Below are 56,809 nucleotides of genomic sequence, written 5' to 3'. Positions count from 1 at the left end.
ATGTAGGCCCGCCCGGTCCCACAATGCGGGCCAGTCTCAAGAGATTCTCCATGGCCCGCAAATCAGCGACCCTCGATCCGCAACGCCTCGACAACCAGATCTGCTTCGCGGTCTATTCGGCCGCGCACGCCTTCAACCGCGTCTACAAGCCGCTGCTGGACCGGCTCGGCCTGACCTATCCGCAATATCTTGTCATGCTGGTGCTGTGGGAGCGCGACGACGTGCCGGTGAAGGACATCGGCGAAAAGCTGTTTCTGGATTCAGGCACGCTGACGCCGCTCCTGAAGCGGCTCGAGGCCGCGCACCTCGTCAAGCGCACGCGCTCGAGCGAGGACGAGCGTCAGGTGCTGATCGCCCTGACCCCGCAGGGGCATGCGCTGAAGGAGAAAGCGCGCAGCGTGCCGCAATCGATCCTCGCGGCGTCGGATTGCACGGTGTCGGAGCTGATCGCGATGAAAGACGAGATTGTCGCGCTGAGGGATCGGTTGAATGCGGTGATTGGGGAGTAGGCCCCGAACGCGCACGGTCAGAAATGCTTCTTGGCGAACGCGCGACCAGAACCAGATTTCAGATATCGCTCGAATGCGGCAGCCCGTGCGGCGTCGTCGAAAGCGAAATACGTGCGAATTCGCCAAGGGCCATATTTTGACGTGTGCGGCACCTCGCCGGCATTGTGTTTTGCCAGGCGCGCCCGCAGATCGTCGGTGATGCCGACATAGAAGTGCTCGGAATCGAGACTTTCGAGGATATAGACGTATTTCAATCTGCTTCCTCTCCAGAGGTAGGATAGCAGATCTGAGACACGTTTAGGATGTTGTTAGCGATAGGGCAGACAGCATGGATATCAGCCCCAGTCCGCCGTCGCCCTCCGGGCTATGGCGGGACAGCCTTCGCTCACTTCGCTACGAGGGACTTCCTCAGGCTTGCCCAGCCGAAGCTCGCGAAGCGAGCGAAGGCTGGTGGAGCCAGGCGGGATCGAACCGCCGACCTCTTGCATGCCATGCAAGCGCTCTCCCAGCTGAGCTATGGCCCCTTAACCCTTGGGATGATCCTGGGGGATCACTCCCGACCGGCGAGCCTTCCGACTCGCGCGGTGCACCCTTTTTCACAGATCAGGACTGATCTCAAGTCTCTTCGTCGCCTCCGACATCACCAATGATGTCGGTCACGTCCTCATCACCCTCTTCTTCGTCGGCAATGAAGGTCGAATCATCGTCATCGTCGTCGTCGAGGGTCTCGTCGACCTCGATATCGTCCTCGGATTCGGGCACGACGGCCTTGACCTTGCCGGTGTTCTCCTCGGCATCGGCCTCCTCGAGCGAGACCAACTCTTCGTTCTCGGCCGGCTCCGGCGCGGTGTCCGCAGCTGCAGCGTGGCGTGCCTCGGCCCCGCGGGTGCCGCGGGTGGGCGCCACAGGCGCGATCGGCACAACCTCGCCGGTATAGGGCGAGATCACCGGATTCTTGTTGAGGTCATAGAACTTCTTGCCCGTGGTCGGGCAAATACGTTTGGTTCCGAGTTCGGACTTGGCCACGGCAGAGGAATCCTGGGATGTCTGAAAAGCGGTGTTTCACTTGGCTAGTTGGCGGCCCGCTGTCAATAGCGCATTACGGGAGAAAGACATGCTCGTGACGGCGGGGAGGCCATGTGGTAGGTGCCCGCCAGCCTCCGAGGCGCATCCAAGGACACAATCTTGACCCATTCCGACAAGCCGACACCCCTGAAGTCGAGCCCAGGCGGTCCCCTGACCGGAAAAGTACGGGTACCCGGGGACAAGTCGATCTCCCACCGTGCCCTCATCCTGGGCGCGCTGGCCGTCGGAGAGACCCGCATTACGGGCCTGCTCGAGGGCGAGGACGTCCTCAACACCGCCAAGTCCATGCAGGCCCTCGGCGCGAAGGTCGAGCGCACCGGCGATTTCGCCTGGAAAGTGAATGGCGTGGGTGTCGGCGGCTTTGCCCAGCCCAGGGCGATGCTGGATTTCGGCAACTCCGGCACCGGTTGCCGGCTGGTCATGGGCGCCGTTGCCGGCTGCCCGATCTCGGCTGACTTCGACGGCGATGCCTCGCTGCGCAGCCGCCCGATGCGCCGGATCCTCGATCCGCTCGAAAAGATGGGCGCCAAAATCGTCTCTGGCGGCGAGGGCGGCCGCCTGCCCCTGACCATTCAGGGTGCGCGCGATCCGCTGCCGATCACCTACAAGACCCCGGTCGCCTCCGCTCAGATCAAGTCGGCGGTGCTGCTGGCCGGCCTCGCCGCGCCGGGCGCCACCACCGTGATCGAGAGCGAGGCCAGCCGCGACCACACCGAGCTGATGCTGAAGCATTTCGGCGCCGACATCACCTCGGTCGCCGAGGGAGCTCATGGCCGCCGCATCACGCTGGTCGGCCAGCCCGAGCTGCATGGCGCGACCGTCATCGTGCCCGCCGATCCATCGTCTGCAGCTTTTCCTGTCGTCGCGGCACTGATCGTCGAAGGCTCCGACATCGTTCTGTCCGACGTGATGACCAATCCGCTGCGCACCGGCCTGTTCACGACGCTGCGTGAAATGGGCGCGTCGATCGAGGAAAGCGAAATGCGCGGTGATGCCGGCGAGCCGATGGCACGCCTGCGCGTACGCGCCTCAAAGCTGCGCGGCGTCGAGGTGCCGCCGGAGCGCGCGCCCTCGATGATCGACGAATATCTGGTGCTGGCCGTGGCGGCGTCGTTTGCCGAAGGCACCACCATCATGCGGGGCCTGCAGGAGCTGCGCGTCAAGGAATCCGACCGGCTCGAGGCCACCGCCGCGATGCTCCGCGTCAACGGCGTCAAGGTCGAGGTCTCCGGCGACGACCTGATCGTCGAGGGTCGCGGCCATGTGCCCGGCGGCGGGACTGTCGCCACCCATATGGATCACCGCATCGCGATGTCTGCGCTGGTGATGGGCTGCGCCTCCGACCAGCCGGTGATCGTCGACGACACCGCCTTCATCGCCACCAGTTTCCCTGACTTCATACCGATGATGCGTTCCCTTGGGGCCGAGTTTTCATGATTATCGCCATCGATGGTCCCGCGGCCTCGGGCAAAGGCACGCTCGGCAAGCGCCTCGCCCATCACTATGGTTATCGTCACCTCGATACCGGCGTGATCTACCGCGCGGTGGCCTATGCCCTGATGCAGTCCGGCACCGATCTCCACGACGAGGCCGCGGCGGTGCAGGCCGCCTTGGAACTCGATCCCGAAAAGTTCGGCAATCCCGCCCTGAAGACCCAGGAGGCCGGTGAGGGCGCCTCGATCGTCTCGGCGATCCCCAAAGTCCGTGAGGTCCTGGTCAATTTCCAGCGGCAATTCGCCGCCGACCCGCCCGGGGCCGTGCTGGACGGAAGGGATATTGGAACCGTGATCTGCCCCCATGCCGACGTGAAAATCTTCGTCGTGGCCGACCCCAGGGTCCGCGCTCGCCGGCGCACCATGGAGGCCAGGGCGCGGGGCGAGGAAGCGGACGAGGCGGCCGTGCTCGCCGACATCATCCGCCGCGACGAACGGGACAAGAACCGGCCGATTGCGCCTTTGAAACCGGCCCCGGATGCTTACTTGCTAGATAACTCCCAACTGGATATAGAAGGCGGCGTCCGGGCCGCCATCGACATTATCGAGGCCGTCCGAGCGGGCCGGTCGCGGGGTTAAGCCGCAGCCGTCATTGGAGGAAGTGCCCGCTCCCGCTCTTTGAGGTCGATACTCTCGGTCCCTGTTTGGGGATCGACGCGATCCAGGCTCCGGACACAACGATTTCCACGTATCGAACGCGCGGGCCTCTGCCGGCCCGCTTCCGCTGTTTCGGTTTCAGGCCGGAGCAGCGAGCGGTCGCTCGAAGGTCTTGCGGGCCTTCCGACACTGCGCGCGCGATACGCCCATGAACCCAACGGCCGGCAAGACATCCGCAACTGGAGAACAAATGGCTTCGACTTCCGCTGATACCTATAGCCCGTCGCGTGACGATTTCGCCGCGATGCTCGACGAGTCCTTCGCGGGTGGCAACCTGCAGGAGAGCTCCGTCGTCAAGGGCAAGGTGGTTGCAATTGAAAAGGACATGGCCGTCATCGACGTCGGCCTGAAGACCGAAGGCCGCGTTGCGCTGCGCGAATTTTCCGGCCCCGGCCGTGACAGCGAAATCAAGGTTGGCGACGAGGTGGAAGTGTTCCTCGATCGCATCGAGAACGCCCTCGGCGAGGCCGTGCTGTCGCGCGACAAGGCGCGCCGCGAAGAGAGCTGGGGCAAGCTGGAGAAGGCGTTCCAGAACAACGAGAAGGTCACGGGCGTCATCTTCAACCAGGTCAAGGGCGGCTTCACCGTCGACCTCGACGGTGCCGTTGCCTTCCTGCCGCGTTCGCAGGTCGACATCCGCCCGATCCGCGACGTTGCGCCGCTGATGAACAATGCGCAGCCGTTCCAGATCCTCAAGATGGACCGCCGTCGCGGCAACATCGTCGTCTCCCGCCGCACGGTGCTCGAAGAGACCCGCGCCGAGCAGCGTCAGGAGCTGGTGCAGAACCTCGAAGAGGGCCAGGTCATCGACGGCGTGGTCAAGAACATCACCGATTACGGTGCGTTCGTTGATCTCGGCGGCATCGACGGCCTGCTGCACGTCACCGACATCGCGTGGCGCCGCGTCAACCACCCGACCGAGGTGCTCTCGATCGGCCAGACCGTGAAGGTCAAGATCATCAAGATCAACCACGAGACGCACCGCATCTCGCTGGGCATGAAGCAGCTGCTGGACGATCCGTGGCAGGGCATCGAAGCCAAGTACCCGCTGGGTGCCCGCTTCACCGGCCGCGTCACCAACATCACCGACTACGGTGCGTTCGTCGAGCTCGAGCCGGGCATCGAAGGCCTGATCCACGTCTCCGAGATGTCGTGGACCAAGAAGAACATGCACCCCGGCAAGATCGTGTCGACCTCGCAGGAAGTCGACGTGCAGGTGCTGGAAGTTGATTCCGTCAAGCGCCGCATCTCGCTCGGCCTCAAGCAGACCATGCGCAACCCGTGGGAGGTCTTCGTCGAAGGTCACCCGACCGGTTCGGTGGTCGAGGGCGAGGTCAAGAACAAGACCGAGTTCGGTCTGTTCCTGGGCCTCGAGGGCGACGTCGACGGCATGGTCCACCTCTCCGACCTCGACTGGAAGCTTCCGGGCGAGCAGGTGATCGACAACTACAAGAAGGGCGACATGGTGAAGGCCGTGGTGCTCGATGTGGACGTCGAGAAGGAGCGCATCTCGCTCGGCATCAAGCAGCTCGAAGGCGACCCCTTCGCCGAGCCGGGCGATGTCAAGAAGGGCGCGGTCGTGACCTGCGAAGTGCTCGAAGTGAAGGAGAGCGGTATCGAGGTGAAGATCGCCGGGACCGACTTCTCGACCTTCATCAAGCGCTCGGAGCTCGCGCGTGACCGCAACGACCAGCGCGCCGAACGCTTCGCGGTCGGCGAGAAGGTCGATGCCCGCGTGATCCAGTTCGACAAGAAGGCCCGCAAGGTCCAGGTGTCGATCAAGGCGCTCGAGGTCGCCGAAGAGAAGGAAGCCATCGCGCAGTACGGCTCCTCGGATTCGGGTGCGACGCTCGGCGACATCCTGGGCACCGCGCTCAAGAACCGCGACAGCAAGTAAGCGAAACGCAAGTTTTCGCTGACATCGAAGCCCCGGCTCTGGCCGGGGCTTTTTTGTCGCTATCGTCGTCCCGGCGAAGGCCGGGACCCATACCGCGGAATCTATCGATCGCGATCTGTCGGAGTACCGAACCAAGAATCTTCGTCAAACCACGCCCTGTGGTTATGGGTCCCGGCCTTCGCCGGGACGACAGCGAATGTTCGATGAAGTTCTCGGCTCGCACCAAGAGGCCTTGTTTTCTTCAAATTGCGCCGCAATTGATGTATCCAGGCGAGCTGAGGGTCACAATGTGACCGCACAACGCCAGCGGCCTTTCATTTGGAGATATCCCGATGTCGCTCGATTCGGACATCATCGTCGATCGCCGCAGGATCCGCCGCAAGCTGACGTTCTGGCGCGTGATGGCCGCGCTGATCGCGATCGCCGCGATCGCGGGCTTTGCGCTGATCGCAACGCCCGGCGCGCGCGGCAGCTTCGTCTCCGCCGGCTCCATCGCGCGTGTGCAGATCGAGGGCCTGATCCGCAGCGATGCCGAGCGCACGCGGGCGCTGGAGCGGCTGGAGAATTCGCAGGCCGCCGCCGTGATCGTTCATGTCAACTCGCCCGGCGGCACCACTGCCGGCTCCGAGCAGCTCTATGATTCCTTGATGCGCCTGAAGGCGAAGAAGCCGCTGGTCGTGGTGGTCGAGGGCCTTGCGGCATCCGGCGGCTACATCACCGCCATCGCCAGCGACCACATCATCGCCCAGCAGAGCTCGCTGGTCGGCTCGATCGGCGTGCTGTTCCAGTTCCCCAACGTCGCCGAGCTCCTGAAGACCATCGGCGTCAAGGTCGAGGAGGTAAAATCCACGCCGCTCAAGGCCGCGCCCAACGGCTTTGAGCCGACCAGCCCGGAAGCGCGCGCCGCACTGGATGCGCTGGTGAAGGATTCCTACGCCTGGTTCAAGGATCTGGTGAAGCAGCGCCGTGGCATGGATGACACGCAGCTCGAAAAAGTCGTCGATGGCCGTGTCTTCACCGGCCGCCAGGCGATCGATCTCAAGCTGATTGATCAGCTCGGCGACGAGAAGACCGCGGTCACCTGGCTGGAGGAACAGAAAGGCGTCAAGAAGGGTCTTTCCGTGCGCGATTACAAGCTCGAGCCGCGCTTTGGTGACCTGACCCTCTTCAAGACGGCGGCCTCGGTGACCCTGGAAGCGCTTGGATTCAGCGCGATTGCGCATCAAATCGAGCAAACTGGCCTCGTGCAGGCGGTTGATCGTGCCGGGCTGGATGGAATGCTGGCGCTGTGGCAGCCGGCCGCGTCGAATTGAGCTGAAACTGACGGAACCGCGCGAGCTCCAGACCCTTTTCCCGTCTGGCGGGTGGCTTAGCAGCCCGCTTTTTCGGCAAATGTCACGCACTTTCACGACGCCTACCCTTCATTTAGCGTCTTGACAGATCAAGGCATTTTCACGGAAATGGTCATCCGCACGCTTCCGGGTCCTATCTCTCGATGATCAAATCCGAACTTGTTCAGCGTATCGCCGAGCACAACCCGCATCTGTACCAGCGGGATGTCGAGAACATTGTGAATGCGATTCTCGAAGAGATCGTAGCGGCACTCGCGCGCGGTGACCGCGTCGAGCTGCGCGGCTTCGGCGCTTTCTCGGTCAAGCATCGCCCCGCCCGCGCCGGCCGCAATCCGCGCACCGGCGCCCATGTCCCCGTCGATCAGAAGAGCGTTCCGTTCTTCAAGACCGGCAAGGAAATGCGCGAGCGGCTTAACCGCGACCATCCGGATCCGGGCGCGCCCGATTAGGTCTGTCGTCCGGGTTTGGCCGAACCGCCGTTTGCTGCGGCGGCAGGTGATTCAAGGCGAGCGACACGCGATGCGAAAGTTTCTGACCTGGCTGTTCGTGACTCCGCTGGTCCTGGTCCTGGTGACCTTTGCGGCCGCCAACCGGCATGAGGTCACCGTCTCCTTCGATCCCTTCATGGCGAAGGATCCGGCGCTGTCGCGCGACATTCCGTTGTTCCTGCTGCTGGTCCTGACGGCTGCCTTGGGCGTCGTGGTCGGCGGCTGCGCCGTCTGGCTCGGCCAGCGGCACTGGCGCCGCGCCGCACGCCGGCATGAGGCGGATGCCCGGGCCGCGCGGGGCGAATTGGCCGGGCTGCGGGCTCAGGCGGCCGCAGCCAAGCCCGAGGCCCAGCGCCTCCCGGTGCCCTCAGGAGTGGGCCTTTACGGGCCTATCGGGCGAGACAAGCAGCGCGCGACGTTGTAGAAGCGGCCCGAACTGAAAAGCCCGTTTCCCGGCCGCCGCTTGCGGCCTCCATCTGCTTTGAGACCATGTCCCTGCTCGTCAAGATCTGCGGCCTGTCCACGCGCGAGACGCTTCAAACGGCGCTCGACGCGGGCGCCGACATGGTGGGGTTTGTGTTCTTTCCGCCCTCGCCGCGGCACGTCTCGCTGGAGACGGGACGCGATCTCGGCCGGCAGGTGAAAAAGCGCGCGCTGAAAGTGGCGCTCACGGTCGATGCCGACGATGCCACGCTCGACAACATCATGGACGCGCTGTCGCCTGACATCTTCCAGCTCCACGGCCAGGAGAGCGTGGCGCGCTTGCGTGACATCAAGCAGAGGTTCGGCCGCCCGGTCATGAAGGCGGTGCCGGTCGCGGCCGCGGCCGATCTCGCGGTGCTGCCAGGTTACGCCGCAGTCGCCGACCGCATCCTGTTCGACGCCCGTGCGCCGAAGGATGCGACCCGCCCCGGTGGCCTGGGGGAGCCCTTCGACTGGCACCTGCTCGAAAATCTCGATCTCAAGCTGCCCTATATGGTCTCGGGCGGGCTTCACGCCGGCAATGTTGTCGAAGCCCTGCGCGTCACCGGCGCCGGCGGCGTCGACGTGTCCTCCGGCGTCGAGAGCGCTCCAGGCGTGAAAGATCCTGAAATGATCAAGGCCTTCATTCGCGCCGCGCGCGCCACTCAAGAGTTGAGCGTTCGATGACCATCGCCAAACCAAATTCCTATCGCAGCGGGCCCGACGAGCGCGGCCATTTCGGCATTTTCGGCGGACGCTTCGTCGCCGAAACCCTGATGCCGCTGATCCTCGATCTGGAGAAGGCCTACACCGCAGCCAAGGCCGATCCGGCCTTCCAGGCCGAGATGAACGGCTATCTCAAGAACTATGTCGGCCGGCCCTCGCCGTTGTATTTCGCCGAGCGTCTCACCGAACATCTCGGCGGCGCCAAGATCTATCTGAAGCGCGAGGAGCTCAACCACACCGGCTCGCACAAGGTGAACAACGTGCTAGGCCAGATCATGCTGGCGCGGCGCATGGGCAAGAAGCGCATCATCGCCGAGACCGGTGCCGGCCAGCACGGTGTCGCCACCGCGACGCTGTGCGCGCGCTTTGGCCTCGAATGCGTGGTCTATATGGGCGCCGTCGACGTCGAACGGCAGCAGCCCAACGTGATCCGCATGGAGATGCTGGGCGCAAAGGTGTTCCCGGTGCAGTCGGGCACGCGCACGCTGAAGGACGCCATGAACGAGGCCCTGCGCGATTGGGTCACCAACGTGCACAACACGTTCTATTGCATCGGCACGGTGGCGGGCCCGCATCCCTATCCGACGCTGGTGCGCGACTTCCAGTCGATCATCGGTGTCGAGACCAAGGCGCAGATGCAGGAGGTCGAGGGACGCCTGCCGGATTCGCTGGTCGCCTGCATCGGCGGCGGCTCCAATGCGATGGGCCTGTTCCATCCGTTCCTCGACGATCCCAGCGTCGAGATCTTCGGCGTCGAAGCCGCAGGCCACGGCCTCACGCAGCTGCATGCGGCCTCGATCGCGGGCGGCCGCCCTGGCGTGCTCCATGGCAACCGCACTTATCTCTTGATGGATGCCGACGGCCAGATCCAGGACGCGCATTCGATCTCGGCCGGCCTCGACTATCCTGGCATCGGCCCCGAGCATTCCTGGCTGCACGAGGTCGGCCGCGTCAATTATCTCTCCGCGACCGATGACGAAGCGCTTGCCGCGTTCCAGCTGCTCTCCAAGCTCGAAGGCATCATTCCCGCGCTCGAGCCCGCCCACGCCATCGCCAAGGTGATGGAGCTCGCGCCGAAGCGGCCGAAAGACCACCTGATGGTCGTCAATCTCTCCGGCCGCGGCGACAAGGACGTCCCGCAGGTCGGCGACATCCTGAAGGGCAAGAGCAAGTGAAGCGAGTGTCGCACTCGCCTCACCTCTCCCCGTCGGGGAGAGGTCGGCTGCGTAGCAGCCGGGTGAGGGGTCTCTCCGCTCACTCGAACCTTAGTGATGTCCGGATCAGCTCGAGCACGCCTTCGAGATTTTCGTACACATCGGTGTTCGAGACGCGCAGGACGAAGAAGCCGCAGGCTTCGAGCACCTTGGTTCTGGCATCATCACGCTCGATCTCGGCCGGGCTGGAATGGGTGACGCCATCAACTTCAACGATGAGCTTTCCGTCCAGCGTGACGAAGTCGACGACGTATCGATCAACAGGATGCTGGCGGCGAAACTTCCAGCGGGCGAGCTGCCGGTTGCGCAGCGCCTGCCAAAGCCTTGCTTCGGCGCTCGTCTGCGACTCGCGGAGCCTTCGTGCTCTCGACTTGAACCTCTCCATCCCCCTCACCCGGCTGCTTCGCAGCCGACCTCTCCCCGGAGGGGAGAGGTATAGCACAGCGGCCGCCGAATCATGACCACGCGTATCGACACCCGTTTTGCCGAGCTGAAGAGCCAAGGCCGCTCGGCCTTTGTCACCTATGTGATGGCCGGCGATCCCGACCCCACGACGTCGCTCGAGATCGTCAAGGCGCTGCCCAAGGCCGGCGCCGAAATCATCGAGCTCGGCATTCCCTTCACCGATCCGATGGCGGATGGTCCCTCGATCCAGGCGGCAGGTCTGCGCGCGCTCAAGGTCGGCATGACCTTGAAGAAGACGCTGGAGCTGGTCCGCGACTTCCGCAAGGGCGACAATGTCACGCCGCTGGTGCTGATGGGCTATTACAATCCTATCTACATTTACGGCGTCGACAGGTTCTTGGCCGATGCCAAGGCGTCAGGCGTCGACGGCCTCATCATCGTCGATCTGCCGCCGGAGGAAGACGACGAGCTCTGCATTCCCGCGCTGAAGGCGGGCCTGAACTTCATTCGCCTGGCGACCCCGACCACCGACGACAAGCGCCTGCCCGCGGTGCTCGCGAACACGTCAGGCTTTGTCTATTACGTCTCGATCGCCGGCATCACCGGTGCAGCGGCGGCGGATGCGAATGTCGTCGGAGACGCCGTCGCGCGCATCAAGCGGCATACCGGCTTGCCGATCTGCGTCGGCTTTGGCATCCGGACGCCGGAGGCCGCGCGCGCCATCGCCGAGAAGGCCGATGGTTCGGTGGTCGGCACCGCCTTGGTCGATGCGCTCAGGAACAGCCTCGATGCGGAAGGCCGGGCGACCGCCAAAACCGTTAACGCCGTGGCCGAGCTGACGGCGGCCCTGGCCCAGGGCGTCAAGGGCGCCAACAAGCGGCCGAATAGGCCATAATTCCGCTTTTGCGGTGGATGACACGGCGGCTTGCCGGGCAACGGCCCGGCCGCCATATATCCTTTCAGGCGATTCCCAGCGGAATCGCACATCGGAGCAAACCATGAACTGGCTTACCAATGTGGTCCGGCCGAAGATCCGCAACATGCTGCGGCGGGAGACGCCGGAGAATTTGTGGATCAAGTGCCCGGATTCCGGACAGCTCGTGTTCTACAAGGACGTCGAGGCCAACCAGTTCGTCATCCCCGGCTCGAACTACCACATGCGCATGGGCGCGGCGGCGCGGCTGAAGTCGATCTTCGACAACGAGACCTGGTTCGACGTCGCCCTGCCCGAGGTGACGGCCGATCCGCTCAAGTTCCGCGACGAGAAGAAGTATGTCGACCGCATCAAGGATGCGCGTGCGCGCACCAATCTGAACGATGCGATCAAGGTCGGCTACGGCAAGCTCGAAGGCGCCGGCGTCGTCGTCGCCGTGCAGGATTTCGATTTCATGGGCGGCTCGCTCGGCATGGCCGCGGGCGAAGCCATCGTCCGCGGGCTCGAGCTTGCGGTCGAGAAGAAGTCGCCCTTCATCGTCTTCGCCGCATCCGGCGGCGCGCGCATGCAGGAAGGCATCTTGTCGCTGATGCAGATGCCGCGCACCACCGTCGCGGTGCAGATGCTGCGCGAAGCCAAGCTGCCTTACATCGTGGTCCTGACCAATCCGACCACCGGCGGCGTCACTGCGTCCTACGCGATGCTCGGCGACGTCCAGATCGCCGAGCCCGGTGCGCTGATCGGCTTTGCCGGCGCGCGCGTGATCGAGCAGACCATTCGCGAAAAGCTGCCGGAAGGTTTCCAGCGCGCCGAATATCTGAAAGAGCACGGCATGGTCGACATGGTCGTGCATCGCCATGAGCTGCGTCCAACCCTGGCGCGGCTGTGCCGCCTGCTGACCAAGGCGCCCGCGCAGGAGAACGTGTCCAAGCCGACGCAGCCCGTCGCTAGCCCGGCGCAGATCGTATCGGCTGCTGAGACGGCGCCGGCTGCGCCCCACGCGTGAACGCGTCCCCTGACAGCGCAAAGGCGTCGCTCGATGCATTAATCGGGCGGCTGTCGGCCCTGCATCAGAAGCGCATCGATCTCGGGCTCGAGCGGATGCACCGTCTGCTCGAGCGGCTCGATCATCCCGAACGCAAGCTGCCGCCGGTGATCCATGTCGCCGGCACCAACGGCAAAGGCTCGACGGTGGCCTACCTGCGCGCGACGCTGGAGGCAGCCAGCCTGCGCGTCCACGCCTACACCTCGCCCTATCTCGTCCGCATCAACGAATGTTTCCGCCTTGGCCGCCTCGGCGGTGGCGTGCTCGTCACCGACGACGAATTGCTTGCTGCGCTGGAACAGGTCGAGCGCGTCAATGCCGGCGAGCCCGCGACACTCTTCGAGCTGAAGACCGCGGCGGCATTCCTGCTGTTCGCGCAAAATCCTGCCGATGCGGTGCTGCTCGAAGTCGGCCTGGGCGGCCGGCTCGATTCGACCAACGTGGTCGATACGCCCGCTGCCTGCGTGATCACGCCTGTCAGCATGGACCACATGGATTTCCTAGGGTCGACCCTGGCGTCGATCGCCGCCGAGAAGGCCGCCATCATCAAGCGCGGCGTGCCGGTGATTTGCGCCGAGCAGACGGGCGAGGCGATGGCTGTGATCGAGGCGCAGGCCAGGCAGATGCGCGCGCCGCTGTTTGCCGCGAACGAAAGCTGGCACGTCAATGTCGAGCATGGGCGCCTGGTCTATTCCGACGAGCGCGGCCTGATGGATCTCGCCGCGCCGCGCTTGTTCGGCCGTCATCAGTTTGACAATGCCGGCCTTGCCATCGCGACGCTGCGCGCGATTCCGACCTTCAAGGTCAACCATGCGGCATTCGAGGCCGGCATCGTCGGTGCCGAGTGGCCGGCGCGGATGCAGCGGCTCACCTCGGGCGAGTTGCTCGCTCTCGGGCCGCAAGGCAGCGAGATCTGGCTCGACGGCGGCCACAATGCCGACGGCGGCCGCGTCGCCGCCGCCGCGCTCGGAGATCTCGAAGAACGCGTGTCGCGGCCGCTCGTCGTCATCGCGGGCATGATGGCGAACAAGGACGCGAAGGCGTTTCTGGCCAATTTCGCCGGGCTCACCCGTCACATCATCGCGGTGCCGATCCCTGATACGGAAAATGCGATGCCGGTCGACCATCTCGCGGACGCCGTCCGCAGCCTCGGCATGCGCGTCGAGATCGCCACCGGCGTTGAGGCCGCCCTGCGTTCCCTGGCGAAGCTCGCCTACGAGGTGCCGCCGCGTATCCTGATCACGGGCTCGCTCTATCTCGCCGGCCACGTGCTCGGCCTCAACGGCACGCCTCCTGCATGAGAGCCACGTAGCCCGGATGGAGCGAAGCGCAATCCGGGACATTTCGCCAAGCAGTTAGAGTCCCGGATTGCGCTGCGCTTCATCCGGGCTACGGTGACCCACAATGCGTTTTGCCGCGATTGCCGACATCCACGGAAACTATCTCGCGCTGGAGGCGGTGCTCTCCGACATTCGCGCGCTTGGAATCACCGACATCGTCAATCTCGGGGACATGCTGAGCGGCCCGCTCGATGCTGTCAGGACCATCGAGATCCTGGTGGCGATCGATGCCGTGCATGTGCTCGGCAATCATGACCGCTATCTGCTCGACCGGCCGCCGGAGAAGATGGGCTCGTGGGATCGCCCTGTGCATGCGCAGCTCAATGCCGCCCAGCTCGACTGGCTGCGCGCGCAACCGATGACGCGCGTGTTTCGGGATCAGGTTTTCCTCTGCCACGCAACGCCCGAGAATGATGAAATCTATTGGCTCGACACCGTGCACCCCAATGGCACCGTCGCGCTGTCGCCGCTCGATCGCATCGAGCAGTTCGCGCAAGGCATCACGCAATCGCTCATCCTCTGCGCCCACACCCATCTCGCCCGCGCCGTGCGGCTTCGCGATACCAGGCTGATCGTCAATCCCGGCAGCGTCGGCAGCCCCGGCTATCGCGACGTACATCCGTTCCCGCATGTCGTCGAAGCCGGCACCCCGCACGCGCGCTATGCAATTCTCGAACTCATTGATGGTGCCTGGCAGGTGACGTTCCGCCAGATCGCTTACGACCATGAAGCGATGGCCGCGCTCGCCCGCCGCAACAATCAGCCCGAGCTGGCGAATGCACTGGCGACGGGGTGGATCAAATAGACGCTACGATCAACCTCACTTCAGCAGCTTCATCGGATCGGCCGCCTTCTGCTTCAACTGCTCGAAGGTACACTGCCGGGGCGCCTTGTCGGGGCGCCAGCGCAGGATCGAGGTGCCGTGGCGAAAGCGCTCGCCGCTGAAATGGTCGTAGCAGATCTCGATCACCAGCTTCGGCTTGAGCGGGCACCATTTGGCCGAGCGCTCGCTCGACCACCGGCTTGGCCCGCCAGGTGCGTTGCCGGTGAAGCCGGGCTCGCCGATCAGCGCTTCCAGCCGGTCGGTCAGAGCAGGCTTCTCATCAGCCTTGATCGCTGACGTGAAGCCGACATGGTGCAGCAGGCCCTTGTCGTCGTAGAGCCCGAGCAGCAGCGAGCCCACGACCTTGCGGCCCGCGATCTTGTTGGTCGCATAGCGGAAGCCTCCGACCACGCAATCGACGCTACGAAACTTCTTGATCTTCTGCATGCCCTCGCGATTTCCGGCCTGGTAGGGCAGGTCGATGCGCTTGGCGATCACGCCATCCGAACCGCCGCCGGATTGCGCTAGCCATTTTTTTGCCGTCGCGTAGCTCATCGTGAAAGGAGAGAGGCGGAAGAAACCGCCTTTCAGGTTGGCCCTTGCAAACGCCTCCAGCGCCGGCCGGCGCTCGGTGAGCGGCGCATCGGCAAGCTCCCTCCTGTTCGCCGTCGCCAGCAGGTCGAACACGAGATACAGCGCCGGTGTTTCCTCCGACAGTTTCTTCACCCGGCTTGCGGCAGGATGAATCCGCTGCAGCAGCGCGTCGAAGGAAAAACCTTTGCCCTGCGGCACGACGATCTCGCCATCGAGCGCGAACCGATCCGCCTTCAGCTTCAGCGCGGCGGCGACGATCTCGGGAAAATAGCGCGCGAGGTCCTCGCCGGATTTCGAGCGCAGATCAACGTTGCTGCCGTCGCGCGACAGCAGGCAGCGGAAGCCATCCCATTTCGGCTCGTACTGCCACTCCCCGCCGCGCGGGATGGCATCGACCGAACGCGCCTCCATGGCGGCCAGCCGGGCGGGCTTTCGGCGGGTTGCGCGGCGAGGAGAGGGCACGGCGAAACGCTCTTTGATTCAGGACATGCGCTTCAACGCCGGGCCCGTAAATTTGCTCCTGCCAGGCGCCTTGACAAGATGATATGCGCGCTTATTATAAGCGCGCATATTAAAAGAGAGGCCGCATCGTGAGCAACGAAAACACCTGGCAGACGGAATACGCCATCGAGACCACGGCCTCTCCGGAGGCGATCTGGAGCATCTTTCGCGATGTCGCCGCCTGGAAGAACTGGAACGCGGGCATCGAGCAGATCGCCATCGACGGGCCGTTTGCATCGGGCACCTGGTTCACCATGAAGCCGCCCGGCGAGGAGGCGCTCCGCTCGCAACTGGTCGATGTGCGCGAGACTGTCTGCTTTGTCGATGAAACGCGGGTCGGCGACCTCGCCATCCTTGTCGCCCATCGCATCGAATCGCTTGGACCCGGACGGACGCGCATCGTTTACGCGGTCGACGCCCGCGGGCCGCAGGCTTCCGAAATCGGCCCGGCTGTTTCCGCCGATTTCCCGGAGGTGCTGGCGAGCCTTGCCAAGCTGGCCGAAGGGACACGATGACCAAGCCGCCGCTTCCGACCCGCCTGTCCGGCCCCGCCGAAAGCCCGGGCTTCCTGCTCTGGAAGATCTCGAACGCCTGGCAACGCCGGTTGCGGGCGGCGCTTCAGCCCTACGGGCTCACGCATTCCCAATTCGTGCTGCTGGCGACGGCAACCTGGTTCGGCGCCGAGGAAACGCTGACCCAGGCGCGGCTTTCTCAGCTCTGTGGCGTCGATCCGATGACCACGTCTCAAGTGTTGCGCGCGCTGGAAGCAGCCGGGTTGATCGAGCGGATCGATCATCCTCAGGACCCGCGCGCCAAGGCGATCACCGTCACCAGAGCGGGGCGTGATCTCGCGCGGAAAGCCGTCGTGGCCGTCGAGGACGCCGACGCCGCGTTCTTCAAGCCGCTCGCGTCCGACACCAAGCGGCTGGTTGCGATGTTTCAGGCGCTCGTCGAAGGCAATGAGCGCGTTGATGAGTAGCCCGGATGGAGCCATCGGACGGCGCGTTGCGCCGATCCGGTGGCTCCATCCGGGCTACAGGCTACGAGCAAAACAAAACGGCCGGCGTTTCGCCGGCCGTTGTAGAATTCGCTCGTGCTCGCGACGTGGATCAGACCGCGGAGGTGATCCACTGCTGCAGCTTCGCCTTCGGCGCGGCGCCAACCTGGCGCGACGCCATCTCGCCGCCCTTGAAGATCATCAGGGTCGGGATCGACATCACGCCATATTTCGACGCGGTCTTCGGGCTCTCGTCGACATTGAGCTTCACGATCTTGACCTTGTCGCCCATCGCGCCGGCGATCTCGTCGAGGGCGGGGGCGATCATGCGGCACGGGCCGCACCACTCGGCCCAGAAATCGACGACGACGGGGCCGTTCGCCTTGAGCACTTCGGCTTCGAAATCGGTGTCAGAAACCTTGCCAACGGCCATTGGAGTACCTCACTCGGTTGAAAGAGAATCGGCGCGACCTGGAATCGCGCCGGAGATCATGGTCCCAACCTATGAACGGCCCCTTGCCGGGTCAAGGACGCTCACGCCGAGATGAAGGGATGCCAGCGCCGCGTCCAGCGCGGGGGCTGAAATCTCCATATATTCAAGGGCCTCGGTCCAGAGCAGCACGGCGCGGACGGGCTTCTGGGGATAAAGCCTGGAAAGCACCGCCCGGTAGAGCGCGAGCTGCCTGACATAGGCGGCGGGCGCCTCGGCCGCGCTGCTGGGCGCCGTCTGGTTGGTCTTGAAATCGACGATCAAAACCTCTGATGGCGTCACCACCAGGCGGTCGATCTGCCCCGATACCAGCGCCGGCGGCCGGCCCGGCCGATCGAGCTTGCCGACGATGGCGACCTCCGCCCGGCTGCCGGCGGCAAAGACCGGCGCAAAGCGCGGCTCGGCGATCAAGGCGAGCACCTTGCCGGCCAGCGCGACGCGATCGGCCTCGGTCCAATCAGCGGCGTTGCGCGCCATGAAAGCGAGCGCGGCCTCGCGCCGGCGCTCGGTGGCGATATCGGGCAGGGATTGCAGCAGCCGGTGCACCAGCGTGCCGCGCTGCAATGCCAGAGCGCGCGATTGCACGGATTCGCCTGATCGCACGCGGCGGCCTTCCTCGGCCTGCTGGCCGGAGGGGCGCAATGGATCGTCCTCGATCATCTCGCGCGGCGCCGGCGTCCGCAGCCAGTCCGGCAGCGTGATCGTCTGATCGACTGAGTTCGCCGGCGTGCCCAGCGGCGCCACATCCTCTGGGCGGGCGAAGCGGGTCACCTTGCCGAGCGGCGTCTCGATCGTCTGCTTGTCCAGGCCCGAGCCTGACAGACCGGTGTCGATCAGATCGTACCAGCTCAGCTTGCGGACGGTCCTCATGTTGCCGGGCATGCAGCCGCCAACAATCAGGCGGTCGGCCGCGCGCGTCATCGCGACATAGAGCAGGCGGCGATATTCGTCCTCGGTCTCCTCCAGCATCGCCTTGCGCGCCTCGGCGACAGGTCTTGGATCGTCCGCCTTGCGCCCAGCCCAGACCAAGACCTCGCCGCCATTGCCGCGCGGCACGTTGATGAGCCGCACCCGCTGCGAGTCCGCAGGTGACGACGTGGTGTCGACCATGAACACGACCGAGGCCTCGAGGCCCTTGGCGCCGTGCACCGTCATCACCCGGACTTCGTCGCGGGTGATCTCCATGTCGCGCTTCACTTCGGTGTCGGCCGAGCGCAGCCAGGCCATAAAACCCTGCAGCGAGGCAGGGGCCTTGCGCTCGTAATTCAGCGCCAGCTCCAGAAACTCGTCGAGCGCGTCATTGGCTTCGTGACCGAGCCGGCGCAGGATCCGCGCGCGGCCGCCGTCGCCGCCGAGCAGCCAGGCATAGAAGGCAAACGGCGTTTCCTCGCGGGCCCGGATCTCGCAGGCTTCCAGGCGCCGCAACACGGTCGCAAATTTCCCGTTTCCAGCCGCATGCTCGCCGAGGGCGCGGCGCAGCGATCCCTTGCGGTCATGGGCGAGCTGAAACAGATCGTCGTCATCGAGACCGAACAGCGGGCTCTTGAGCGCCACCGCCAGCGCAAGGTCGTCCTGCGGCAGCAGCAGCGCGTCCGCAAGGTTCATCAGATCGATGATGGCGATGTGCTCGGTCAGCTTGAGCCGGTCGGCGCCGGCGACGGGGACGCCGGCGTGCTTCAGCGCCTGGATCACCGCGTCGAACGCATTGCCGCGCCGGCGCACCAGGATCAGCATGTCGCCATAGCGCAGCGGACGCCGCTCGCCTTCATGGCCCGTCAGCGTGCCGCTCTCGACCAGCCGCTTGATCTCGGCCTGGATGCGCCGGGCGAGCTTGACCTCGGGACTGGTCACCGCGACGCCATCGAACGGCGCGCGCCATCCCTCGATCTCCTGCCGGTCATCGGCTTCGGCGAGATCCCAGAGCTCGATCACGCTCGGGCCGGCATCGGCGAGCGCATTGTGCAGGGGATGGCCGATCTCGACCGAATGGATGCTCTTGTAGATCTGGGGATCGCGGAAGACGTGGTCGACCGAATGCAGGATAGCGGCGCCCGAGCGGAACGAATAGGTGAAAGCCACGGGATCGAATTTCAGCCCGGCCGCGGTGAATTTGCGGTGCAGCTCGCGCCGGCGCGCGTCGAACTCGTGCGGGGCTGCGCCCTGGAACGAGAAGATCGACTGCTTCTCGTCGCCGACGGCGAAGACCGTGCGGTTCAACCCCTCGCGCGCGCCTTCGCCGGCCGTGAATTCCGAGATGATGTGCGCGACGATGTCCCATTGCCGCGGGCTGGTATCCTGCGCCTCGTCGATCAGCACATGGTCGACGCCGCGGTCGAGCTTGTAATGCACCCAGCCCGAGGAGATGCGGTCGAGCATCGCCAGCGTCTTGTCGATGAGGTCGTCATAGTCGAGCAGGCCACGTTCCTGCTTCTCGCGGCGGTAGTTCGCGGCGGCTGCGGTTGCGATATGCAGCAGAGCCGCGGTGCGGTCGCGCATGGTGATCGCGCGGCGCTTCTCGATCAATCCGTTCAGGCGGACTGCTTCATTCTCGAACAGCCGCGCGACGGATGGATTGTGCTCGCCAAACTTCTTGGTCAGGACCGCCTTGCGCGGGAGTTTTTCGTCGGTGAGGAAGACACAGAGATAGGCGTCGACCTGCGCCGCGCCTGAAAACGCCTTGGCCTCGCGGAGCCGGCTTGCCTGGTCGTTGTCCGATTTGCTGCCGTCCTCCAGCGCAAACGCAATGTCGTCCCAACGGGAGCGCGGCAGGTATGGTCCGTCGAGAATCTCATTCTCGACATCCTCGATGCGATCGCTCGCATCCACGCCCAATACGGCCGTCATCTGCGCAGCGGCGGCTTCAGCGTTGCCGGCCCCATCGGTCCAGGCCATGAAATGGTCGCGGCTCAGGCACGCCTCGCGGACGACCTCTTTGAAGGTGACGTCGGCGGCGCTCGCCATCGCGGTCAGCAGCGCGCGGCCGGTGACGCTGTCAGGATCGCGCGCGGCCTCCAGGAGCACCTTCAGATTGGCGCGCTCCATCATGTCGTTCTGGTCGCGGTCATCCATCACGGCGAATCGCGCCGGCACGTTGGCCTCGAACGGAAATTGCTGGAGCAGGCGAGTGCAGAGCGCGTGGATGGTCTGCACCTTCAATCCGCCCGGCGTCTCCAGCGCGCAGGCAAACAGCTTTCGTGCCTCGCGCCGCAGCTTTGCGCCGGGATGCGGGATGCCGATGGCGCGGATCGCAGCGTCGAGCCCGGCATCGTCGAGCGTCACCCAATGTCCCAGCGTGGTGAACACGCGCTCGGCCATATTGGCGGCGGCGGCCTTGGTGAAGGTGATGCAGAGGATCTTTTCCGGCGGCACGCCCGACAGCAAAAGGCGGATCACGCGCTGCACCAGCACATGTGTCTTGCCCGAGCCGGCATTGGCCGACACGAAAGCCGACGCGGTCGGGTCGGACGCGCGTTGCTGCCGCGCGCGTACCTCGTCGGGAATGGGACGGGGGGCCTTCACCATTCCTCGATCCCCAGGCCGCCGGCCGCGGACCATTCCTTGATCCGGGCGAGATCGTCATAGGCGCCGTAGCGGTTGGTCCACATCGGCAGGTTCAGCGAGGTGTAAGGCTGGCTCTCGTCGTCGAAGGCGCGGATCAGCGCTTCCAGCTTGGCGCGCGCTTCCGCGGCCGCGGTGTCCGGCGGCTGTGGCTCGTCGCCCGGCTTGTATTTGAGCTCGAGGATGCGCTCCTCGCCCGGCGGGTTGTTGCCGCTGAGGCGGACATAGACGAGCTGGCTCACCGATGCGCCGGCGTCGATGTCGGGGAAACCGCCCTCGCGCAGGATGGCGGCTTCCAGGGTCAGCTGTGGCGACAGGCCCATGCGGACCTGCTTGCCGGTCGGTGGCTGACCGGTCTTGTAATCGAGGATGGCGTAGCCACCGCCCCGGCGCCGCTCGATGCGGTCGGCGCGGGCGGAGAGAATGAAGCTGCGCTGATGATCGAGCCGGATCGAGATCTCGCCGCGGGTTTCCGCGGTGAGCGTCTCGATCGCATCGCGCCGCGCCGTCTCCCATTCGCCGAACCATTGCGCGATGCGCTGGAAGCGCGGCCACCACAGCGCGCGCGCCTCGGGCCGCTCCATCAGCGGGGCGAAATGCTTCTCACCGATCGCGCGCAACACGCGGGCGGGATCGTCGGGCAGATGCCTGGCGTAAGTCTCGGTGAACTCGCCGATTGCATCGTGAATGGCCGAGCCGCGATCAGCTGCCGACAGCGGCATGTCGACGGGATCGAGCGTGTCGAGCTTCAGGATGTATTTGGCGTAGATCGTGTAGGGATCGCGCAGCCAGTCCTCGATCGCGGTGACCGACATCTTCAGCGGCCGCGTCGCGCGCGGCGGCCGCGGCTCGGGCTGCTTGACCGGCCTGACCTCGGCGGGCTGGTCCAGCGCGCCCGCGAACTGCACGTATTTTTCGCCGGCGCGAACCGCCGCCTTCCAGAGCTCGTCGCCCGCGACCGCCTCCAGCCGGTGCAGGAAGCGCGAGGCGACCGCCGGCGCGCCGCCGGCTTTGGCGGAATGGGTGAGGATTACCTCGTCGCCGCCGAGCAGCTGCGCGAAGTCATGCGCGGAGAGGCCGATACGCCGCTCCGGCAGATCGAGACCGAGCTCGTGCCGCATCGGCCGGCTCAGCCAGGGATCGATCCGCGGCGCCGGCGGCCAGACGCCTTCGATCAAGCCGCCGATGATGATGCGGTCGGCCTGCATCAGGCGCGATTCCAGCGGGCCGTAGATCTGCAGGCGCGCGCCGGGCTTGTCGCGCCGTCGCACCGCGCGATCGCTGAACGCGGTCTGGAACACATCGGCATAATCAGGCAGCGTCACCATCAATCCGCTGGTGGTGCCGCCGCGCAGGAGATCGTCGAATGCACTGGCGAGCGCAAGGCCCTCGCGCTCCTCGAACGCGAGCGGAACGCCTTGCTCGTCGCGCGACAGCTCGATCAGGATCTCGCGATGGCGATGCGCCAGCTCGGCGAAGTCGAACGGCTTTGATGATGCGAGGCTATCGATCGGCGCCAACGCTTGTCGGAGCGTGTCGATCAGCGCCTGGATGCGATCGAGATCTTCCGCCTTGAGACGCGCGCGCGGCTCGGAGGCGTGCAGCGCGGAGACGTCATGGCGCCAGAGCTTTGCCAGCTCGTCGCGAAAGCGGTTGAACTCGCGCAGCAGGCCACCCGTGCCCGCCGGCGGGCGCGTGCCGCGCAAAACTGCAAGCTCCAGCCCCTCGATCGCCGCCTTCCAAGCGCCGGTTGCGCGGCCGAGCCGGCACAGCGGGTGTTTCAGCATCGCCAGCAGCGTCGACGGCTCCAATCCCCTCGTCGCGGCCTCCGCCACAAGGCGCGCGAAGACGCCGGCTGCGGTCTCCATCAGCACGTCGCCGCCGGAATCATCGAAGGCGAGATCCCAACGCGTCAGCGCCGCCATCACCCGCCGCGCCAGCGCGCGATCCGGCGTCACCAGTGCCGCCGATTTGCCGAGATGCCGCGCCTCGCGCATCGCAATCGCAATGGCAAGCGCTTCCATCTCCGGATTGGGCGCCGCGACGACGGCGAGGTTCTTCATGCCGCCAGCGATCTTCGCGGCGACGTCAGGCTGCTTCAGCCGATCATGCCAGACCTCCGTCTTGGCAGATGGCCGCATCGATTCCGATGCGAGCAAGTCACGGCCGCTTTTCGCCGGCGGCTGCAGGATCTCGACATCGCTGCGCTTGATGCCGAAGCGCTGGAGCAGCGCATGCATCGCATATTGCGGATGGTTCGAGGTGGGAGTCTCGGTGATGCCCAGCAGGTCCCTGCTGCCGCCGATGCTGCGCCAGGCTTCCTCATCGAGATCGGTGTCGAGCCCCGGCAGCACGACGGCGCCATGGGGCAGCGAAGCGACCGCATGGAGGAATTTCGCGGTGGCCGGCATCGAGCCGGTCGAGCCTGCTGCGATCACGGGACCACGGGGATGCGCGGTCAGCCGCTTGGCTTCGGCCGCGATCAAGAGATCGCGCCGCGCGGCGGGCTCGATGCGGTTGATCTCGGCGAGATGTTGCGGCCAGGCGATGCGTGCGATGCGCAGGAAATCGAGCGAATGCTGCCAGTAGCGATCGAGCATGTCAGGCACGAGCCCGTCGAGCGTACTCCAGTCGACGCCGCGCGTCACCATGTCGTCGATCAGCCGCGCGAGGTCGCCGGCCAGCGCCAGCGTCGAGGCTGGGCCGCCGACCACCAGCGGTGCCAGCACCGGGCCCCTGGCCCAGGCGGCGACCAGCTGCGCCAGGGTCAGCCGCCGCTCGAGCTCGCCGAGCCGCGGCGGAATCTCGAGCGGCGTCGTGCCGGAAAACTGTTCGGCTTCGTCAGCGAAAGCGAGCTCGTCCTCGTCGATGTCGCCGAGCGCGACGATCCGCGGCAGCACCACGGCGTCGGCCTTCATCTCGTCGAGAAAGATCTCGCGGACCACGCGCATGGCGCGCCGCGTCGGCAGGTAGAGCGTGGCGTCCGCCAGCCGCGCCGGTTCCTGGCGCGCCTCGAATCCCTCGACCAGCCGGCCGTCGAGCAGGGCAGAGACGATGGTGCGCAGGAACGGAACTGAGAGGGGAACGCTGAAAACGCGCATGAGCTGCCTGATTCGAACGATCAGGCAATATAGAGAGGCGGACTCGAATGGTCATGGGTGGGGGCGAAATCGTCCCCGCTGTTCGTGCACCAGGAACAGGTCTCGTAGGGTGGGCAAAGCGGAGCGTGCCCACGTATTCTCGCAATCGAGAGAGATGGTGGGCATGGCGCAAGGGCGCCTTTGCCCACCCTACCGCACCGTGCCTGGAGTGGCCCCTACGCCACGCTCTCCAGAAACGCCTCTTCCGCGGCGTACACCGCATCGGGCGTGCCGACATGCATCCAGACGCCGTCGAGGCGCAGGCCGAACAGGCGCTCCTGCTCATTGGCGCGGTCGAACATCTTTGTCAGCGAGAACTCGCCCTGCGGCGCGCCTTCGAAGATCTTCGGCGACAGGATCGCCGCGCCCGCATAGACGAACGGGACGATCTCTTTTTCCTTGCGCTTGCGTAAGGCGCCGTCGGGCAGCATGCCGTAATCGCCGCGGCCGCTATAGCCGATGCTGGTTGCGGTCGGCGCCATCAGCAGCAGGATGTCCATGCTTGCCGGGTCGAAGTTTTCCGCGAGCCGCGTCAAATTGGAGCGCACGCCGTCGATCCACAGCGTGTCGGAATTGACGTGGAAGAACGGCGCATCGCCGAGCAACGGCAGCGCCTTGACCACGCCGCCGCCGGTGCCGAGCACCTGGTCGCGCTCGTCCGAGATGGTCACGCGCGGATGCTGGCGCGCTCTGGTATGCTCGATGATCTGGTCGGGCAGATAGTGCACGTTGACGACGGCGTCGGTGACGCCGGCCTGGGCAAGCTTGTCGAGCACGTGGTCGAGCAGCGGCTGGCCGGCCACCGGCACCATCGGCTTTGGCATCGTGTCCGTCAGTGGACGCATACGCAGGCCGAACCCCGCGGCGAGCACCATGGCTTTGGTCGGTTTGACGGACATGCCTGACTTTCTCGAACCTCAAATTCGCGTTTGCAGCAAACCTAGCACGGACCTGACACGGCCGCACCGCATCTCAACGGCCTTAGCCGGCCGCCGTGACGGTTGTGCGACGTGTGTTGCCGTCACGTCCCGACGGCTGTGGAACGCGCCTTTTTCCTCTTGTCGCCGACTTTCAGGAAATTGACGCCGATCTGGTCGCCATTCACCCAGGCCAGTTCGCAGCGCCGGTACGCAAGTCCCGTCGACGACAGCAGCAGAAAGAATTCCTTCAGATGCAGGCCTTCGACCGAGCCGTCGATGGTCAGCTTGGCACCGCTGTCGGAGACGTCCTCCATGGTGCATTCACGCCGCCAGGTGCCGTCAATGCCCATCATCTGGGCCGAAATCCCGCGTTCGAAAACAACTCTGTTGTTCCCGCGATGATCCGCCTTGACCGCCATCTGCCTCAAGCTCCAGCCCCGTATTTGTCCGGCTGCCCGCGGGGCGATGATACCGGTGTGATGGCTAACAGCCGGTAAACCGGTTCCGGCTCAGGCTTCAGGCGGCCGTTGCGGCGGCGGGACGTTGGCGAGATACCAGTCGCGCAGATGCTCCAGCGCGGGATGCGCCAGCGAGCGCTGCAGATAGGTCCAGATCCGCGGCTGGTGGCGCAGATAATGCGGCTTGCCGTCGCGGCGGTTGAGGCGGGCGAAGGTGCCGAGCAGGCGCGTGTTGCGTTGCGCCGACATGATCGCGTAGAGCTCGGCAAAGCTGGCCGCATCGAAGCTCGCATCATCCTTGCGGCGCGCCTTGATGTAGCGCGACAGCAGCGTCAGCTCGAGGCTCTCGGGCACATCGATGCGGGCGTCCTGCAGCAGCGACACCACGTCATAGGCGTGCGGCCCGAGCACGGTATCCTGGAAGTCGATCACGCCGACGCGCGCCATGCCGGCACGGTCCGCCAGCCAGATCAGATTGGGCGAGTGGTAGTCGCGGATGATCCAGGTCTTTGGCGCGGCCAGCGGCTTCTTCAGGAGCTCGCGCCACATCGCAAAGAATTCCGCGCGCTTCTCACGGCTCAGCGGCGCGTTGCGATCGGGCAGATACCATTCCGGCATCAAGCCGATCTCGATCAGCAGCGCCTCGCTGTCCCAGGCGGGAATGGTATAAGTCTGCCCATCCAGCGGCAGCGTCTCCGGCATCCTCTTGCTGTGGAGCACGGCCAGCACATCGGTCGCGGCTTCATAGCGTTCGGCAATCGGCCGCGGCGGATTGCCTTCGATCACGCCTTCGCTGCCGAAATCCTCCGAGATCAGAAAGCCGTGCTCGAGATTGCAATGGTGGATTTTCGGCGCCGAGATACCTGCCGCGCGCAGGCCTTCGTCGATGGCGACGAACGGCTTGATGTTCTCGGCCAGATGCACCGCGGCGCTGTAGGATTTTCCATTGTAGATCGCGGCACCATCGGGGCGCTGCGGGGAGTTCATCAGGATGACGGCGCGATCGTCGCGGATCAGGCGCGCATAGGAGCGGGTCGAGGCGTCGCCCGGCATGCGCTTGCGCGTCGCGGCAAGATAGCCTGAGGCGTCGAGGAATTCGCGCAGCGTCTTCAGTCGCGCAACAATGGCTGCGCTCTTGCCATAGCCGGTGATGTCGGCGGCGCGCGCATTCGAGCCCAGCGCCGGGCGATGCGTCAGCGCGATGTCGATGCGGTCTTCAGGCATCGCCGCTGGCGCACGCTCGGGCCATTCGATCAGCACCAGCGTCGCATCGGGGAGCGGCGACAGCCCGATCTCCTCGAGCTCGCTCTCGTCCTCGACGCGGTAGAGGTCGGCATGCATCACGGCAAAGGCCGGCAGCTCGTAGCCCTGCACCAGCGTGAAGGTCGGGCTCGGCACTTCCAGCTCGTCGTCGGCGGCGAGGTAACGGATCAGGCCGCGGGCCGCGGCCGTCTTGCCGGCGCCGAGATCGCCTGTCAGCGTGATGGTGTCGCCGGGTCCGACCAGCAGCGCGAGGTCGGCCATCAATTGCGCGGTCGCCGTCTCGTTGTGGAGCGCGACGGAGAGTTTGGCGGGTTCGCTCATTCGGCGGCGTCGCGATGCGCCGCCTGGTCGGTCGGGAAGTCGCAAGTGACGACCGTGCCCTTGCCGACGGCCGAATCCACCTGCACCTTGCCGCCATGCAGCTCGACGAAGGAGCGCACCAGCGACAGGCCGAGCCCGGCGCCGCGATGACGCGAGCCCTGCGAGCGGCTTTCGAACCAGTTGAACACCCTGTCCTTCATGTCAGCGGGTATTCCAGGTCCGGAATCTGTCACAATGAAGACGACGCTGCGCTCGGTGCGTCGCGCGCTGATCCCGACGGTGGAATCCTGCGGCGAGAAGCCGACGGCGTTGGCGAGGAGGTTATAGAGCACCTGCACCACGCGCTTCTCGTCGCCGATGAAGCTGCCGACATCGGGCGCGATCTCGACCTTGAGGCGGATGCGGTCGGTGGCGAGCCGGTCCTGGATACCCTCGGCGGCCAGCTCGATGGTCTTGCTGACGTCGACCGGGCCAAGCTCCAGCTTCATGGCGCCGGCGTCGATGGTGGCGAGATCGAGAATGTTGTTGGTCAGCGCCAGCAGCGCATTGGTCGATTTGGTGACGTAGTCGAGATATTCGGCCTGCTTCGGCGTCAGCGGCCCGGTCGAGGGATCGCTGAGGAAATGCGCGAAGCCGATGATGGTGGTGAGCGGTGAGCGCAGCTCGTAGGAGACGTGGTGGACGAAATCCACCTTCATCTGGTCGGCGGCCTCCAGCGCCTCGTTGCGCTCGCGCAGTGCGCGCTCGACATTCTCGGTGTCGGTGATGTCGAGGAAGGTCAGCATGGTGGCGCCGTCATGCAGCGGACGGATCATGCCGTCGAGCACGCTGCCGTCCTTGCGCTCCAGCTTGATCGGCACATCGCCACGGTTCTCGATCGAGGTGATGGCCTCGCGGATCTGCCGCCACACCACGGGGTCGTCGAACAGCTGATGGCACCAGCCCTCGACGGTCTGGATATGCGGCTCCTCGCGCATGGCATCGTTCGAGAGCTTCCACATCCGCAGGAAAGCCGGATTGAACAGCTGCGCCTTGCCGTTGCTGCCGAACACGGCGACGCCCTCGGCGAGGCTGTCCAGCGTCTCGCGCTGCACCCGGATCATGCCGTCGAAGCGGCGGGCGAGCTCGAGGCTTTCGGTGACGTCGTCGAAGAGGTAGGTGACGCCGCCTTCGGGGTTCGGCGTGGTGACGACCGAGAGCGCGCGGCCGTCGGGCAGGTACCAGGTGTCCTTCGCGGTCTCGACCGCGCGATAGGCCTCGTGCAGCTTGGCCTTCCAGGCGCGGAAGTCAGGCTGCTCCTGCAATTTGCGCGCGGCGCGGAGCTGGTCGAGGACGCTGGAATCGTCTGGGTGGGCGTCGAGGAAATTGCGGTCGAGGTCCCACAGCCGCCGGTAGGAATCGTTGTAGAAGGCAAGGCGCCGCTGGCCGTCGAACACGGCGACGCCTGACGAGAGCTGGTCGAGCGTGCGGCGATGCGCCTCCGCCATCCGCACCAGCGCGGCGCTCAAGGCATCGGCTTCGCTCGCATCGATCGCGACACCGACACTGCCTTGGCCGACATTGACGGAGCGCACGTCGTACATGCGCCGCTCGCCGCCGATCACGATCGGCAGCCGCGAGGTGAACTGGGCGCTGTCCTTCAGGCTGCGCTCCATGGCGGTGCGGTCGGCGCTGTCGAGCAGCTCGAGCTTGCGGTCCTGGGCGTCCGCGATGCTGGTCGCTTCCGTCGCGCGCACATAGGCCGGGTTGGCGAAGGTCAACGCGCCGTTCTCGCCCTTGGCCCAGATCGGCCATGGCGCGGCGGCGGCGAAGCCGCGCAGCATCTCGGTCTCGTCCGAGAGCGCCTGGTAGCGCAGATGGGTCTCGGCGAGATCGCGCCGCAGGCCGGAGAGCTCGCGAATCCGGACGATGGCCTGGCCGCCGATGGCGCGGCCGATCGCTTCCAGCGTACGGCCGTTGGCGGTGGTCAGCGTCAGCTGGAAGCCGTCGCCGCGTTCGCGCAAGCCGTCGACGGCGTGATCCATTTGCAGCGCCGGGTCCGGCGGCAGCCAGGTTCCAAAGGCGAGCACGCGCTGCGGCGACGAATCGCGCGGCAGCACCATGGAGATGTCGCCCGAGATCTGCGCGCGATCATCGCCGGCCGGCCACGAGATCAGGATCTGCGGCTCGGCGAACAGCAGCGCGCCGAAGCGGTCGGTCTGCAACTGAAGTTCCCGGATCCGTTCAAGCAGCGCCGCCTCGTTCTTGGCGGTGCGCACGCGGGTCCGCATCAAGAGGATCGCGGCCACGACCGAGAAGCCGAGCAGAGCCAGCGCGGTGGCCAGCACCGCAAGCTCCTGCCGGTTGAAATCCAGCAATATCGAGAGTGTGTCGACAAGGTCGGCGGCATCAGCCGGCTCAGCCGGCAGCAGCGCTGCGAGAGCGCCTCCGAATAGGCTGTTGCGCACCAAGGAGGAGCACGACAGCAGCGTCCGACGCATCGACACGATCACGCCTGACATAGTTGCCCCAAGACCGCACGAATTGACCTCGCGGCGACCCCCGTCGCGCGCGAATCAAACGACAATACCCCCACCGCGACTCCACCGGTAAGAGTCCAGACCGTGAACGCAAACGCGGCCCCAAAAAAATGCCGGCTGCGGAGTTCCAGCCTCACGTAATTCTGCGGGTGATTCGGCTGGAGTTGTCGTGTGTTAGCGACCAGATGAGATTGTTGCCCCGACTACCGCCCCGTCGAGCCAAACCCGCCGGCGCCGCGATCGGTCGGCGACAGCGTCGCAACCGGAACCAGCGCGGCCTGCACCACCGGCGCGATCACCATCTGTGCGATGCGCTCGCCGCGCTTGATCACGAATGGTGCCTGGCCGTGGTTGATCAGGATCACCTTGATCTCGCCGCGATAGTCGGCATCGACAGTGCCGGGCGAATTCAGCACGGTGACGCCGTGCTTGGCCGCAAGGCCGGAGCGCGGCCGCACCTGCGCCTCATGCCCAGGCGGCAGGGCAATCGCAAGGCCCGTCGGCACCAGCGCATATTGGCCCGGCGCGAGCGTCATCGGCTCGCCCTCCGGCACCGCCGCCATCAGATCGAGGCCGGCGGCCTCCGCGCTCTGGTAGGCCGGCAGCGGCAGGCCGTCCGCGTGGGGCAGGCGCTGCAGTTCGACCGTGACTTTGCTGCTCAAGATGCCGGCTCCAGTGATTTGTCGGCGGATTTGTCGGTCACGCTTTTGACGATATGCGCGACCAGTTCGATAGCGACCTGTTCCTTGGTCATGACAGGCCAGGAATCAACTGTGATCTCGCCGTTATCAGCAGCATTCTTGCTGATCAGGTGCACGGTGTTGCGGTCGCCGCCCATCACGCCTGATGAAGGCGAGACGTCGTTGGCGACGATCCAGTCGCAGCCCTTGCGCGCGAGTTTTGACTTCGCGTTGTCGATGAGATGCTCGGTCTCGGCGGCGAAGCCGATCACCAGCGGCGGGCGCTTGTCGGTCAGTTTCGAGATGGTGGCGAGGATGTCGGGGTTCTCGACCAGCTGCAGCGGCGGCATGCCGGTCGAAGTCTTCTTCAGCTTCTGCTCGCCTTCGACGGCAACGCGCCAGTCGGCGACGGCGGCGGCGAAGATCGCAATGTCGGCAGGAAGCGCCGCCTGCACCTGCTCCAGCATCTGCCGCGCCGATTCCACATGCTTGACGGTGACGCCGGCGGGATCGTCGAGATCGACCGGACCGCTCACCAGGACCACCTCGGCGCCCGCGGCCTGCGCCGCGGCGGCGATGGCAAATCCCTGCTTGCCGGAAGAGCGATTGGCAATATAGCGCACCGGATCGATCGGCTCATGCGTGGGGCCCGCCGTGATCAGCACGCGCTTGCCGGCGAGCGGCCGCGGCACCGGCGGCCGCAGCAGCTTCTCGGCGGCATTGGCGATCTCGATCGCCTCGGACATGCGCCCCATTCCGGCTTCACCAGCTTCCGCCATCTCGCCGGAATTGGGGCCGATCAGCAGCACGCCGTCACGCTGCAGCTGCGCGACGTTGCGGCGGGTCGCGGCGTTGCTCCACATCAGTGGATTCATCGCTGGCGCCAGCAGGATCTTTCTGGAGGTCGCGAGCAGGATGGCGCTGGCAAGATCGTCGGCATGGCCGTTCGCCATCTTTGCCATCAGGTCGGCGGTAGCAGGCGCCACCACGATCAGATCGCAGTCGCGGGCGAGGCGGATATGGCCGGCGTCGAACTCGCTCTGGGGATCGAACAGATCGGTATAGACGCGCTCATGGGAGAGGGCGCTCACCGAGAGCGGGGTGACGAATTGCTCGGCGGCCTTGGTCAGCACGCAGCGGACCTCGATGCGCCGCTCCTTCAGCCGGCGGATCAGGTCGAGCGACTTGTAGGCCGCGATGCCGCCGCCGATGATCAGGGTAACGCTGGCCTCAGGGACGGCACTGGAGCGCTGGGGCGCCGGGGATGCCTCGGGCGGCGCCGAGAACGGCGTCAGCGCCTCCTCGCGGCCCTCGATCAGCTCCCGCAGGATGACCCGGACCTCCTCCTCGACCGAGCGGTGGTTCCTGGCCGAGCGCAGCCGCAAATAGGCTTTGACGGTGTCGTCGAGCTTACGGATGGTCAGGCTTGCCATGACGCCCTCCAGCACGGAATGATAGCGATGCTATCACCTACGTGATTGCAGTGCAATCAAGCTTTCGGCGTCACAGATTCCGGACGGCGATCAGGATGCCGATGAAGGTCACGGCGATGATCCAGACCGCCACGGTGCGCCAGCGGTTCTTGCGGCCCTCGCTGCGGCCCATGGCCGCGATGCTCTCCGGTGACAGATGGAGCCCTTCCCGGGTCATGGTCTCGAGCTGCTCCAGCACCGCGACCGAGCGCTGGGCGATATCAGGCAGGCGCATCAGCACCTTGGCGAGGTCGCCGCCGCCGGCCAGCGCGCCCTGCACACGGCCGAGAGGTCCGAGATTGCGCTCGATCCATTCGCGCACCACGGGGTCGGCGACCTTCCAGATGTCGAGCCTGGGATCGAAGCCGCGCGCCACGCCCTCGACCACGACCATGGTCTTCTGCAGCAGAATCAGCTCGGGCCGCGTCGTCATGTCGAACAGGCCGGTAACCTCCAGCAGCAGCGTCAACAGCCGCGCCATCGAGATTTCCTCGGCAGTGCGGTTGTGGATCGGCTCGCCGATGGCGCGGATGGCCTGCGCAAAATTCTCGACCGAATGATGCGAGGGCACGTAGCCGGCCTCGAAATGCACTTCGGCGACGCGGCGATAATCGCGGGTGATGAAGCCGAGCAGGATCTCGGCCAGGAAGCGCCGCTCCTTCATGCCGAGCCGGCCCATGATGCCGAAATCGACCGCGACGAGACGGCCGGCGTCATCGAGGAACAGATTGCCCGGATGCATGTCGGCGTGGAAGAAGCCGTCGCGCAGCGCGTGGCGCAGAAAACTCTGGATCACCTTGCGGCCGAGATCGGGCAGGTCGACCTGCGCCTCTGCGAGGCGCTTGCGATCGTTCAACGCGATGCCGTCGATCCACTCCATCGTCAGCACGTTGTGCGTGGTGCGATCCCAGTCGACGGCGGGCACGCGGAAATCAGGATCTCCTTCCGTATTCTCCGCCATCTCCGACAGCGCAGCCGCTTCCAGCCGCAGGTCCATCTCCATCGCGACCGAGCGCGACATGGTGTTGATGACTTCGACCAGGCGCAGGCGCCGTGCCTCCGCCGAATAGGCTTCGGCCTTGTGCGCGACGTAGAAGAAATCGGAGAGGTCGCGGCGGAAGCGCGCCGCCACGTTCGGCCTGAGCACCTTGACTGCGACAGGCTTGCGAATGCCGTCGCGCATCACCTCGCCGCGATGCACCTGCGCGATCGAGGCGGCCGCCACCGGCGGGCCGAAGGTGACGAAAATATCCTTCAGCGGCCGTTCCAGCGAGGTCGCGATCGCGGCTTCCGCTTCGGCTTGCGAAAACGGCGGCAGGCGGTCCTGCAGGCTTTCGAGGTCGCGCGCCATGTTGAAGCCGACGACGTCGGGGCGCGTCGCCAGGAATTGGCCGAGCTTGAGATAGGCCGGGCCCATTCGTGTCAGTGCGCGCGAGATCCGCGGCCCCTGCTTGGCGCCGCCGCGTTCGACAAGGCGCGCCAGCTTCAGCGCAAGCTGTCCGGGCGGAGGCACCAGGCTCGGGTCGACGGCGCCGAACACGCCCTCGCGCGCAAACACGAACGCGGCGCGGATCAGGCGCGTGATGTGGGTGATGGCAGAGATCACAAACGCCAGCCCGAATGCAGTGCGACGATGCCGCCGGTCAGGGTCTGCCAGCTCACGCGGGAAAAGCCGGCCTCGCGGATCATGTCGGCGAAGGCGGCAGGCTTCGGAAACTTGCGGATCGATTCGACCAGATACTGGTAGGACTCGGCATCGCCAGTGACCATGCGTCCGAGCGGCGGGATCACCTTGAACGAGAACAGATCGTAGAGCTTGTCGAGACCGGGCACCTCGACGGTGGAGAATTCCAGGCACAGGAAGCGGCTGCCGGGCCTCAGCACGCGATAGGCCTCGCGCAGCGCCTTGTCGATTTGCGGCACGTTGCGGATCCCGAAAGCGATCGTATATGCGTCAAAGCTGCGGTCGGCGAAGGAGAGCGCTTCGGCATTGCCCTCGACGAAATCGACCTGGCCCTCGAGATGGCGCTTGGCCGCACGCTCGCGGCCCACGGCGAGCATGTCGGAATTGATGTCGCAGACCGTGGCGTGGAAGCCGGGGCCCGCCGCCTTGGCAGCCCGGAACGAGATGTCGCCGGTGCCGCCGGCCACGTCGAGCAACGCGAACGGCCGGTCGCCGCGGGGCGGGTCGAGCGTGTTGATCATGATGTCCTTCCAGACCCGGTGCAGGCCACCGGACATCAAATCGTTCATCAAGTCATAGCGCGACGCCACGCTGTGAAACACATCGTTCACCAGCGTCTGCTTGTCCCCCAGGGGAACGTCTTTGAAGCCAAAATGCGTGGTTTCGCCCGGCCGATCCATTACTCTACTCCGTGGAGCGGACCATAGCCCGCCCGCCGCAATGGCGCTATCACACCGCCTCCATAAGGTGAATGCCTGACCATGCCTGAATTGCCCGAAGTCGAGACCGTCCGCCGCGGCCTTCAGCCCGTCATGGAGGGTGCGAAAATCGTCGTCGCGGAGGCCCGCCGGCCGGATTTGCGCTTTCCGTTCCAGCCTGATTTCGTGGCCCGGCTGCAGGGACAGACCGTCACGGGGCTCGGGCGCCGTGCAAAATATCTCATGGCCGATCTCGGCTCCGGCGACGTGCTGTTGATGCATCTGGGCATGTCGGGCTCATTCCGCGTCATCAAGCCCGACAACGAGGCTGTATCAGGCGAGTTTCACTATCCCAAGGGCAAGGACTCCGCGCATGATCACGTGCTGTTTCGGATGTCCTCGGGCGCCGACATCATCTTCAACGATCCCAGGCGCTTCGGTTACATGAAAGTGATCGCGCGCCATGCGCTCGAGGACGAGCCGCTGCTGCGCGGCCTCGGCCCCGAGCCGCTCGGCAACGAGTTCGACGCCGCGATGCTGGCGCGCGCCTGCCAGGACAAGACCACCAGCCTGAAGGCCGCGTTGCTCGACCAGCGCGTGGTGGCAGGGCTCGGCAACATCTATGTCTGCGAAGCGCTGCACCGCGCGCATCTGTCGCCGCGCCGGATCGCCGCGACGCTGTCGACCAAAAAGGGTGAGCCGACGGATCACGCCAAGCGCCTGGTCGCTGCGATCCACACCGTGCTGAACGACGCCATCAAGGCCGGCGGCTCGTCACTGCGCGATCATCGCCAGACCTCGGGCGAGCTCGGCTATTTCCAGCACTCCTTCAAGGTTTATGACCGCGAAGGCGAGACATGCACCACGCCGCGCTGCGGCGGCACGATCAGGCGCTTCACCCAGAACGGCCGCTCGACCTTCTGGTGTCCGAAATGTCAGAAGTGAGGGGGCGCAGCGGGGGAAGACTGTTAGCCCTTTGCAGGACGGCAAACCAACCACGTCATTGCGAGCGCAGCGAAGCAATCCAGAATCCCTGCGCGGAAAGATCCTGGATTGCTTCGCTGCGCTCGCAATGACGGGGATAGAGCGCCGTATCTTGCGAACAGCCGTTTTGCCTGACAAGTCAAACGTCTGCACGCCGTCGCCGCGGCAACGCGGCTGAACGCGGTTCTACTGTGCATGGGGTTGTTTTCGAGATTTTGGTTCGAGGACACATTCGCCCTCGCCAAAAACGCGCGAAGAAATCCGGCCGGGCTGGTGGCCGGATTGCTTCGTCGCTTGGGCTCATTCACCGGATGGCGACCCGCTAGCGCCCTGAGCGATGGCCCCGCTCAGGACGCCAGAACTGTGGTCTCGCCCGCAGACAGCTCGCTGGCTGCATGCAGCACTTCGTGGACCGCCGACAGGACCTGATCAATCAGGAGATTGCCGGCGGAGAGCTCGAGGCGGGTCTCGATCCAGCGCCAGAGGCCGCGGACCTCTTCGGTCGACTTGCCGCTCGGCGCGAACTCGCTGACGGCGAGGCCCGAGGCGAGCGAGTCCTGGTGGTCGTTGCGCATCACGATCAGCGGACGGGCGAGCACGTCAGCGAGATCGAGCGCGGCTTCCTCGGCGAGCGTGTTGGCCGCGTTGTCGATGCGCTGGCCGCGGATCGGCGTCTGGTTCAAGACGAAGCTGTAGGGCCGCTTCCAGGCGCGGGCGACGCTAACGGTGGAGACGGTCGCCTCGATGTCGGCGACGCTCGGGCGGGCCGGGATCAGGCAGAGGTCGGAGTAGCGAATCGCGGCGGTGGTCGCGGCGGACAGGCCGGCTGCGGTGTCGACGATCGCGAGCTGGAGACCGCTGTCGGCCAGCATCTTCAGTCGCGGCGCGAAATCGGCGGCGTGATAGATCGGCTCGACCACGACATCGTCGTTGTTGCGGCGGCGCGACCAGTTGGAGACGGTGCCCTGCGGGTCGGTCTCGATCAGGCGGACGGTGAAGCCGGCCTGCTTGGCAGCCAGCGCGAGGCCGATGGCGAGGGTGCTCTTGCCACTGCCACCCTTTTGGGTGGCGAGTACGATCGTGTGCATGGAGAGTTGAATCCTTTGGAATGCCTGGGTCTTGGGATAGCGCCACGCGAACGTGCATCGTTTGCGATGCTGAGCTCTTCTCGCTCAGGACGTGCCCTGCCCGATCCAAAGGGGACCGCGGATGTCCGAATCAACGGTAGCGATGATGGCAGAATCAGGAATGCCAGCTAATCCGTACCATTACTGGACCCGTAATCCTGCGTGTGATGTGCTCGGTATCGCGAACAAGAAGGACATCAGGCATGGGCGGAAATTGGCGTGACCGGACGGCAACGAGCTTTGAATGCCAGAAGATGCCGGCGGTCTCGAGCCGCGGCATGGTTGTGAGCAACCACCCGCTGGCGTCCAGCGCCGGAGCCGAGATGCTGGCCGCCGGCGGCAACGCTGTCGATGCTGCCATCGCCACGCTGTTCACGCTGACCGTGGTCGAGCCGATGATGGTCGGCATCATCGGCGGCGGCATGGCGCATATCCGTCTCGCCGACGGCAGCCACCGCGTCATCGATGGACAGAGCACCGTGCCCGCTTCGGTGCACGACACCACCTACACGTCGAAGCCGGGCTCGGCCCACGACGTGTTCGACACCGTCGGCAATGAGAACCTCAACGGTCCAAAGGCGGTCGCGACGCCAGGCTCGCTGAAAGCCTGGTGCGAGACGCTGCAACGGTTCGGCACCATGTCGCTTGCCGACGTCCTTCAGCCCGCGATCAAGCATGCCGCGCGCGGCTATGCAGTCACGCCATATTTGCATGAATGCATCAGCGAGAGCGCGGCCACGATGCGCAAGGACAAGCCGATCGCGGCGATCTATTTGCCCGGTGGTGAGCCGCTCAAGGTCGGCGAGCGCGTGGTGCAATCAGAATATGCCGAGACGCTCCGCACCATCGCCGATCACGGCGAGAAGGCTCTTTACGAGGGACCGCTCGGCGACATCCTCGTCGACTACATGGAGAAATCAGGCGGCTTCATCCGCCGCAACGATCTCACCAATTACAAAACCGTCGAGCGGCAGCCGATCCGCGCCGACTATCGCGGCTGGACCATTTTGGGCCCGCCGCCGCCCGCGGCCTCCGGCGTGCACATCGCGCAGATGCTGAATATTCTTGAAGGTTACGACATCGGCCGCCTCGGCTTCGGCACGTCGGAGACGATTCACTACCTCGCCGAGGTTCTCAAGATCGCCTTCGCCGATCGCGCCGCGGCCAGCGGCGATCCTGATTATGTCGGCGTGCCCGTGGAGAAGCTGACCTCGAAGGCCTATGCCGAGGAGCGCCGTCGCACCATCGATCCGGCGCGCGCGCAGGCCTTTGGCGCCGGCGTGACCCAGCTCGAAAGCGCGCACACCACCCACATGACGGCGGCGGACAGCTTTGGCAATGTCGTCGCGACCACGCAGACCATCAACAATCTGTTCGGCGCCAAGATCATGATCCCGGGTCTGGGGGCCATCGCCAACAACTACATGAACCTGTTCGATCCGCGGCCGGGCCATGCCCTGTCGCTTGCGCCGGGCAAGCGCGTGACGACCTCGATGTCGCCGATGATGGCGCTGCGTGACGGCAAGCTGCGCTATGCGCTCGGCCTGCCCGGCGGCAAACGCATCTTTCCGAGCGCGATGCAGGCGCTGGTCAACCTGATCGACCACGGCATGAGCTTGCAGGAAGCGGTCGAAGCGCCGCGGGTCTGGACCGAAGGTAACGCGCTCGAGGTTGAGCACGCCGTGCCGGAGACCGTGCGCGCGAAACTCACCTCGCTTGGTCACAAGGTCCAGCCGGTCGCAACCGTCGCCGGCGGCATGAACGGCATCGCCTTCCACGACGACGGCACCATGACCGGCGCCGCTTGCTGGCGCGCCGACGGCACCCCGATCGGGATCTCCGGCGGGCTCGCGAAGGCGGGGATCAGGTTCAGGCTGAGTTGAGCGCTATTTCCGTACGCAGATCACGCGCACGACGGCGGCTTTCGCATCGGTCGACGTGCCGTTCGCCGTGACGGCGTTCGCCTTCAGGAAATCGCGCACCGTCTCCGCAGAGACCATCACCGCTTGAGACGTCGGCATTGAGGTCGCGGGACCCGCAACCATCGCTGGCTTCAACAAGGCAACACCGAGGAACTTGCCCTCGCCGTCGATGGCCGCGCCGCCGGAGAAGCCGACCGCGGGCGGAGGCGACAGCGCGGAGTCGCTGCTGGTCATCGGCGTCAGCGCGCCCTTGACGCTCGACACGCCGGTCGCGCCGCCCTGGCTCTGCGGATCGGCGATGCCGACGACGTCGACACTCGTCTTCGCCACGCCGCCGGTCAGGCTGAGCGGCTTCAATCCGCGCGCGCCATAGATGTGCAGCAGCGCGAGATCGTGCTCCTTGTCCTCGGCGAGGCGGTCGGCACTGCCATAGCCGCCGATCGTAATGGCAAGGCAGGCGTCGGTGACGAGACGGTCCGCCAGAATCGCGCCGCCGTCGCTGACGACGATACCCGTGCCGTACTCGACGGTCTTGCGCGGCGGCGGCCCGGCTTGCGGCCCCGACGGAAACGCATTGAACGCGCTCGACATCGCGATCACGACCGGCTCGACCGTGTTCTCCATCGCTTGGTCATACAGGATCGTCATGATGCGGACCTCGTCGCCCTTGAACGTGCCGCGCACGTAAAACTTCTTCAGGCCCTGCAACCCTGAAAGCACGAAGAAGTCCGGCTTCACCACGGTGTAGTCGACCTTACGCCCGGCCGGCTCCTTCTTCTCGGTTTCAGCAAGTTTTGCGGTGGTCGGATTCGCCTCCTTGCGGCGGTTCAGCAGCACCTGCACCGTGCCGGTCGGCGAGCTCCATTTCGAGCCATTGGCGTCGGTCGCCTGATTGGGCACCAGCTTGGAGGGAATGCCGAGCCGCGCGCCGCTGGTCATCTCCGTCACGATCTTCCAGCCGACGCTGTCTTGCTTGCGCCGGGCGGTCTCGGCCAGCGCGGCGCGCTCCTGCGGATTGAGCACGCCGGTCGGCTTGCCGCCCTTGGCCTTCTGGTACTCCTTGATGGCATCGACCATGCGCGAGCTGACGTCGCCGGTGATGGCGCCGTTATATTGCCCGACCCAGGCAAGGTCGGACTGGAGCGCCAGCCGCTCGGCCTGCGCCATCGCGTCGGCTGTTTCCGACGGTGTTTGCAGGGCGGGCGGCTTGATCGGAACGGTCTGGACCAACTTCGGCTTGGTGCCGGGGATCGGGGGCGTTGTCATCTGGGCGCCGGCGCCTGTGGCGGACGCCAACATCAGTGTTGCCGCAAGCATCGATCTCATGACAAATCCAGCCAGCCCATTGAACGCGCAGCCATTGAAGCACATCTCGTTGGTCGCGAACAATGTTGGGCTGGTTCAGGAGTAAGAGACGGTGCTGAGCCCGGACGAACTCGAACGCTATGCCCGCCATATCGTGCTGCGCGATGTCGGCGGTCCCGGCCAGGCCGCGCTGAAGCGGGCCTCCGTGCTGGTGATCGGCGCCGGCGGGCTCGGCGCGCCTGCGCTGATGTATCTGGCCGCCGCCGGCGTCGGCACGCTCGGCGTGGTCGATGACGACGTGGTGTCGCTGTCAAATCTCCAGCGCCAGGTCATCCACACCACGCCCGACATCGGCCGGCACAAGGTCGAGAGCGCGGCTGAGCGGATCGCCGAACTCAATCCGCATGTTCGCTTCGTCGGCCACGCCACCTGGCTCAATGCCGACAATGCGCTCTCGCTGATCGGCGATTACGATCTCGTGCTCGACGGGTCCGACAATTTCTCGACGCGCTATCTGGCCTCAGACGCCTGCTTCTTCGCCAAGCGGCCGCTGATCACGGCGGCGCTCGGTACCTTCGATGGCTCGCTCACCACCATCCGCGCGCATGAGACCAACGAGCAGGGCGAATTCAATCCGACCTATCGCTGCCTGTTTCCGGAACCGCCGCCGCCCGGCACCGTGCCGGCCTGCGCCGAGGCCGGCGTCATGGGCGCGCTTGCGGGCGTGATGGGCTCGATGATGGCGCTGGAGGCGATCCGCGAGATCGTCGGTTTCGGCGAGGGCCTCGTCGGCCGCCTTCTGATGATCGATGCGCGCGCGATGCGCTTCGAGACGCTGCGCTACGCCCGCGATCCCGCCAATCCGCTCAACGGCGATGGGCCCGTGTTCGAGGATCTCAGCGTGCACCGCGAGTGAGGGCGATCAGTTTCAAGCCTTACAGCATGCTCGGCAGCACGCGATCCGGCGGCTTGTGGGCGTCGAGGAAGGTGCGGATGTTGATGATCACCTTCTCGCCCATCTCGACCCGGCCTTCGATCGTGGCCGAGCCCATATGTGGCATCAGTATCACCTTGCCGGCCTTCGCAAGCCGCACCAGCTTCGGATTGACTGCGGGCTCGTGCTCATAGACGTCGAGAGCGGCGCCGCCGATCTCGCCGCCTTCGATCAGCTTGATCAGCGTGTCTTCGTCGGTGACTTCGCCGCGCGCGGTGTTGACGATGTAGGCGTCCTTGCGGATCAGCTTCAGCCGTCGCGCCGACAACAGATGATAGGTCGCCGGCGTATGCGGACAATTCACCGAGATGATGTCCATCCGCGCCAGCATCTGGTCGAGGCTCTCCCAATAGGTCGCGCCAAGCTCTTCGGCGATCTTCGGCGCGACGGGACGGCGGTTGTGATAGTGGATCTGGAGGCCGAAGGCGCGGGCCCGGCGCGCGACCGCTTGGCCGATGCGGCCCATGCCGATGATGCCGAGGCGCTTGCCGCCGATGCGGTGGCCCAGCATCCAGGTCGGCGACCAGCCGGCCCAGGGCTTTCCTTCCGTCAGCACCGAGGCGCCTTCGATCATCCGGCGCGGCACGGCCAGGATCAGCGCCATGGTCATGTCGGCGGTGTCTTCGGTCAGCACCTTCGGCGTGTTCGTCACAGTGATGCCGCGGGCATGGGCGGCCTCGACATCGATATTGTCGACGCCGTTGCCGAAATTGGCGATCAGCTTCAGCTTGCAGTCGGGCTGGTTGACGATGTCGGCGCTGATGTGATCGGTGACCGTTGGAACCAAGATGTCGGCGGTGCGCGCGGCTTCGGCGAGCCGCTCGGCCGACATCGGCGTGTCGTCGAGATTGATGCGTGCGTCGAACAGTTCGCGCATCCGGGTCTCGATCGAGTCCGGCAGCTTGCGCGTCACGACGACGAGGGGCTTTTTCTTCACCGACATGTCCTGCCCTCATGAGGCGTTGCAGGCCGCCTTTGTCCGCCAAAGGCCGGCTGTTGAGGCCTCATTAACCCGGTTGTTCGACACTGGCTTTGCCGTGTCGTCCCCGGCGTTTCCTTCAAGCTTTCCCGAGATTTCCGGCCGGAAAATCGGGGCAAACTGGTTGTTCAAGCGTCCGTCCTCTCTAGCAGAAGGCCGGGCCAAGACAAGTTGGCTTCGGGAACACCCGCGTGGGGCGGGAGAGGGGCGTTGCGCGGCGGGTTTTGGAATTTGGGGTGAGGACCCGGTTCAGCCGGGTCTTCGACAGGAGACGGTTGATGGCGTTGGGGCGTTTTTGTTCGGTGATGGCGCTCGTTTGCACCTGGTGGAGCGCCTCGGTCGGCCCCTCGCACTCGGCCAAGGACACCACGCCCCAGACCGCCAGCGGCCTGCCGGTGCCGCGCTACGTCAGTCTCAAATCGGATCACGTCAACGTCCGCGCCGGCCCGACCAAGGACAATGATGTGGCCTGGGTCTACACCCGTGCCGGTCTGCCGGTCGAAATCACCGCCGAGTTCGAGAACTGGCGCCGGGTGCGCGATTCCGAAGGCGCCGAGGGCTGGGTCTATCACTCCCTGCTGTCGGGACGCCGCACTGCGGTGGTCACCATGAAGAACAAGGACGAGCTCGCGCCGATCTATGACCGCGCCGATCCCGACAGCGCGGTGGCCGCAAAGCTCCAGGCCGGCGTCGTGGCGACAGTGAAAAAATGCACCACCAGCTGGTGCCACGTCACCGGCAACGGCTTTGACGGCTGGATCCAGCAGGAGCGCCTCTGGGGCGTCTATGCCGACGAGCAGGTGAATTGACCCGAAGGCGTCATCCCGGGATGGCGCGAAGCGCCAGACCCGGGATCTCGAGATTCTCAGGTGCGCAAGTGCGCACCATAGTTCGGTGCTGTGCACCGCCCCGGAATGACGAGCTGAAAGGAAATGGCCGGGACAAGCCCGGCCATGACGATCTAACTGGCAGTTGAAGACCGCTTCAGCGCTTCTTGCGCAGGCGCACGACCATGTCGATGCGCGCGATCTCGTAGCCCTCCGGCACCTCCGGCATCTTGGACAGCGCCAGATGCGGATCCTCGATATCGACCAGCTCGTGGCTGTTCTCGAGGTAGTAATGGTGGTGGGTGGTGACGTTGGTGTCGAAATAGGTCTTGGTGCCGTCGACACTGACCTGGCGCAGCAGGCCGGCATCGGTCAGCTGGTTCAGCGTGTTGTAGACGGTCGCGAGCGAGACCGGAACCTTGGCTAGCGTCGCTTCCTCATAGAGCATTTCAGCCGTGAGATGGCGCGCGCCCTTGCCGAACAGCAGCCAGCCGAGCGCCATACGCTGACGCGTCGGGCGCAGACCGGCAGATTGGAGCATTTCGTTGACGTCGTGCCAGGGGCAGCCGGTCAGGGCCGGCTGGCGGCCGGACAGAAGGGCCGCATGGGCATCTTCGTCGTGACGGATCGCGTTATTTTCGCTCATTTCCAGAATTCGGGCACGCGTGAACACTATCTGTCTGCAATATATGGACAGATAGATGCAGATGCAAGTTTCTCGCAACTAGACTGGTTCTAATCAGCGAGGAACCGGCCCGAAGCTCCGTCATTTTACCTTCATGGGACGGCTTTGCTACCCGAAAAGGCCTGTGTTAGAGAGCGCGCGGTTCCGCCCAACCGATTTTGGCGCGGCCAGGCATTGGGGCCCGGCCCGCGGCCGATCCGGCTCTCGGTATTGGCGCCTGAGGACGGCAATCGGTGTTGCCGTCCGAGCAGGACGGGGCCCATTTTTGCCAGAAACGCCGCTCAATCGGGGTTCAAACAGAGGCTTCCGCATGCTGAACAGGCGCAACGGTTACGAATACGAAGATTTGCTGGCATGTGCCCGCGGTGAGATGTTCGGCCCGGGCAATGCGCAATTGCCGCTGCCGCCGATGCTGATGTTCGACCGCATCACGGAAATTAACGACAATGGCGGCGAATTCGGCAAGGGCCTGGTGCGCGCCGAGCTCGACGTGAAGGCCGACCTCTGGTTCTTCGGTTGCCACTTCAAGAACGATCCGGTGATGCCGGGATGCCTCGGACTTGATGCGCTGTGGCAAATGGTCGGCTTTTATCTGGGCTGGATCGGTGGCGAAGGTCGCGGCCGTGCGCTTGGCCTCAGCGAATTGAAGTTCGGCGGCCAGGTGCTGCCCGAGGCCCGCAAGGTTGTGTACAATGTCGATATCAAGCGCGTGATGCGTTCAAAGCTGGTGCTCGGCATTGCCGACGGATGGCTTTCGGTCGACGACCAGATTATTTATCGCGCCAAGGACCTGAAGGTCGGCCTGTTCAAGCAGGGCACGAGCCTGGGCTAAGCACATCACCAAGAAGACAACGATTTAGGCGAGGCTGTCATGAGGCGGGTTGTGGTCACCGGGATGGGTATCGTCTCGTCGATCGGAAACAACACCCAGGAAGTGCTTGCAAGCCTTCACGAGGCGAAGTCGGGCATTTCGCGGGCCGAGAAATATGCCGAGCTCGGTTTCCGCTCGCAGGTGCAAGGTGCGCCCACGCTCGATCCTTCGACGGTCGTCGATCGCCGTGCGATGCGTTTCCTCGGCCAGGGTGCCGCGTGGAATCACATCGCCATGGAGCAGGCGATCCAGGACTCCGGTCTGTCGCCGGACGAAGTCTCCAACATTCGCACCGGTATCATCATGGGCTCCGGCGGTCCGTCCGCCCGCACCATCGTCGAAGCCGCCGACATCACCCGCAGCAAGGGACCGAAGCGCGTCGGTCCGTTTGCGGTGCCGAAGGCGATGTCGTCCACGGCGTCGGCAACGCTTGCGACCTGGTTCAAGATCAAGGGCGTGAACTATTCGATCTCCTCGGCCTGCGCGACGTCGAACCATTGCGTCGGCAATGCCTATGAGACGATCCAGATCGGCAAGCAGGACGTCATCTTCGCCGGCGGCTGCGAGGAGCTCGACTGGTCGTTGTCGGTGCTGTTCGACGCCATGGGTGCGATGTCCTCGAAGTACAACGACACGCCCGCCACCGCCTCGCGTCCCTATGACGTCAACCGCGACGGCTTCGTCATCGCCGGCGGCGCCGGTGTGCTGGTGCTGGAAGAGCTCGAGCACGCCAAGGCGCGCGGCGCGCGGATCTACGGCGAGATCGTCGGCTATGGCGCGACCTCGGACGGCTACGACATGGTCGCGCCGTCGGGTGAAGGTGCCGAGCGCTGCATGCGCATGGCGATGTCGACGGTGAAGACCAAGGTCGACTACATCAACCCGCACGCGACCTCCACGCCGGCCGGCGACCCGCCGGAAATCGACGCGCTCCGTCGCGTGTTCGGCGCCGGCGAGAAGTGCCCGCCGATCTCGGCGACCAAGGCGCTGACCGGCCACTCGCTGGGCGCGACCGGCGTGCAGGAGGCGATCTATTCGCTGCTGATGATGAACAACGGCTTCATCTGCGAGAGCGCGCACATCCAGGAGCTCGATCCCGTGTTTGCCGACATGCCGATCGTGCGCAAGCGCATCGACAACGTCAAAATCGGCACCGTGCTGTCGAACTCGTTCGGCTTCGGCGGCACCAACGCCACGCTGGTGTTCAGCCGGATGGACGTGTGACGGTGCACGCTGTCATGCCCCGCCTAGTGCGCAATTGCGCACGGGAGCGGGGCATCCAGTACGCCGCGGCTTCTCGATTTCTCACGACGGTCTCTGGAATACTGGATCGCCCGCCCCAGTGCGCAAGCGCGCACGAGGCGGGCGATGACACCGAATGGTGGAGTTAAGAAGCAATGGAAGGCTTAATGAAAGGCAAGCGCGGTCTGATCATGGGCATCGCCAATGATCATTCGATCGCCTGGGGCATGGCGAAGACGCTGCATGCCCACGGCGCCGAGCTTGCCTTCACCTTCCAGGGCGAAGCCTTGGGCAAGCGCGTCAAGCCGCTCGCGGAGTCCCTCGGCGTGGAGCTGGTGCTGCCTTGCGACGTCGAGGACATCGCCAGCGTCGATGCGACCTTCGCCGCGCTTCGCGAAAAATGGGGCAAGCTCGATTTCGTCATCCACGCCATCGGCTTTGCCGACAAGAACGAGCTGAAGGGCCGTTATGCCGACACCAGCCGCGAGAATTTTTCGCGCACCATGGTGATTTCCTGCTTCTCCTTCACGGAGGTTGCAAAGCGCGCGGCCGAGCTGATGACGGACGGCGGCAGCATGCTCACGCTGACCTTCGGCGCTTCCGAGCGATCGATGCCGAACTACAACGTGATGGGCGTCGCCAAGGCGGCGCTGGAAGCCTCGGTGCGCTATCTCGCCTCCGACTTCGGACCGCGCGGTATCCGCGTCAACGCGATCTCCGCCGGCCCCATCCGCACGCTCGCCGGCTCCGGCATCGGCGAGGCGCGCGCGATGTTTGCATTCATGCAAAAGCATTCGCCACTTCGTCGCGGCGTCACGCTCGACGAGCTCGGCGGCTCGGCGCTATATCTGCTGTCTGATCTCTCCGGCGGCGTGACCGGCGAGATCCACTATGTCGATAGTGGCTATAACATCGTGCTGATGCCAAGGCCGGATGATCTGAAGGCGCCGGAGTAGGTGCCGTAGGGTGGGCAAAGGAGCGTCAGCGACGTGCCCACGATCTTTCAATCATCGCAACCAAGTGGTGGGCACGCTGCGCTTTGCCCACCCTACGAGAGCTCGCTTAGCCCGCCGCAATTTTCTCCGCGCGCTGAAACGCCGGCCGCGCCATGCAGCGTGCGATATAGGCATCGAAGGCCGGGCGCGACGGCACCATCTTGAACAGGCGCACCGCGAAATTCAGGCCCGCGCCGATGGTGATGTCGGCTGCGGAAAATTCCTCGCCGAGAATCCACGGCCCCTTGTCGAGCGCAGCTTCCAGCACGTCGAACACCTGCGTCGCGCTGCCCCAGGCCGCGGTCGAGGTCGGCACCTCGATCTTGGTGAAGATCTGGATGATCGCGGGCTCGATACAGCTCGGCGAGAAGAACAGCCATTGCAGATAGCGCGGGCGGCGCGGGTCGGTCGCGGCTGGCGCCAGCTTCGTCTCGGGATAGCGGTCGGCAATGTAAGCGCAGATCGCCGCGGCTTCGCCGAGCGCGGCATCGCCGTCGCTGAGCGCCGGCACCTTGCCCATCGGATTGATCTTCAAATAGTCCGGTGCCTTCTGCGCGCCGGTCGAAATGTCGGTCAGCACCCGTTCATAGGGCAGCCCGCTCTCTTCCATCAGCCAGAGCGTCGAGAACGATCGCGAGCGGGGTGACCAGTAGAGCTTGATCATGGCGAGCTCCCTTTGCGCTCCCAACGGTAGTATTTCATCACGAACCCGTTCGACGGTTCGACCTCTTCCTTCTCGAACACAAAGCCTTCGCGCTCATACCAGCGCCACGCCTTCTCGTTCTCGCGAACGCAGCGCAGGTCGATCTCGTCGGGCATTTGCGTGCGCGTGAAGGCGAGCAGCTTCCGGCCGAGCGATTGTCCCTGATGGGCGGGCCCGACGAACAGCATGTCGAGATAGTGCTTTGGCAGATGCAGCGCCAGCATCGCGGCGATGGTGCCCTGATCATCGGCGACGAACAGGCTCCAGCCGTCCTCGATCTCGCGCCGGACGCGGGCGCGCAGGTTCGCCAGCAGGAAATCGCTGGCTTCGGCGAGTCCGGTCGAGACCCAGCTCTCCATCCAGACGCGGCCGATCTCGTCATATTCGTCAGTGCGGGCGGGGCGGATGATCAGATCGGGCATGACCAACTCAGGGCTTCTGCCCACGCATGGTCTGCCGCGCGCGCACCTTGCCGGCCGACAGACACACCACCTCGGAAATCTGCAGCAGCTGGCGCGCCAGCGGGCTGGTCTTGCGCCAGACCATGCCGATGGTGCGCGACGGTTCGGGGTCGCGGAAGCGCGACAGCGACACCGACGCCGATCGCGTCTCCACCGACACCGCCATCTCCGGAATCAAGGTGACGCCGATGCCGGCGCTGACCATCTGCACCAGCGTCGACAGCGAATTCGCATCCAGCATCTCGCGCGGCGGCGCCGACTGCATGTTGCAGAACGACAGCGCCTGGTCGCGGAAACAATGGCCTTCCTCGAGCAGCAGCAGCCGCATCTCGCGCATCATCTCGCGCGACGGCACCGGGGTGCCCGCATCCGTGCCCGGCCGCACCAGCAGGAATTTCTCCTCGAACAGGGCGACCTCGGTGAGCGAGGGCTCGGAGACCGGCAGGGCGACGATCGCGGTGTCGAGTCGCCCTTCGACCAGCTCCTGGATCAGCCGCGGTGTCATCGTCTCGCGCACGCGGATATCGAGCTCCGGATGCATGCGCGTCAGATTCTTGGTGATCTTGGGCAAAAGATAGGGCGCGATCGTCGGGATCATGCCGATGCGCAGGCGCCCGGCAAAACGGTTCTGCGAGGCACGGGCGAAATCGCCGAGCTCATCGACCGAGCGCAGGATGTCGCGGACGCGCTGGGCGAGCTCCTCGCCGAACCGGGTCAGCGCAACCTGGCGCGCGCTGCGCTCCAGCAGCAGCCCGCCGAGCGCCTCCTCCAGTTCCTTGATTTGCATCGACAGGGCCGGCTGCGAGATGGAACAGGCTTCCGCGGCGCGGCCGAAATGACCATGGCGGGCGAGCGCGTCGAAATAGCGCAGCTGGCGCAGCGTCAGATTGATCATCAGAAAAACCTATCGCAGCGATCATTAAAGTCAACTTCCCCTGATCGAAGGCGACGCTTAGAGTGCTCCGACCTGGTCAATGGCGCAGTCGGACGCCACCAGAGGAGGTATTCATGGACGACACTTCGAAGTGCCCGTTTTCGGGCGGCAAACGCGTGCCAGCGAACCGCGACTGGTGGCCCACCAATCTCAGCATTGACATGCTGCACAGGAATTCCAGCCTGTCCGATCCGATGGGCGAGGCGTTCGACTATGCCAAGGAATTCAAGACGCTCGACCTGAATGCGGTCATCAAGGACCTGACCGCCCTGATGACGGATTCGCAGGAATGGTGGCCCGCCGATTTCGGTCACTATGGCGGCCTCATGATCCGCATGGCCTGGCACAGCGCCGGCACCTACCGCATCACCGACGGCCGCGGCGGCGCGGGTGCCGGTCAGCAGCGTTTTGCTCCGCTCAATTCCTGGCCTGACAACGCCAACCTCGACAAGGCGCGCCGGCTGCTCTGGCCGATCAAGCAGAAATACGGCCGCAAGATTTCCTGGGCCGATCTGATGGTGCTCGCCGGCAACGTCGCGCTGGAGTCGATGGGCTTCAAGACGTTCGGCTTCGCCGGTGGTCGCGCCGATGTCTGGGAGCCGGAAGAGCTCTATTGGGGTCCGGAAGGCACCTGGCTGGGCGATGAGCGCTACAGCGGCGAACGCCAGCTCGCCGAGCCGCTCGGCGCGGTGCAGATGGGCCTGATCTACGTCAATCCGGAAGGCCCGAACGGCAAGCCGGATCCGGTCGCCGCGGCCAAGGACATCCGCGAGACCTTCTTCCGCATGGCGATGAACGACGAAGAAACCGTCGCGCTGATCGCCGGCGGCCACACCTTCGGCAAGACCCATGGCGCCGGCGATCCGTCGCTGGTCGGTGCCGAGCCGGAAGCGGGCGCGCTGGAAGATCAGGGCCTTGGCTGGAAGAGCAAGCATGCCACCGGCCTCGCCGGTGATACCATCACCAGCGGCCTCGAAGTGACCTGGACCACGACGCCGACGAAGTGGAGCAACAACTTCTTCGAGAACCTGTTCAAGTACGAATGGGAGCTGACGAAGAGCCCGGGCGGTGCGAACCAGTGGACGGCCAAGGGTGCCGACGCCATCATTCCCGATCCGTTCGACAAGTCGAAGAAGCATCGCCCGACGATGCTGACGACCGATCTCTCGCTGCGCTTCGATCCGGCCTATGAGAAGATCTCGCGTCGCTTCCTGGAAAACCCCGATCAGTTCGCGGACGCCTTTGCCCGCGCCTGGTTCAAGCTGACCCATCGCGACATGGGTCCGATCCAGCGCTATCTCGGCCCGTTGGTGCCGAAGGAGACGCTGATCTGGCAGGATCCGATTCCGGCCGTGAATCACGAGCTGGTCTCTGATCAGGACATCGCCGCGCTGAAGGCCAAGATCCTGGCTTCGGGCCTCTCGGTGTCCGAGCTGGTCTCGACCGCCTGGGCGTCGGCCTCGACGTTCCGCGGTTCGGACAAGCGCGGCGGCGCCAACGGTGCGCGCATCCGCCTTGCCCCGCAGAAGGACTGGGAGGTCAACCAGCCGGCCCAGCTCTCCAAGGTGCTCGGCAAGCTCGAAGCGATCCAGAAGGACTTCAACGCGTCCTCAGGCGCCAAGAAGGTCTCGCTCGCCGATCTCATCGTCCTCGGCGGCACCGCCGCGGTCGAGAAGGCGGCGAAGGATGCCGGCGTCGACGTCAAGGTTTGCTTCACGCCGGGTCGCATGGATGCTTCGCAAGAGCAGACCGACGCGGCCTCCTTCGCGCCGCTGGAGCCGCGCGCTGATGGCTTCCGCAACTATGTCGGCAAGAAGCATCAGTTCCTGCGGGAGGAAGAAGCGCTCGTCGATCGCGCGCAGCTTCTCAAGCTCACGGGGCCTGAGCTGACCGTGCTGGTCGGCGGCCTGCGCGTGCTCGGCGCCAACGCGAACGGGTCGAAGCACGGCGTCTTCACCGCCAAGGTGGGCACGCTGTCCAACGACTATTTCGTCAACCTGCTCGACATGAGCACGGCGTGGACGCCGGCGGCCGACGGCTCCTATGAGGGTCGCGACCGCAAGACCAATGCGGTGAAGTGGACCGGCACGCGCGCCGATCTGATCTTCGGCTCGCACTCGCAGCTCCGCGCCTTCGCCGAGGTCTATGCGACCTCGGATTCGAAGCAGAAGTTCGTGGCCGACTTCGCCAAGGCCTGGACCAAGGTGATGAACCTCGGCCGGTTCGACATCGCGGCGTGAGGCGGTTGCGCCTCTCCCGCTTGCTTGCGGGAGAGGTGGCTCCCGTAGCCCGGATGGAGTGCAGCGCAATCCGGGACACCGGTCCCGCATTCCGCTTCGGTTCATGCGGGCTACGGCCTGATCAAAACGGACGAAACAAAAAGGGCGGCCTCTCGGCCGCCCTTCGTGTTTCTGACGTGGCTTGAGCGATTACTCGCCGGCTGCTTCGCGCGGAGCCTTCTCGCCCTCGCCGCCCTTGCCTTCGAGGTCTTCGCCGGTGGTCTGGTCGACCACCTTCATCGACAGGCGGGTCTTGCCGCGATCGTCGAAGCCGAGCAGCTTGACCTTGACCTTGTCGCCTTCCTTGACGACGTCGGAGGTCTTCTGCACGCGGTTGGCGGCGAGCTGGCTGATGTGAACGAGGCCGTCCTTCGAACCGAAGAAGTTCACGAAGGCGCCGAACTCCATCACCTTGACGACGGTGCCGTCATAGATCTGGCCGACTTCCGGATCGGACGCGATCGACTTGATCCACTTGATCGCGGCCTTCATCGCCTCGCCGTCGCTGGAGGCGACCTTCACGGTGCCGTCGTCCTCGATGTTGACCTTGGCGCCGGTCTTCTCGACGATTTCGCGGATCACCTTGCCGCCGGTGCCGATCACTTCGCGGATCTTGTCGGTGGCGATCTTGAAGGTCTCGATGCGCGGCGCGTATTCGCCGAGCTCGGCGCGGGCGTTGGTGAGCGCCTTGGCCATCTCGCCGAGGATGTGGATGCGACCTTCCTTGGCCTGGCCGAGAGCGACCTTCATGATCTCCTCGGTGATGCCCTCGATCTTGATATCCATCTGGAGCGAGGTGATGCCGGCTTCGGTACCGGCGACCTTGAAGTCCATGTCGCCGAGATGGTCCTCGTCGCCGAGGATGTCGGAGAGAACCGCGAAGCGCTTGTCTTCGAGGATCAGGCCCATCGCGATGCCCGCGGTCGGCCGCTTCAACGGCACGCCGGCGTCCATCAGCGCGAGCGAGGCGCCGCAGACCGAAGCCATCGACGAGGAGCCGTTGGATTCGGTGATCTCCGAGACGACGCGCACGGTGTAGGGGAACTCGTGATGCGGCGGCAGCACCGGGTGGATCGCGCGCCAGGCCAGCTTGCCGTGGCCGATCTCGCGGCGCTTGGTGCCGCCGAGGCGGCCGGTCTCACCGACCGAGAAGGGCGGGAAGTTATAGTGCAGCAGGAACGTCTCCTTGTACGTTCCCGACAGCGCGTCGATATACTGCTCGTCCTCGCCGGTGCCGAGCGTGGTCACGACCATCGCCTGGGTCTCGCCGCGGGTGAACAGCGCCGAGCCGTGGGCGCGGGGCAGCACGCCGACTTCGGCGACGATGTTGCGCACGGTCTTGACGTCACGGCCGTCGATGCGCTTGCCGGTATCGAGGATGTTCCAGCGAACGATCTTCGCCTCGAGCTCCTTGAACACGGCGGCGACGCGCAGCTTGTCGTATTTCGGCTCCTGCCCTTCGGGGAAGTAGTGGGCGATCACCTTTTCCTTGACCTTGCCGACCGCGGCGTAGCGATCCTGCTTGACCGGAATGGCGTAGGCGGCGCGCAGCTCCGCCTCGACGAGGCCGAGCATTTCCTTCTCGAGCGCGGCGTTGTCGATCACGGTGACTTCGCGCGGCTCCTTGGCGGCCTTCTCGGCGAGCTCGATGATCGCGTTGATCACAGGCTGGAAGTGGCGATGACCGAACATCACGGCGCCGAGCATGATGTCTTCGTTCAGCTCCTTGGCCTCCGATTCCACCATCAGCACGGCATCCGCGGTGCCGGCGACGACCAGGTCGAGCTGGGTGTCGACCATCTCGTCGAGCGTCGGGTTGAGGATGAACTCGTCATTGGCGAAGCCGACGCGGGCGGCGCCGATCGGGCCCTTGAAGGGCGCGCCTGACAGCGTCAGCGCGGCCGAGGAGGCCACGAGAGCGACGATGTCGGGATCGTTCTCCATGTCGTGCGACAGCACGGTGGCGATCACCTGGGTCTCGTTGCGCCAGCCGTCGACGAACAGCGGACGGATCGGACGGTCGATCAGGCGGGAGACCAGCGTCTCCTTCTCGGTCGGACGGCCCTCGCGCTTGAAATAGCCGCCGGGAATGCGGCCAGCTGCGTAGGTCTTTTCCTGGTAGTCGACGGTCAACGGCAGGAAATCGACGCCTTCACGCGGCGCTTTCGCCGCGACGACGGTGGCGAGCACCACGGTCTCGCCATAGGTGGCGACGACGGCGCCGTCGGCCTGGCGTGCGATCTTGCCGGTTTCGAGCTTGAGAGGGCGTCCGCCCCAGTCGATCTCGACTGAATGCTTATTGAACATAGAGGTCTTCTTTCATGGGTTCTCGAAAGAAGGGACGGCTCGAAAAACAAAAACCATGTCAAGATTGCAGGACGCTGATCGGAGCGGGCGATCAGCGTCCTGCGATCCTGCCATGGTTTTTGGATGTCGGATGGCGTCCATCCTTTCGGGTCATACGGGCACCTTGCCCGTTGCGCCCAGCCGCCGGATTGCTGCTGGACTGTCAGTCGGCACGTTCGCGAACACCGAACCTTTGGTCTTCGCTGCTCATGCCCCCGGATGCGAAACATCGCTCACACCGGACTTACGCGTGAGCCTCGATCAAAAACCCTGCAATAAGCGCTTTCGCTCGAAATCACGCGCAAAAACGCGCGCCAGTGGCGCGCGCAAGAACTCTTAGCGACGAATGTTGTGCTTCTCGAGCAGCGCCTTGTACCGCGCCTCGTCCTTCTTCTTCAGATAGTCGAGGAGAGAGCGGCGGGTCGAGACCAGCTTCAAGAGACCACGACGCGAATGGTTGTCCTTCACGTGGGTCTTGAAATGGTTGGTCAGGTTGTTGATGCGTTCCGACAGGATCGCGACCTGAACCTCGGGCGAACCGGTATCACCGGCCTTGGTGGCATTCGTCTTGATGACTTCCGCTTTGCGTTCTGCGGCAATCGACATCGTCAATTTCTCTCGTTGCGACCGGTTGAGGCAGTCAAGCCGGTCAGGTTGAACACACGCTTGGGGATGATTTCGCCATTGCCAACTTCAGCAAGCGCCAAAAGACGGCCTGCCACCGTGACATAGACTGTGCCGCTACTTGTGGGCGCATCCCGTCCGCGCAACAAAACGGCCTGGCCCCGATGGAGCCTTGCCGCATCAGCCCGAGTGACGGCCAGTGCCGGGATGTCGTCCAGCGCGGTCTCAACGGGCATCAGCGCGTCGGCGAGGCTTCCCTCGCCGGACGCGGCTCTATCGCACAAAGCCTCCAGCTGATCCAGCGGAATCATGTCATTTTCGCTGAATGGGCCGACCAGGGTCCGCCGCAGCGCGCAAATATGACCGAAAGTACCGAGAATCCGGCCCATATCGCGGGCGAGTGCCCGGACATAGGTTCCCTTGCCGCACTCGGCCTCGAACACGGCCCGGTCATTATCTGGTTGATCTACAAGGATTAAATGGTGAATCTCGACCGGGCGGGGAGCCAGCTCCACGACCTCGCCGTCGCGGGCGAGGTCATAGGCCCGCTCGCCCTGGACCTTGATCGCGGAATAGCGAGGTGGAACCTGCTCGATGACTCCCGTGAAACGGGGCAGCAGGGCTTCGATCGCCTCCCGGGTCGGGCGGTGGTCAGATGTGGCGGTGACTTGGCCTTCGATATCGTCGGTGTCGCGCTCCTCGCCCCAGCACACGGTGAAGCGGTAGCGCTTGCGGCCATCCATGACGAAGGGAACCGTCTTGGTGGCTTCACCCAGCGCGATCGGCAGTCCGCCGGAGGCGAGCGGATCGAGCGTGCCGGCATGGCCGGCGCGCTTGGCGTTGAACAGGCGCTTGAGCACGGCAACGGCCTGCGTCGAGGTCATGCCGATCGGCTTGTCGAGCACGACCCAGCCGTGCACATCGCGACGATCGCGGCGCACCTGATTGCCCTTCTGCTTGTTCGCACGCGGATCGTTGTTGACGCGACGCGCCTCCCGATGCGGCTCTCCATTGCCGCCGATATCCGCAAAACTATTTTGCTGCGCCTCGCGCGCATCGACCTCATCGCTGCCGATCGCGCCGTGTGCGGGGTTCATCATCATTGTTCTTCTTCCCGATCCGAATCCGGGTTCTGATCCGGATTCTTGTCCAAGTCCTTCTGCACCGCAGGTGTTCGCAAAAGCTTCTCGATCCGTTCCGCTTCGTCGAATCGTTCGTCGACGCGGAAGCGAATGTCAGGTGCAAATTTCAGGTTAACGCGCCGCGCGACTTCGCCGCGCAGGAATTTCTTGTTGCGATCGAGCGCAGTGATGACGAGCTCGGTGTCGCGGCCACCGAGCGGCATCACGTAGATTGTCGCGAGCTTCAAATCGGGCGACATCCGCACCTCCGGCACGGTGATGATGTGGCCTTCGAGGTCCGCATCATGCACGCTGCCTTGCGCCAGAATATCGGCTATCGCGTGGCGAACCTGCTCGCCGACGCGCAGCTGACGCTGCGAGCCGCCGGGCGCGGAACTCTTCTTCTGATGATGCCGTGGCATGGTCGAAAATCACCTCAACGTGCCCGCGTTTGGGACACGAGCATTGTCATTTGTCCTGTTGAAACGAATGGAGCGTGGATGGCCGGAAAAAATCCGGCCATCGCACTCCCGCAATTTCAGCTCAAAAAGATCCGGGCGCTTCGGTAAGATTTGGACTTACAGGGAGCGCTGGATCGTCTCCACGCGATAACACTCGATCACGTCACCGGCACGCATGTCGTGATAGTTCTCGAAGGCCATGCCGCATTCCTGGCCGGCCTGGACTTCCTTTACCTCGTCCTTGAAGCGCTTCAGCGTCGACAGCTTGCCTTCGTGCACGACGACGTTGTCGCGGATCAGGCGCACATTGGCGCCGCGTTCCACGGTGCCGTCGGTGACGCGGCAGCCGGCAACCTTGCCGACCTTGGAGATGTTAAAGATCTCCAGGATCTCGGCATTGCCCAGCATGGTTTCGCGCAAGGTCGGCGCGAGCAGGCCGCTCATCGCCTTCTTCACGTCGTCCACGAGGTCGTAGATGATGTTGTAGTAGCGGATCTCGATGCCGTTGCGCTTGGCGGCGGCAGCGGCTTCCTTGTTCGCACGAACCGAGAAGCCGATGATCGCGGCGTTGAAGCCCTCCGCGAGCGTCACGTCGGATTCCGAGATGCCGCCGACGCCGGCATGCAGGATGCGGGCTGCGACTTCGTCGGTACCCAGCTTCTCCAGCGAGCCGAGGATCGCTTCCAGCGAGCCCTGCACGTCGGCCTTGACGATCAGCGGGAATTCCTTGCGGCCCGCCGTCTTCAACTGCGACATCATCTGCTCGAGCGAGCCGCGCATGCCCGAGATCGAGGCCGCCGCGTTCTCGCGCTTCTGGTGCGCGCGGTAGCTGGTGATCTGGCGGGCGCGGGCTTCGTTCTCGACGACCGCGAGACGGTCGCCGGCTTCCGGCGGACCGTTGAAGCCGAGCACCTCGACCGGCACCGACGGGCCGGCCTCGTCCACGGTCTCGCCCTGATCCGAGATCAGCGCACGGACGCGGCCCATCTCGGCGCCGGCGACGATGATGTCACCGACACGCAGCGTGCCGCGCTGGACCAGCACGGTTGCAACCGGACCACGGCCGCGATCGAGCTTGGCCTCGATCACGGTGCCTTCGGCCGGACGCTCCGAATTGGTCTTCAGATCGAGGATTTCGGCCTGGAGTGCGATCATCTCGAGCAGCTTGTCGAGATTGGTCTTGTTCTTGGCGGAGACTTCGACGTCGACGACTTCGCCGCCGAAGGATTCCACCTGCACCTCGTGCTGGAGCAGCTCGGTGCGGACGCGCTCGGGCTTGGCATCGGGCTTGTCGATCTTGTTGATGGCAACAATGATCGGCACGCGGGCCGCCTTGGCGTGATTGATGGCTTCGATCGTCTGCGGCATGACGCCGTCATCGGCCGCGACCACCAGCACCACGATGTCGGTGACCTTGGCGCCGCGGGCGCGCATAGCGGTGAACGCGGCGTGGCCGGGCGTGTCGATGAAGGTGATCTTCTTGCCGCTTTCGGGCGACAGCACCTGATAGGCGCCGATATGCTGGGTGATGCCGCCGGCTTCGCCCGACACCACGTTGGCATGGCGGAGCGCGTCGAGCAGCGAGGTCTTGCCGTGGTCGACGTGGCCCATCACGGTCACGACGGGCGAACGCGTCTCGGTATCGGTGGAATCATCGACCTGGTCGAACAGACCCTCTTCAACGTCCGACGCGGCGACGCGCTTGACGGTGTGGCCCAGCTCTTCGGCGATCAGCTGCGCGGTGTCGGCGTCGATCACGTCGGTGATCTTGTGCATCGCGCCCTGCTTCATCAGCATGCGGATGACGTCGACCGCGCGTTCGGACATGCGGTTGGCGAGTTCCTGGATGGTGATCGCTTCCGGAATCGTCACTTCGCGAATGAGCTTTTCCTTCGGCTCGTTCGAGGCATGGCCCTTCAGGCGCTGGGTGCGGCGGCGGAACGAGGCGATCGAGCGCTCGCGCACGTCGTCCGCGTTGAGAGCGGTCACGACGGTCAGACGGCCGCGCTCCTTCTGCGGGCCGGGCTTGTGCGTGGTCTTCGGGGCCGCGGCAGGACGCGCGGCGCCGCCGGGACCGCGGCGGATCTGGCGCGGACCATCGTCCTCGTCCGGACCGGCCGCAACGGCGGGCGTGCGACCGACAGGGCCGCCCGGCCGTGACGTGGTGGTTGCCGGGCGAGCGGTGGTCGTCGCTCCCGGACGCGTCGTGGTCGGCGCGGGGCG

General features: G+C 65.0%; 50 protein-coding genes and 1 tRNA gene. 23 read left to right on the top strand and 28 right to left on the bottom strand.

The window, feature by feature from the left end:
- Positions 1 to 50: 50 nt before the first annotated feature.
- Positions 51 to 509: a MarR family winged helix-turn-helix transcriptional regulator gene (locus tag XH98_RS24815; protein WP_271600297.1), complete on the top strand. Its 459-nt coding sequence runs from the start codon at positions 51 to 53 to the stop codon at positions 507 to 509.
- A gap of 17 nt (positions 510 to 526) precedes the next feature.
- Here XH98_RS24815 and XH98_RS24810 read toward each other — a convergent pair whose 3' ends face one another.
- The 3 genes from XH98_RS24810 to XH98_RS24800 all read right to left on the bottom strand — a co-directional run bounded on the left by XH98_RS24810 (position 527) and on the right by XH98_RS24800 (position 1,535).
- A complete protein-coding gene (locus tag XH98_RS24810) occupies positions 527 to 763 on the bottom strand; it encodes a GIY-YIG nuclease family protein (protein ID WP_271620205.1) in 237 nt (78 codons plus the stop codon).
- A 194-nt stretch (positions 764 to 957) separates the two neighbouring features.
- Positions 958 to 1,033: transfer RNA gene (locus XH98_RS24805), tRNA-Ala, on the bottom strand.
- A gap of 91 nt (positions 1,034 to 1,124) precedes the next feature.
- Positions 1,125 to 1,535: a TIGR02300 family protein gene (locus tag XH98_RS24800; RefSeq protein ID WP_271600298.1), complete on the bottom strand. Its 411-nt coding sequence runs from the start codon at positions 1,533 to 1,535 to the stop codon at positions 1,125 to 1,127.
- Between the two features lie 159 nt (positions 1,536 to 1,694).
- Here XH98_RS24800 and aroA point away from each other — a divergent pair, with 159 nt between their 5' ends.
- The 8 genes from aroA to trpB all read left to right on the top strand — a co-directional run bounded on the left by aroA (position 1,695) and on the right by trpB (position 9,845).
- Entirely contained in the window at positions 1,695 to 3,032 is a 1,338-nt protein-coding gene (gene aroA / locus XH98_RS24795) for a 3-phosphoshikimate 1-carboxyvinyltransferase (RefSeq protein WP_271620204.1), read from the top strand.
- Positions 3,029 to 3,667 carry a (d)CMP kinase gene (gene cmk / locus XH98_RS24790; RefSeq protein WP_271600300.1) on the top strand — a complete coding sequence of 213 codons (639 nt, stop codon included), beginning with the start codon at positions 3,029 to 3,031 and terminating at the stop codon, positions 3,665 to 3,667. The genes aroA and cmk overlap by 4 nt, the downstream gene beginning before the upstream one ends.
- Positions 3,668 to 3,935: 268 nt before the next feature.
- Positions 3,936 to 5,642, top strand: a complete 1,707-nt coding sequence (rpsA, locus tag XH98_RS24785; protein ID WP_057752276.1) for a 30S ribosomal protein S1 — start codon at positions 3,936 to 3,938, stop codon at positions 5,640 to 5,642.
- Positions 5,643 to 5,974: 332 nt separating this feature from the next.
- The gene (gene sppA / locus XH98_RS24780; protein ID WP_271600301.1) at positions 5,975 to 6,955 is read left to right on the top strand and encodes a signal peptide peptidase SppA; all 981 of its coding nucleotides are present in this window, start codon (positions 5,975 to 5,977) and stop codon (positions 6,953 to 6,955) included.
- A gap of 182 nt (positions 6,956 to 7,137) precedes the next feature.
- Positions 7,138 to 7,443 carry an integration host factor subunit beta gene (locus tag XH98_RS24775; protein ID WP_007598410.1) on the top strand — a complete coding sequence of 102 codons (306 nt, stop codon included), beginning with the start codon at positions 7,138 to 7,140 and terminating at the stop codon, positions 7,441 to 7,443.
- A 70-nt stretch (positions 7,444 to 7,513) separates the two neighbouring features.
- Positions 7,514 to 7,906, top strand: coding sequence for a lipopolysaccharide assembly protein LapA domain-containing protein (locus tag XH98_RS24770; protein WP_271620203.1), 393 nt, complete (start codon positions 7,514 to 7,516; stop codon positions 7,904 to 7,906).
- A 65-nt stretch (positions 7,907 to 7,971) separates the two neighbouring features.
- Positions 7,972 to 8,631 (top strand): phosphoribosylanthranilate isomerase, encoded by a 660-nt coding sequence (locus tag XH98_RS24765; RefSeq protein WP_271620202.1) that lies wholly within the window; start codon positions 7,972 to 7,974, stop codon positions 8,629 to 8,631.
- Positions 8,628 to 9,845 carry a tryptophan synthase subunit beta gene (gene trpB, locus XH98_RS24760; RefSeq protein WP_271620201.1) on the top strand — a complete coding sequence of 406 codons (1,218 nt, stop codon included), beginning with the start codon at positions 8,628 to 8,630 and terminating at the stop codon, positions 9,843 to 9,845. Before XH98_RS24765 ends, trpB begins: the two co-directional genes overlap by 4 nt.
- 79 nt (positions 9,846 to 9,924) lie before the next feature.
- Here the strand turns inward: trpB and XH98_RS24755 are convergent, their stop codons facing one another.
- Positions 9,925 to 10,269 (bottom strand): endonuclease domain-containing protein, encoded by a 345-nt coding sequence (locus XH98_RS24755; protein WP_271600305.1) that lies wholly within the window; start codon positions 10,267 to 10,269, stop codon positions 9,925 to 9,927.
- A 72-nt stretch (positions 10,270 to 10,341) separates the two neighbouring features.
- Here XH98_RS24755 and trpA point away from each other — a divergent pair, with 72 nt between their 5' ends.
- From trpA to XH98_RS24735, 4 genes are all read left to right on the top strand, one after another.
- The gene (gene trpA / locus XH98_RS24750; protein ID WP_271600306.1) at positions 10,342 to 11,184 is read left to right on the top strand and encodes a tryptophan synthase subunit alpha; all 843 of its coding nucleotides are present in this window, start codon (positions 10,342 to 10,344) and stop codon (positions 11,182 to 11,184) included.
- 103 nt (positions 11,185 to 11,287) lie between these two features.
- Positions 11,288 to 12,229, top strand: a complete 942-nt coding sequence (gene accD / locus XH98_RS24745; protein WP_271600307.1) for an acetyl-CoA carboxylase, carboxyltransferase subunit beta — start codon at positions 11,288 to 11,290, stop codon at positions 12,227 to 12,229.
- On the top strand, positions 12,226 to 13,569 hold the full coding sequence (locus XH98_RS24740) for a bifunctional folylpolyglutamate synthase/dihydrofolate synthase (protein ID WP_271620200.1): 1,344 nt from the start codon (positions 12,226 to 12,228) through the stop codon (positions 13,567 to 13,569). The genes accD and XH98_RS24740 overlap by 4 nt, the downstream gene beginning before the upstream one ends.
- A 103-nt stretch (positions 13,570 to 13,672) precedes the next feature.
- Positions 13,673 to 14,413 (top strand): metallophosphoesterase family protein, encoded by a 741-nt coding sequence (locus XH98_RS24735; protein ID WP_271620199.1) that lies wholly within the window; start codon positions 13,673 to 13,675, stop codon positions 14,411 to 14,413.
- Between the two features lie 15 nt (positions 14,414 to 14,428).
- Here XH98_RS24735 and XH98_RS24730 read toward each other — a convergent pair whose 3' ends face one another.
- Positions 14,429 to 15,436 (bottom strand): ATP-dependent DNA ligase, encoded by a 1,008-nt coding sequence (locus XH98_RS24730; protein ID WP_271620279.1) that lies wholly within the window; start codon positions 15,434 to 15,436, stop codon positions 14,429 to 14,431.
- 179 nt (positions 15,437 to 15,615) lie between these two features.
- Here XH98_RS24730 and XH98_RS24725 point away from each other — a divergent pair, with 179 nt between their 5' ends.
- Both XH98_RS24725 and XH98_RS24720 read left to right on the top strand, forming a co-directional pair.
- Positions 15,616 to 16,041 (top strand): SRPBCC family protein, encoded by a 426-nt coding sequence (locus tag XH98_RS24725; RefSeq protein ID WP_271620198.1) that lies wholly within the window; start codon positions 15,616 to 15,618, stop codon positions 16,039 to 16,041.
- Positions 16,038 to 16,505: a MarR family winged helix-turn-helix transcriptional regulator gene (locus tag XH98_RS24720; RefSeq protein ID WP_271600311.1), complete on the top strand. Its 468-nt coding sequence runs from the start codon at positions 16,038 to 16,040 to the stop codon at positions 16,503 to 16,505. Before XH98_RS24725 ends, XH98_RS24720 begins: the two co-directional genes overlap by 4 nt.
- Positions 16,506 to 16,635: 130 nt before the next feature.
- On the opposite strand, the gene trxA is transcribed toward XH98_RS24720, so the two are convergent.
- The 11 genes from trxA to ubiE form a co-directional block, all read right to left on the bottom strand.
- Positions 16,636 to 16,956 (bottom strand): thioredoxin, encoded by a 321-nt coding sequence (gene trxA / locus XH98_RS24715; protein ID WP_007598398.1) that lies wholly within the window; start codon positions 16,954 to 16,956, stop codon positions 16,636 to 16,638.
- Between the two features lie 69 nt (positions 16,957 to 17,025).
- Complete coding sequence (gene addA / locus XH98_RS24710; RefSeq protein ID WP_271620197.1) at positions 17,026 to 20,535, bottom strand: double-strand break repair helicase AddA; 3,510 nt, start codon at positions 20,533 to 20,535, stop codon at positions 17,026 to 17,028.
- Complete coding sequence (gene addB, locus XH98_RS24705) at positions 20,529 to 23,672, bottom strand: double-strand break repair protein AddB (RefSeq protein ID WP_271620196.1); 3,144 nt, start codon at positions 23,670 to 23,672, stop codon at positions 20,529 to 20,531. The genes addA and addB overlap by 7 nt, the downstream gene beginning before the upstream one ends.
- 215 nt (positions 23,673 to 23,887) lie before the next feature.
- Positions 23,888 to 24,610 carry a nucleotidyltransferase family protein gene (locus XH98_RS24700; protein ID WP_271620195.1) on the bottom strand — a complete coding sequence of 241 codons (723 nt, stop codon included), beginning with the start codon at positions 24,608 to 24,610 and terminating at the stop codon, positions 23,888 to 23,890.
- A gap of 122 nt (positions 24,611 to 24,732) precedes the next feature.
- A complete protein-coding gene (locus XH98_RS24695) occupies positions 24,733 to 25,050 on the bottom strand; it encodes a PilZ domain-containing protein (RefSeq protein ID WP_271620194.1) in 318 nt (105 codons plus the stop codon).
- 90 nt (positions 25,051 to 25,140) lie between these two features.
- A complete protein-coding gene (gene tsaE, locus XH98_RS24690; protein ID WP_271620193.1) occupies positions 25,141 to 26,673 on the bottom strand; it encodes a tRNA (adenosine(37)-N6)-threonylcarbamoyltransferase complex ATPase subunit type 1 TsaE in 1,533 nt (510 codons plus the stop codon).
- Positions 26,670 to 29,174: a PAS domain-containing sensor histidine kinase gene (locus XH98_RS24685; RefSeq protein ID WP_271600317.1), complete on the bottom strand. Its 2,505-nt coding sequence runs from the start codon at positions 29,172 to 29,174 to the stop codon at positions 26,670 to 26,672. Before XH98_RS24685 ends, tsaE begins: the two co-directional genes overlap by 4 nt.
- 221 nt (positions 29,175 to 29,395) lie before the next feature.
- Positions 29,396 to 29,854: a dUTP diphosphatase gene (gene dut / locus XH98_RS24680; RefSeq protein ID WP_271600318.1), complete on the bottom strand. Its 459-nt coding sequence runs from the start codon at positions 29,852 to 29,854 to the stop codon at positions 29,396 to 29,398.
- Positions 29,851 to 31,305 (bottom strand): bifunctional phosphopantothenoylcysteine decarboxylase/phosphopantothenate--cysteine ligase CoaBC, encoded by a 1,455-nt coding sequence (gene coaBC, locus XH98_RS24675; protein ID WP_271620192.1) that lies wholly within the window; start codon positions 31,303 to 31,305, stop codon positions 29,851 to 29,853. Before coaBC ends, dut begins: the two co-directional genes overlap by 4 nt.
- Before the next feature lie 70 nt (positions 31,306 to 31,375).
- Complete coding sequence (gene ubiB / locus XH98_RS24670; protein WP_271620191.1) at positions 31,376 to 32,950, bottom strand: 2-polyprenylphenol 6-hydroxylase; 1,575 nt, start codon at positions 32,948 to 32,950, stop codon at positions 31,376 to 31,378.
- On the bottom strand, positions 32,947 to 33,708 hold the full coding sequence (ubiE, locus tag XH98_RS24665) for a bifunctional demethylmenaquinone methyltransferase/2-methoxy-6-polyprenyl-1,4-benzoquinol methylase UbiE (RefSeq protein WP_271600321.1): 762 nt from the start codon (positions 33,706 to 33,708) through the stop codon (positions 32,947 to 32,949). The genes ubiB and ubiE overlap by 4 nt, the downstream gene beginning before the upstream one ends.
- A gap of 81 nt (positions 33,709 to 33,789) precedes the next feature.
- Between ubiE and mutM the strand changes: the two genes are divergently transcribed.
- Positions 33,790 to 34,671 (top strand): bifunctional DNA-formamidopyrimidine glycosylase/DNA-(apurinic or apyrimidinic site) lyase, encoded by an 882-nt coding sequence (mutM, locus tag XH98_RS24660; protein WP_271620190.1) that lies wholly within the window; start codon positions 33,790 to 33,792, stop codon positions 34,669 to 34,671.
- A gap of 386 nt (positions 34,672 to 35,057) precedes the next feature.
- On the opposite strand, the gene XH98_RS24655 is transcribed toward mutM, so the two are convergent.
- Positions 35,058 to 35,798: a ParA family protein gene (locus XH98_RS24655; protein ID WP_271620189.1), complete on the bottom strand. Its 741-nt coding sequence runs from the start codon at positions 35,796 to 35,798 to the stop codon at positions 35,058 to 35,060.
- 242 nt (positions 35,799 to 36,040) lie between these two features.
- Between XH98_RS24655 and ggt the strand changes: the two genes are divergently transcribed.
- Complete coding sequence (gene ggt / locus XH98_RS24650; RefSeq protein WP_271620188.1) at positions 36,041 to 37,720, top strand: gamma-glutamyltransferase; 1,680 nt, start codon at positions 36,041 to 36,043, stop codon at positions 37,718 to 37,720.
- A 3-nt stretch (positions 37,721 to 37,723) separates the two neighbouring features.
- Here the strand turns inward: ggt and XH98_RS24645 are convergent, their stop codons facing one another.
- Positions 37,724 to 39,085 (bottom strand): serine protease, encoded by a 1,362-nt coding sequence (locus XH98_RS24645; RefSeq protein WP_271620187.1) that lies wholly within the window; start codon positions 39,083 to 39,085, stop codon positions 37,724 to 37,726.
- Positions 39,086 to 39,176: 91 nt separating this feature from the next.
- Between XH98_RS24645 and XH98_RS24640 the strand changes: the two genes are divergently transcribed.
- A complete protein-coding gene (locus XH98_RS24640; protein WP_057752341.1) occupies positions 39,177 to 39,980 on the top strand; it encodes a HesA/MoeB/ThiF family protein in 804 nt (267 codons plus the stop codon).
- Positions 39,981 to 39,999: 19 nt separating this feature from the next.
- On the opposite strand, the gene XH98_RS24635 is transcribed toward XH98_RS24640, so the two are convergent.
- A complete protein-coding gene (locus XH98_RS24635) occupies positions 40,000 to 41,001 on the bottom strand; it encodes a 2-hydroxyacid dehydrogenase (protein ID WP_057752344.1) in 1,002 nt (333 codons plus the stop codon).
- A 314-nt stretch (positions 41,002 to 41,315) separates the two neighbouring features.
- On the opposite strand from XH98_RS24635, the gene XH98_RS24630 reads away from it, so the two are divergent.
- Positions 41,316 to 41,846: an SH3 domain-containing protein gene (locus tag XH98_RS24630; RefSeq protein WP_057752347.1), complete on the top strand. Its 531-nt coding sequence runs from the start codon at positions 41,316 to 41,318 to the stop codon at positions 41,844 to 41,846.
- A 175-nt stretch (positions 41,847 to 42,021) separates the two neighbouring features.
- Here XH98_RS24630 and irrA read toward each other — a convergent pair whose 3' ends face one another.
- On the bottom strand, positions 42,022 to 42,510 hold the full coding sequence (gene irrA / locus XH98_RS24625) for an iron response transcriptional regulator IrrA (protein ID WP_057752350.1): 489 nt from the start codon (positions 42,508 to 42,510) through the stop codon (positions 42,022 to 42,024).
- 349 nt (positions 42,511 to 42,859) lie between these two features.
- On the opposite strand from irrA, the gene fabA reads away from it, so the two are divergent.
- The 3 genes from fabA to fabI all read left to right on the top strand — a co-directional run bounded on the left by fabA (position 42,860) and on the right by fabI (position 45,618).
- The gene (gene fabA / locus XH98_RS24620) at positions 42,860 to 43,381 is read left to right on the top strand and encodes a bifunctional 3-hydroxydecanoyl-ACP dehydratase/trans-2-decenoyl-ACP isomerase (RefSeq protein ID WP_057752353.1); all 522 of its coding nucleotides are present in this window, start codon (positions 42,860 to 42,862) and stop codon (positions 43,379 to 43,381) included.
- 39 nt (positions 43,382 to 43,420) lie between these two features.
- On the top strand, positions 43,421 to 44,644 hold the full coding sequence (gene fabB, locus XH98_RS24615; protein ID WP_057752357.1) for a beta-ketoacyl-ACP synthase I: 1,224 nt from the start codon (positions 43,421 to 43,423) through the stop codon (positions 44,642 to 44,644).
- A 173-nt stretch (positions 44,645 to 44,817) separates the two neighbouring features.
- Positions 44,818 to 45,618 (top strand): enoyl-ACP reductase FabI, encoded by an 801-nt coding sequence (gene fabI / locus XH98_RS24610; protein ID WP_271600327.1) that lies wholly within the window; start codon positions 44,818 to 44,820, stop codon positions 45,616 to 45,618.
- Positions 45,619 to 45,724: 106 nt separating this feature from the next.
- Here the strand turns inward: fabI and XH98_RS24605 are convergent, their stop codons facing one another.
- The 3 genes from XH98_RS24605 to XH98_RS24595 are packed head-to-tail and all read right to left on the bottom strand — an operon-like array spanning position 45,725 to position 47,716.
- Positions 45,725 to 46,321, bottom strand: a complete 597-nt coding sequence (locus XH98_RS24605; protein ID WP_271620186.1) for a glutathione S-transferase family protein — start codon at positions 46,319 to 46,321, stop codon at positions 45,725 to 45,727.
- Positions 46,318 to 46,782, bottom strand: coding sequence for a GNAT family N-acetyltransferase (locus XH98_RS24600; RefSeq protein WP_271620185.1), 465 nt, complete (start codon positions 46,780 to 46,782; stop codon positions 46,318 to 46,320). The genes XH98_RS24605 and XH98_RS24600 overlap by 4 nt, the downstream gene beginning before the upstream one ends.
- A gap of 7 nt (positions 46,783 to 46,789) precedes the next feature.
- A complete protein-coding gene (locus XH98_RS24595) occupies positions 46,790 to 47,716 on the bottom strand; it encodes a hydrogen peroxide-inducible genes activator (protein WP_271600330.1) in 927 nt (308 codons plus the stop codon).
- 113 nt (positions 47,717 to 47,829) lie between these two features.
- On the opposite strand from XH98_RS24595, the gene katG reads away from it, so the two are divergent.
- Entirely contained in the window at positions 47,830 to 49,995 is a 2,166-nt protein-coding gene (gene katG / locus XH98_RS24590) for a catalase/peroxidase HPI (protein WP_271620184.1), read from the top strand.
- Positions 49,996 to 50,184: 189 nt separating this feature from the next.
- Here the strand turns inward: katG and pnp are convergent, their stop codons facing one another.
- The 5 genes from pnp to infB all read right to left on the bottom strand — a co-directional run.
- Positions 50,185 to 52,341, bottom strand: a complete 2,157-nt coding sequence (pnp, locus tag XH98_RS24585) for a polyribonucleotide nucleotidyltransferase (protein WP_271600332.1) — start codon at positions 52,339 to 52,341, stop codon at positions 50,185 to 50,187.
- Positions 52,342 to 52,716: 375 nt separating this feature from the next.
- Positions 52,717 to 52,986 (bottom strand): 30S ribosomal protein S15, encoded by a 270-nt coding sequence (rpsO, locus tag XH98_RS24580; protein ID WP_008540131.1) that lies wholly within the window; start codon positions 52,984 to 52,986, stop codon positions 52,717 to 52,719.
- A gap of 2 nt (positions 52,987 to 52,988) precedes the next feature.
- Positions 52,989 to 54,107, bottom strand: a complete 1,119-nt coding sequence (gene truB / locus XH98_RS24575; protein WP_271620183.1) for a tRNA pseudouridine(55) synthase TruB — start codon at positions 54,105 to 54,107, stop codon at positions 52,989 to 52,991.
- Positions 54,104 to 54,547 (bottom strand): 30S ribosome-binding factor RbfA, encoded by a 444-nt coding sequence (rbfA, locus tag XH98_RS24570; RefSeq protein WP_271620182.1) that lies wholly within the window; start codon positions 54,545 to 54,547, stop codon positions 54,104 to 54,106. The genes truB and rbfA overlap by 4 nt, the downstream gene beginning before the upstream one ends.
- A 156-nt stretch (positions 54,548 to 54,703) precedes the next feature.
- Positions 54,704 to 56,809, bottom strand: a 2,106-nt coding sequence (infB, locus tag XH98_RS24565; RefSeq protein WP_271620181.1) for a translation initiation factor IF-2, incomplete at its 5' end; no start/stop codon positions are given.

The sequence above is a fragment of the Bradyrhizobium sp. CCBAU 51745 genome (assembly GCF_028128715.1).
GTDB lineage: Bacteria > Pseudomonadota > Alphaproteobacteria > Rhizobiales > Xanthobacteraceae > Bradyrhizobium > Bradyrhizobium manausense.
The sequence above is the reverse complement of the archived record's forward strand: the minus strand, read 5'-3'. Positions and strand labels throughout refer to the sequence as shown.

What these genes read in the sequence shown, in the direction of transcription:
- XH98_RS24730 (WP_271620279.1), bottom strand. Translation starts at nt 15,436, where the DNA reads ATGGAGGCGCGTTCGGTCGATGCCATCCCGCGCGGCGGGGAGTGGCAG.
- XH98_RS24815 (WP_271600297.1), top strand. Translation starts at nt 51, where the DNA reads ATGGCCCGCAAATCAGCGACCCTCGATCCGCAACGCCTCGACAACCAG.
- XH98_RS24735 (WP_271620199.1), top strand. Translation starts at nt 13,673, where the DNA reads ATGCGTTTTGCCGCGATTGCCGACATCCACGGAAACTATCTCGCGCTG.
- sppA (WP_271600301.1), top strand. Translation starts at nt 5,975, where the DNA reads ATGTCGCTCGATTCGGACATCATCGTCGATCGCCGCAGGATCCGCCGC.
- XH98_RS24720 (WP_271600311.1), top strand. Translation starts at nt 16,038, where the DNA reads ATGACCAAGCCGCCGCTTCCGACCCGCCTGTCCGGCCCCGCCGAAAGC.
- addA (WP_271620197.1), bottom strand. Translation starts at nt 20,535, where the DNA reads ATGGTGAAGGCCCCCCGTCCCATTCCCGACGAGGTACGCGCGCGGCAG.
- XH98_RS24700 (WP_271620195.1), bottom strand. Translation starts at nt 24,610, where the DNA reads ATGTCCGTCAAACCGACCAAAGCCATGGTGCTCGCCGCGGGGTTCGGC.
- ggt (WP_271620188.1), top strand. Translation starts at nt 36,041, where the DNA reads ATGGGCGGAAATTGGCGTGACCGGACGGCAACGAGCTTTGAATGCCAG.
- XH98_RS24755 (WP_271600305.1), bottom strand. Translation starts at nt 10,269, where the DNA reads ATGGAGAGGTTCAAGTCGAGAGCACGAAGGCTCCGCGAGTCGCAGACG.
- XH98_RS24685 (WP_271600317.1), bottom strand. Translation starts at nt 29,174, where the DNA reads ATGTCAGGCGTGATCGTGTCGATGCGTCGGACGCTGCTGTCGTGCTCC.
- accD (WP_271600307.1), top strand. Translation starts at nt 11,288, where the DNA reads ATGAACTGGCTTACCAATGTGGTCCGGCCGAAGATCCGCAACATGCTG.
- trxA (WP_007598398.1), bottom strand. Translation starts at nt 16,956, where the DNA reads ATGGCCGTTGGCAAGGTTTCTGACACCGATTTCGAAGCCGAAGTGCTC.
- XH98_RS24595 (WP_271600330.1), bottom strand. Translation starts at nt 47,716, where the DNA reads ATGATCAATCTGACGCTGCGCCAGCTGCGCTATTTCGACGCGCTCGCC.
- trpB (WP_271620201.1), top strand. Translation starts at nt 8,628, where the DNA reads ATGACCATCGCCAAACCAAATTCCTATCGCAGCGGGCCCGACGAGCGC.
- cmk (WP_271600300.1), top strand. Translation starts at nt 3,029, where the DNA reads ATGATTATCGCCATCGATGGTCCCGCGGCCTCGGGCAAAGGCACGCTC.
- XH98_RS24635 (WP_057752344.1), bottom strand. Translation starts at nt 41,001, where the DNA reads ATGTCGGTGAAGAAAAAGCCCCTCGTCGTCGTGACGCGCAAGCTGCCG.
- rpsO (WP_008540131.1), bottom strand. Translation starts at nt 52,986, where the DNA reads ATGTCGATTGCCGCAGAACGCAAAGCGGAAGTCATCAAGACGAATGCC.
- XH98_RS24645 (WP_271620187.1), bottom strand. Translation starts at nt 39,085, where the DNA reads ATGAGATCGATGCTTGCGGCAACACTGATGTTGGCGTCCGCCACAGGC.
- truB (WP_271620183.1), bottom strand. Translation starts at nt 54,107, where the DNA reads ATGATGATGAACCCCGCACACGGCGCGATCGGCAGCGATGAGGTCGAT.
- XH98_RS24605 (WP_271620186.1), bottom strand. Translation starts at nt 46,321, where the DNA reads ATGATCAAGCTCTACTGGTCACCCCGCTCGCGATCGTTCTCGACGCTC.
- tsaE (WP_271620193.1), bottom strand. Translation starts at nt 26,673, where the DNA reads ATGAGCGAACCCGCCAAACTCTCCGTCGCGCTCCACAACGAGACGGCG.
- addB (WP_271620196.1), bottom strand. Translation starts at nt 23,672, where the DNA reads ATGCGCGTTTTCAGCGTTCCCCTCTCAGTTCCGTTCCTGCGCACCATC.
- XH98_RS24630 (WP_057752347.1), top strand. Translation starts at nt 41,316, where the DNA reads ATGGCGTTGGGGCGTTTTTGTTCGGTGATGGCGCTCGTTTGCACCTGG.
- ubiE (WP_271600321.1), bottom strand. Translation starts at nt 33,708, where the DNA reads ATGGATCGGCCGGGCGAAACCACGCATTTTGGCTTCAAAGACGTTCCC.
- trpA (WP_271600306.1), top strand. Translation starts at nt 10,342, where the DNA reads ATGACCACGCGTATCGACACCCGTTTTGCCGAGCTGAAGAGCCAAGGC.
- XH98_RS24770 (WP_271620203.1), top strand. Translation starts at nt 7,514, where the DNA reads ATGCGAAAGTTTCTGACCTGGCTGTTCGTGACTCCGCTGGTCCTGGTC.
- XH98_RS24765 (WP_271620202.1), top strand. Translation starts at nt 7,972, where the DNA reads ATGTCCCTGCTCGTCAAGATCTGCGGCCTGTCCACGCGCGAGACGCTT.
- XH98_RS24600 (WP_271620185.1), bottom strand. Translation starts at nt 46,782, where the DNA reads ATGCCCGATCTGATCATCCGCCCCGCCCGCACTGACGAATATGACGAG.
- pnp (WP_271600332.1), bottom strand. Translation starts at nt 52,341, where the DNA reads ATGTTCAATAAGCATTCAGTCGAGATCGACTGGGGCGGACGCCCTCTC.
- fabB (WP_057752357.1), top strand. Translation starts at nt 43,421, where the DNA reads ATGAGGCGGGTTGTGGTCACCGGGATGGGTATCGTCTCGTCGATCGGA.
- coaBC (WP_271620192.1), bottom strand. Translation starts at nt 31,305, where the DNA reads ATGGCAAGCCTGACCATCCGTAAGCTCGACGACACCGTCAAAGCCTAT.
- rpsA (WP_057752276.1), top strand. Translation starts at nt 3,936, where the DNA reads ATGGCTTCGACTTCCGCTGATACCTATAGCCCGTCGCGTGACGATTTC.
- rbfA (WP_271620182.1), bottom strand. Translation starts at nt 54,547, where the DNA reads ATGCCACGGCATCATCAGAAGAAGAGTTCCGCGCCCGGCGGCTCGCAG.
- fabI (WP_271600327.1), top strand. Translation starts at nt 44,818, where the DNA reads ATGGAAGGCTTAATGAAAGGCAAGCGCGGTCTGATCATGGGCATCGCC.
- irrA (WP_057752350.1), bottom strand. Translation starts at nt 42,510, where the DNA reads ATGAGCGAAAATAACGCGATCCGTCACGACGAAGATGCCCATGCGGCC.
- fabA (WP_057752353.1), top strand. Translation starts at nt 42,860, where the DNA reads ATGCTGAACAGGCGCAACGGTTACGAATACGAAGATTTGCTGGCATGT.
- XH98_RS24695 (WP_271620194.1), bottom strand. Translation starts at nt 25,050, where the DNA reads ATGGCGGTCAAGGCGGATCATCGCGGGAACAACAGAGTTGTTTTCGAA.
- XH98_RS24775 (WP_007598410.1), top strand. Translation starts at nt 7,138, where the DNA reads ATGATCAAATCCGAACTTGTTCAGCGTATCGCCGAGCACAACCCGCAT.
- mutM (WP_271620190.1), top strand. Translation starts at nt 33,790, where the DNA reads ATGCCTGAATTGCCCGAAGTCGAGACCGTCCGCCGCGGCCTTCAGCCC.
- XH98_RS24655 (WP_271620189.1), bottom strand. Translation starts at nt 35,798, where the DNA reads ATGCACACGATCGTACTCGCCACCCAAAAGGGTGGCAGTGGCAAGAGC.
- katG (WP_271620184.1), top strand. Translation starts at nt 47,830, where the DNA reads ATGGACGACACTTCGAAGTGCCCGTTTTCGGGCGGCAAACGCGTGCCA.